At 67.2% G+C, this 45,112-nt stretch carries 39 protein-coding genes; 25 read left to right on the top strand and 14 right to left on the bottom strand.

Translation table 11 applies throughout. From position 1 onward, the window contains the following. Nucleotides 1-107 precede the first annotated feature (107 nt). Nucleotides 108-1,202 (bottom strand): D-alanine--D-alanine ligase, encoded by a 1,095-nt coding sequence (gene ddlA, locus ACJ7C5_RS15410; protein ID WP_412704379.1) that lies wholly within the window; start codon nucleotides 1,200-1,202, stop codon nucleotides 108-110. Nucleotides 1,203-1,653: 451 nt separating this feature from the next. Between ddlA and ACJ7C5_RS15405 the strand changes: the two genes are divergently transcribed. The 4 genes from ACJ7C5_RS15405 to ACJ7C5_RS15390 all read left to right on the top strand — a co-directional run bounded on the left by ACJ7C5_RS15405 (nucleotide 1,654) and on the right by ACJ7C5_RS15390 (nucleotide 5,373). Further along, on the top strand, nucleotides 1,654-2,289 hold the full coding sequence (locus ACJ7C5_RS15405) for a ubiquinone biosynthesis accessory factor UbiJ (RefSeq protein ID WP_412704378.1): 636 nt from the start codon (nucleotides 1,654-1,656) through the stop codon (nucleotides 2,287-2,289). Continuing rightward, nucleotides 2,286-3,941 (top strand): ubiquinone biosynthesis regulatory protein kinase UbiB, encoded by a 1,656-nt coding sequence (gene ubiB / locus ACJ7C5_RS15400; protein ID WP_412704377.1) that lies wholly within the window; start codon nucleotides 2,286-2,288, stop codon nucleotides 3,939-3,941. Before ACJ7C5_RS15405 ends, ubiB begins: the two co-directional genes overlap by 4 nt. A gap of 5 nt (nucleotides 3,942-3,946) precedes the next feature. Next, nucleotides 3,947-4,525, top strand: coding sequence for an O-methyltransferase (locus ACJ7C5_RS15395; protein ID WP_412704376.1), 579 nt, complete (start codon nucleotides 3,947-3,949; stop codon nucleotides 4,523-4,525). Nucleotides 4,526-4,632: 107 nt separating this feature from the next. Further along, nucleotides 4,633-5,373 carry a pseudouridine synthase gene (locus ACJ7C5_RS15390; protein ID WP_412704375.1) on the top strand — a complete coding sequence of 247 codons (741 nt, stop codon included), beginning with the start codon at nucleotides 4,633-4,635 and terminating at the stop codon, nucleotides 5,371-5,373. A gap of 76 nt (nucleotides 5,374-5,449) precedes the next feature. On the opposite strand, the gene ACJ7C5_RS15385 is transcribed toward ACJ7C5_RS15390, so the two are convergent. Then, complete coding sequence (locus tag ACJ7C5_RS15385; RefSeq protein ID WP_010487093.1) at nucleotides 5,450-5,977, bottom strand: DUF2059 domain-containing protein; 528 nt, start codon at nucleotides 5,975-5,977, stop codon at nucleotides 5,450-5,452. Between the two features lie 133 nt (nucleotides 5,978-6,110). On the opposite strand from ACJ7C5_RS15385, the gene arfB reads away from it, so the two are divergent. From arfB to dcp, 3 genes are all read left to right on the top strand, one after another. Then, a complete protein-coding gene (arfB, locus tag ACJ7C5_RS15380; protein WP_004153612.1) occupies nucleotides 6,111-6,542 on the top strand; it encodes an alternative ribosome rescue aminoacyl-tRNA hydrolase ArfB in 432 nt (143 codons plus the stop codon). A gap of 4 nt (nucleotides 6,543-6,546) precedes the next feature. Beyond that, complete coding sequence (locus ACJ7C5_RS15375; RefSeq protein WP_032130468.1) at nucleotides 6,547-7,149, top strand: lysophospholipid acyltransferase family protein; 603 nt, start codon at nucleotides 6,547-6,549, stop codon at nucleotides 7,147-7,149. A 111-nt stretch (nucleotides 7,150-7,260) separates the two neighbouring features. Next, nucleotides 7,261-9,417: a peptidyl-dipeptidase Dcp gene (gene dcp / locus ACJ7C5_RS15370; protein ID WP_412704374.1), complete on the top strand. Its 2,157-nt coding sequence runs from the start codon at nucleotides 7,261-7,263 to the stop codon at nucleotides 9,415-9,417. 393 nt (nucleotides 9,418-9,810) lie between these two features. Here the strand turns inward: dcp and ACJ7C5_RS15365 are convergent, their stop codons facing one another. Beyond that, nucleotides 9,811-10,257, bottom strand: a complete 447-nt coding sequence (locus ACJ7C5_RS15365; RefSeq protein WP_004153636.1) for a 3-dehydroquinate dehydratase — start codon at nucleotides 10,255-10,257, stop codon at nucleotides 9,811-9,813. A 3-nt stretch (nucleotides 10,258-10,260) separates the two neighbouring features. Further along, nucleotides 10,261-10,662 (bottom strand): hypothetical protein, encoded by a 402-nt coding sequence (locus ACJ7C5_RS15360; RefSeq protein WP_412704373.1) that lies wholly within the window; start codon nucleotides 10,660-10,662, stop codon nucleotides 10,261-10,263. 258 nt (nucleotides 10,663-10,920) lie between these two features. Between ACJ7C5_RS15360 and lepB the strand changes: the two genes are divergently transcribed. Both lepB and ACJ7C5_RS15350 read left to right on the top strand, forming a co-directional pair. Then, nucleotides 10,921-11,547 carry a signal peptidase I gene (lepB, locus tag ACJ7C5_RS15355; protein WP_412704372.1) on the top strand — a complete coding sequence of 209 codons (627 nt, stop codon included), beginning with the start codon at nucleotides 10,921-10,923 and terminating at the stop codon, nucleotides 11,545-11,547. 123 nt (nucleotides 11,548-11,670) lie between these two features. Then, entirely contained in the window at nucleotides 11,671-12,927 is a 1,257-nt protein-coding gene (locus tag ACJ7C5_RS15350; protein ID WP_412704371.1) for an MFS transporter, read from the top strand. Between the two features lie 131 nt (nucleotides 12,928-13,058). Here the strand turns inward: ACJ7C5_RS15350 and ACJ7C5_RS15345 are convergent, their stop codons facing one another. Continuing rightward, nucleotides 13,059-13,967 (bottom strand): LysR family transcriptional regulator, encoded by a 909-nt coding sequence (locus tag ACJ7C5_RS15345; RefSeq protein WP_412704370.1) that lies wholly within the window; start codon nucleotides 13,965-13,967, stop codon nucleotides 13,059-13,061. A 300-nt stretch (nucleotides 13,968-14,267) separates the two neighbouring features. After that, the gene (locus ACJ7C5_RS15340; RefSeq protein WP_012509737.1) at nucleotides 14,268-15,236 is read right to left on the bottom strand and encodes a LysR family transcriptional regulator; all 969 of its coding nucleotides are present in this window, start codon (nucleotides 15,234-15,236) and stop codon (nucleotides 14,268-14,270) included. 110 nt (nucleotides 15,237-15,346) lie between these two features. On the opposite strand from ACJ7C5_RS15340, the gene aceB reads away from it, so the two are divergent. From aceB to ACJ7C5_RS15320, 4 genes are all read left to right on the top strand, one after another. Beyond that, nucleotides 15,347-16,984 (top strand): malate synthase A, encoded by a 1,638-nt coding sequence (gene aceB, locus ACJ7C5_RS15335; RefSeq protein ID WP_412704369.1) that lies wholly within the window; start codon nucleotides 15,347-15,349, stop codon nucleotides 16,982-16,984. A 64-nt stretch (nucleotides 16,985-17,048) separates the two neighbouring features. Then, on the top strand, nucleotides 17,049-18,350 hold the full coding sequence (gene aceA / locus ACJ7C5_RS15330) for an isocitrate lyase (RefSeq protein WP_004153647.1): 1,302 nt from the start codon (nucleotides 17,049-17,051) through the stop codon (nucleotides 18,348-18,350). Between the two features lie 419 nt (nucleotides 18,351-18,769). After that, nucleotides 18,770-19,810 carry a GGDEF domain-containing protein gene (locus ACJ7C5_RS15325; RefSeq protein ID WP_412704368.1) on the top strand — a complete coding sequence of 347 codons (1,041 nt, stop codon included), beginning with the start codon at nucleotides 18,770-18,772 and terminating at the stop codon, nucleotides 19,808-19,810. Between the two features lie 16 nt (nucleotides 19,811-19,826). Further along, on the top strand, nucleotides 19,827-22,331 hold the full coding sequence (locus ACJ7C5_RS15320) for a putative peptide modification system cyclase (protein WP_412704367.1): 2,505 nt from the start codon (nucleotides 19,827-19,829) through the stop codon (nucleotides 22,329-22,331). A gap of 7 nt (nucleotides 22,332-22,338) precedes the next feature. On the opposite strand, the gene ACJ7C5_RS15315 is transcribed toward ACJ7C5_RS15320, so the two are convergent. Continuing rightward, on the bottom strand, nucleotides 22,339-22,650 hold the full coding sequence (locus ACJ7C5_RS15315; protein WP_262231088.1) for an NHLP-related RiPP peptide: 312 nt from the start codon (nucleotides 22,648-22,650) through the stop codon (nucleotides 22,339-22,341). A 133-nt stretch (nucleotides 22,651-22,783) separates the two neighbouring features. Between ACJ7C5_RS15315 and ACJ7C5_RS15310 the strand changes: the two genes are divergently transcribed. Continuing rightward, nucleotides 22,784-23,959: a putative peptide maturation dehydrogenase gene (locus ACJ7C5_RS15310; protein ID WP_106466756.1), complete on the top strand. Its 1,176-nt coding sequence runs from the start codon at nucleotides 22,784-22,786 to the stop codon at nucleotides 23,957-23,959. A gap of 21 nt (nucleotides 23,960-23,980) precedes the next feature. Here the strand turns inward: ACJ7C5_RS15310 and ACJ7C5_RS15305 are convergent, their stop codons facing one another. Genes ACJ7C5_RS15305 through ACJ7C5_RS15295 form a run of 3 tightly spaced genes read right to left on the bottom strand, consistent with a single transcriptional unit; the run spans nucleotide 23,981 to nucleotide 28,789 of the window. Further along, complete coding sequence (locus tag ACJ7C5_RS15305; protein ID WP_412704366.1) at nucleotides 23,981-25,963, bottom strand: acetyl/propionyl/methylcrotonyl-CoA carboxylase subunit alpha; 1,983 nt, start codon at nucleotides 25,961-25,963, stop codon at nucleotides 23,981-23,983. A 41-nt stretch (nucleotides 25,964-26,004) separates the two neighbouring features. Next, nucleotides 26,005-27,615, bottom strand: coding sequence for a carboxyl transferase domain-containing protein (locus ACJ7C5_RS15300; protein ID WP_412704365.1), 1,611 nt, complete (start codon nucleotides 27,613-27,615; stop codon nucleotides 26,005-26,007). Nucleotides 27,616-27,625: 10 nt separating this feature from the next. Further along, nucleotides 27,626-28,789, bottom strand: a complete 1,164-nt coding sequence (locus ACJ7C5_RS15295; RefSeq protein WP_412704364.1) for an isovaleryl-CoA dehydrogenase — start codon at nucleotides 28,787-28,789, stop codon at nucleotides 27,626-27,628. A 160-nt stretch (nucleotides 28,790-28,949) separates the two neighbouring features. Between ACJ7C5_RS15295 and ACJ7C5_RS15290 the strand changes: the two genes are divergently transcribed. From ACJ7C5_RS15290 to ACJ7C5_RS15280, 3 genes are all read left to right on the top strand, one after another. Further along, nucleotides 28,950-29,558: a TetR/AcrR family transcriptional regulator gene (locus ACJ7C5_RS15290; RefSeq protein WP_012509748.1), complete on the top strand. Its 609-nt coding sequence runs from the start codon at nucleotides 28,950-28,952 to the stop codon at nucleotides 29,556-29,558. A 205-nt stretch (nucleotides 29,559-29,763) separates the two neighbouring features. Beyond that, nucleotides 29,764-30,282: a c-type cytochrome gene (locus ACJ7C5_RS15285; protein ID WP_149909497.1), complete on the top strand. Its 519-nt coding sequence runs from the start codon at nucleotides 29,764-29,766 to the stop codon at nucleotides 30,280-30,282. A gap of 227 nt (nucleotides 30,283-30,509) precedes the next feature. Then, complete coding sequence (locus ACJ7C5_RS15280; RefSeq protein ID WP_412704363.1) at nucleotides 30,510-31,952, top strand: ExeM/NucH family extracellular endonuclease; 1,443 nt, start codon at nucleotides 30,510-30,512, stop codon at nucleotides 31,950-31,952. 60 nt (nucleotides 31,953-32,012) lie between these two features. Here ACJ7C5_RS15280 and ACJ7C5_RS15275 read toward each other — a convergent pair whose 3' ends face one another. Next, nucleotides 32,013-32,870, bottom strand: a complete 858-nt coding sequence (locus ACJ7C5_RS15275) for an EamA family transporter (RefSeq protein ID WP_412704362.1) — start codon at nucleotides 32,868-32,870, stop codon at nucleotides 32,013-32,015. A 43-nt stretch (nucleotides 32,871-32,913) separates the two neighbouring features. Here ACJ7C5_RS15275 and ACJ7C5_RS15270 point away from each other — a divergent pair, with 43 nt between their 5' ends. Beyond that, on the top strand, nucleotides 32,914-33,585 hold the full coding sequence (locus tag ACJ7C5_RS15270) for an alpha/beta hydrolase (RefSeq protein WP_043400616.1): 672 nt from the start codon (nucleotides 32,914-32,916) through the stop codon (nucleotides 33,583-33,585). Then, complete coding sequence (gene zapE / locus ACJ7C5_RS15265; RefSeq protein WP_094001642.1) at nucleotides 33,582-34,682, top strand: cell division protein ZapE; 1,101 nt, start codon at nucleotides 33,582-33,584, stop codon at nucleotides 34,680-34,682. Before ACJ7C5_RS15270 ends, zapE begins: the two co-directional genes overlap by 4 nt. A gap of 47 nt (nucleotides 34,683-34,729) precedes the next feature. On the opposite strand, the gene ACJ7C5_RS15260 is transcribed toward zapE, so the two are convergent. Beyond that, a complete protein-coding gene (locus ACJ7C5_RS15260; RefSeq protein ID WP_412704361.1) occupies nucleotides 34,730-35,587 on the bottom strand; it encodes a DUF2884 family protein in 858 nt (285 codons plus the stop codon). Nucleotides 35,588-36,117: 530 nt separating this feature from the next. Between ACJ7C5_RS15260 and ACJ7C5_RS15255 the strand changes: the two genes are divergently transcribed. Then, entirely contained in the window at nucleotides 36,118-38,520 is a 2,403-nt protein-coding gene (locus ACJ7C5_RS15255; RefSeq protein ID WP_149909495.1) for a ribonucleoside-diphosphate reductase subunit alpha, read from the top strand. 143 nt (nucleotides 38,521-38,663) lie between these two features. Beyond that, a complete protein-coding gene (locus tag ACJ7C5_RS15250; RefSeq protein WP_004153683.1) occupies nucleotides 38,664-39,683 on the top strand; it encodes a ribonucleotide-diphosphate reductase subunit beta in 1,020 nt (339 codons plus the stop codon). Nucleotides 39,684-39,842: 159 nt separating this feature from the next. Here ACJ7C5_RS15250 and ACJ7C5_RS15245 read toward each other — a convergent pair whose 3' ends face one another. Continuing rightward, nucleotides 39,843-40,478 carry a LysE family translocator gene (locus ACJ7C5_RS15245; protein ID WP_094001638.1) on the bottom strand — a complete coding sequence of 212 codons (636 nt, stop codon included), beginning with the start codon at nucleotides 40,476-40,478 and terminating at the stop codon, nucleotides 39,843-39,845. Nucleotides 40,479-40,568: 90 nt separating this feature from the next. Here ACJ7C5_RS15245 and ACJ7C5_RS15240 point away from each other — a divergent pair, with 90 nt between their 5' ends. From ACJ7C5_RS15240 to ACJ7C5_RS15230, 3 genes are all read left to right on the top strand, one after another. Further along, the gene (locus tag ACJ7C5_RS15240; protein WP_004153688.1) at nucleotides 40,569-40,970 is read left to right on the top strand and encodes an acyl-CoA thioesterase; all 402 of its coding nucleotides are present in this window, start codon (nucleotides 40,569-40,571) and stop codon (nucleotides 40,968-40,970) included. Between the two features lie 55 nt (nucleotides 40,971-41,025). Beyond that, a complete protein-coding gene (locus tag ACJ7C5_RS15235) occupies nucleotides 41,026-41,832 on the top strand; it encodes an NAD-dependent protein deacetylase (protein WP_412704360.1) in 807 nt (268 codons plus the stop codon). Nucleotides 41,833-41,996: 164 nt separating this feature from the next. Next, nucleotides 41,997-43,097 (top strand): NADH:flavin oxidoreductase/NADH oxidase, encoded by a 1,101-nt coding sequence (locus ACJ7C5_RS15230; protein WP_412704359.1) that lies wholly within the window; start codon nucleotides 41,997-41,999, stop codon nucleotides 43,095-43,097. Nucleotides 43,098-43,100: 3 nt separating this feature from the next. On the opposite strand, the gene ACJ7C5_RS15225 is transcribed toward ACJ7C5_RS15230, so the two are convergent. Next, nucleotides 43,101-44,012 carry a LysR family transcriptional regulator gene (locus ACJ7C5_RS15225; protein WP_412704358.1) on the bottom strand — a complete coding sequence of 304 codons (912 nt, stop codon included), beginning with the start codon at nucleotides 44,010-44,012 and terminating at the stop codon, nucleotides 43,101-43,103. A gap of 114 nt (nucleotides 44,013-44,126) precedes the next feature. Here ACJ7C5_RS15225 and purU point away from each other — a divergent pair, with 114 nt between their 5' ends. Further along, nucleotides 44,127-44,978, top strand: a complete 852-nt coding sequence (gene purU, locus ACJ7C5_RS15220; protein ID WP_097048197.1) for a formyltetrahydrofolate deformylase — start codon at nucleotides 44,127-44,129, stop codon at nucleotides 44,976-44,978. Nucleotides 44,979-45,112: the final 134 nt, after the last annotated feature.

Raw genomic sequence — 45,112 nt, 5'->3', positions numbered from 1 at the left:
GGGGGGGGGGGGGGGGGGCGGTGTTTTTTGTCGGGGGGGGGCGCGTTGGGCGGGCCGCCACGCCCCTTTGTAGCGTCGAGCATGGCTCGACGCTACACACAGCGCCGCTACACGGCGCTGTGCAGTCCGCGATCAGCTGCATGGCGCTCCAGCGCCAGTTCGATCAGGCGCGTGATCAGCGTGGTGTAGTCCACACCACTGGCGCCCCACAGCTTCGGATACATGCTGATGCGGGTGAAACCCGGCAGGGTGTTGACCTCGTTGATGACGATCTCAACGTCTGCGGTGAGGAACACGTCCACGCGCGCCATGCCCGCACACTCCAGCACCTGGTAGGCCTGCAGCGCGATCTGCTGGATGCGTGCCTGGGTTGCGGCATCGATATCCGCCGGTACCACCACTTCGGCGCCATCTTCGTTGATGTACTTGGTGTCGTAGGCGTAGAACTCGTCGTGCACCACCACCTCGCCGCACAGGCTGGCCTGCGGTTGTTCGTTGCCCAGCACCGCGCACTCGATCTCGCGGCCGACCACCGCCGATTCCACCAGTACCTTGTGGTCGTAGCGCAGCGCCAACGCCAGTGCCCCGGCGAAGCCCGCCGCATCCTTGACCTTGCTCACACCCACCGACGAACCCTGGTTGGCCGGCTTCACGAACAGCGGCAGGCCGAGCTGCGCGATCACCGCATCTACATCGACGTCAGCGGCCTGGTGGCGACGGATGCACAGCCACGGCGCCACCTGCAGGCCAGCGTCGCGTAACAGACGCTTGGTCACGTCCTTGTCCATCGCCACCGCCGAGCCCAGCACCGGGGAACCGACGAAGGGCAGGTTGGCCATGCGCAGCAGCCCCTGCAGCGCACCGTCCTCGCCCAGCGGCCCGTGCACGATCGGCAGCACCACATCGATCTGACCCAGCGCACTGGCCGCATCAGACGGCTGCAGCTGTGCCTGTTCCACACCCGGGCGCACCGCCAGCGACGTGCCGGACCGATGCAGCGCGATGCGCGACGGATCATCGGCGTTGATCAGGAAGGTATCCGGCTGGCTCAGATGCCACTGGCCCTGCTTGTCGATACCGACCAGCACTGGCTCGAAGCGCTCTCGATCAAGCGCATCGAGGATGTTCTTTGCCGACTGCAGCGAAACTTCGTGCTCGGAAGACTTGCCACCGAAGATGATGCCGACCCGGGTCCGTGCCATGGGAAATGCGATGTCCTGTGCGTTGCGTGGCCTCATAGCATGAACCTTCACCGGCCCCCCGCGTGAGGCACAGATGAACCAGAAATCCATCCACGCATGGCGTGGATCTACCGTGTCGACCAAGGTCGACACCTACCAACAGCCGAGGAAATCTGTCGAAGGCGGGGTGGGTCCGGTTGCGGGGGCGTGAGCCGCATGCGCCCGAGGCATGCCTCGGGCGGGTTGGGCAGGACGCCCAACCCCGGTCTTGCCGTGTGCGCAGGACAGCGCACACGAGCATGCGGCGACCGAGCTTACAGGGACGTACTTGCAGCGTCCCCCGCAACCGGACCCACCCCGCCATCCCACGGAATGCACGCTGTTGCTTCGGCTGTTGCCGTTGCCGTTGCCTCTGCGGGTGCCGGGCGGCAGCCCGGCCCAAGCCCCCCACCCACGCAGGTAGAATGCGCACATGGCTCTCTCCCTGCTCAAGTCCCTCAAACCGGTCGCTGGCCGCGCCCTGCAGATCGCCCTGAACCGCGCGCTGGCGCTGGATCCGGATACCCGCCATGCACTGGCCAGCCTCGACGGCCGGCACATCGATCTGACCCTGGAAGCGCCGTCGCTGGCGATGCGCATCAGCGTCGATGGCGACCAGCTGCGGGTCGGCCCGGTGGACGCGCAGGAAGCCGACCTGGCCGTGCGCAGCAGCCTGGCCGGCGTGCTGGCGCAGCTGCCGCTGCTGGCCAATGCACGGCGTGCCGACAACAGCGGCAAGGGTCGCGTGCGCGTGGCCGGCGATGCCGAACTGGCGCGCCGCCTGCAGCAGCTGGCCAAGGGCTTCGACCCGGACTGGCAGCAGCCGTTCGTCAGCGTGTTCGGCGACGTGCTGGGCGTGCAGGTGGCCAACACCCTGCGCAGCGCCCTGCAGCATGCGCGCCAGGGCGCGATCGACCTGGCCCACAGCGCCGCCGAGTTCATCACCGAGGAATCGCGCGACGTGGTGCCTCGCGCCGAGCTGGATGCCTTCCACGATGACGTGGACGTGCTGCGCGACGACGTCGAGCGTCTGGGTGCACGCGTGCAGCGCCTGCGGGGTGCCGCATGAAGGCCGTGCTGCGGGCAAGCCGCATCGGCCGGGTGATCCTGCGTTACCGCCTCGACGACCTGCTGCAGGGCACCCCGGCCGAGCGCTGGCTGCGCCTGGCCAAGCCGTTCGTGCCGCGCGCCTCGGCCGACATCGCCGCACAGTCGCGCGGTGCCCGCCTGCGCCTGGCGCTGCAGGATCTCGGCCCGATCTTCGTCAAGTTCGGCCAGATCCTGTCCACCCGCCGCGACCTGGTGCCGCCGGATGTGGCCAACGAACTGACCCTGCTGCAGGACCGGGTCAAGCCGTTCGATGGCGAGACCGCACGCCGTATCGTCGAGGAAGCGCTCGGCCTGCCGGTCAGCGAGGCCTTCGCCAGCTTCGATACCGAACCGCTGGCCTCGGCCTCGATCGCGCAGGTGCACGCAGCGACGCTGGCCGATGGCCGCCAGGTGGTGGTCAAGGTGCTGCGCCCGGGCATCGAGAAGCAGATCGACGCCGATATCGCGTTGCTCAACTCGCTGGCCGCCCTGGTCGAGCGCACCCATCCGCGCGCTGACAAGATCCGCCCGCGCGAAGTGGTGGCCGAAGTCGAGAACACCCTGGCCGCCGAGCTGGACCTGCAGCGCGAAGGCGCCAATGCCAGCGTGCTGCGCCGCTTCTGGGAAAACAGCGACGATCTGTACGTGCCGGAAGTAATCTGGAGTCACACCGCAGAGCGCGCGCTGACCCTGGAGCGCGTGTGGGGCATCCCGTCCGATGACATCGCCGCACTGGACAAGGCCGGCATCGACCGCAAGGCGCTGGCCGCCAAGGGCGTGCGGGTGTTCTACACCCAGGTGTTCCGCGACAACTTCTTCCACGCCGATGCGCACGCCGGCAACATCTGGGTCGACACCGATCCGGCGCGCCGGGCCAACCCGCGTTTCATCGCGCTGGACTTCGGCATCATGGGCCAGCTCTCGCAGGAAGATCAGTACTACCTGGCCGAGAACTTCATGGCCATCTTCAACCGCGATTACCGCCGCATCGCCGAACTGCACGTGCAGGCGCGCTGGATGCCCGACAACGTGCGCATCGATGACCTCGAGGCCGCCGTGCGCTCGGTGTGCGAACCGTACTTCACCCGTCCGTTGTCGCAGATCTCGCTGGCCGAAGTGCTGATGAAGCTGTTCCGCGTGGCCCAGCGTTACCAGCTGACCCTGCAGCCGCAGCTGATCCTGCTGCAGAAGACCCTGCTGAACATCGAAGGCGTGGGCCGCCAGCTCGACCCGCAGATCGACATCTGGGCGGTGGCCAAGCCGGTGCTGGCAAAGATCCTGCGCGAGCGTTACAGCCCGCGCCGGGTCGTGCGCGAGATCGGCAAGCGCCTGCCGGAAATCATGACCCATGCACCGGACATGCCGCGCCTGGTGCACGCCTGGCTGACCCAGCAGGTGGAAGGCCGGCATGAACTTGCAATGCGCTCGCGCGACCTGGCCGCACTGGATGCCAGCGTGCAGCGCCTGCAGACGCGCGCGGTGGGTGCGATCACCGGTGTCGGCCTGCTGGCCATCGCCGCACTGATGTATGTGCTGCAGCCGCCGGGCTGGTACTGGGGCGACGTGCCGGCGTGGAGCTGGCTGTCCGGTGCGGTCGGCGCTGTGGCGCTGCTGCGCGCGTGGTGGAAGTAGGCCCCATGCTGCAGGCACTCAAGGACGAACTGGCCCGCTTCGGCGCCGACAACGACGCACGCGAAAGCGAGCGTGCCCGCCGCATGCTCAACATCACGCCCGACACCGGTGAATTCCTGTCGGTGCTGGTGCGCTTCGGCAACACTCGCCGGGTGCTGGAAATCGGTACGTCCAATGGCTATTCGACGCTGTGGCTGGCCGAGGCTGCCGCCGCCATCGACGGCCACGTGACCACGCTGGAATACGCCGAGGACAAGGTAGCGATGGCGCGTGACATTTTCGCGCGCAGTGGCCTGGCCGATCGCATCACGCTGGTCCACGACGATGCCGGGCTCTGGCTGGCACAGGCCGCCGATGCCAGCATTGACCTGCTGTTCCTTGATTCGGACCGCGGGCAGTACGTCGGCTGGTGGCCGCAGCTTCGTCGCGTGCTGCGCCCGGGTGGCCTGCTGGTGGTGGACAACGCCACCTCGCATGCGGAAGAGATGGAACCGCTGCGGGTGCTGCTGGAGGCTGACCCGGACTTCAGAACCAGCTTGGTGCCGGTTGGCAACGGCGAGTTGCTGGCCGTGCGCAACGCCTGACTGCGCTACAGGTAGGTGCCAACCTTGGTTGGCACGCTGTTGCCGGTCGCACAGCGCAGCCGAGCATGGGCTCGGCTCTACAGAAGGCAGGCCCTTATAATCCCGCGGTGAGCACCGAACCCGATACCCTCGACGCGGTCGAGACCGACACCGCGCCCCTGCAGCTGCTGCACCTGGATGAGCGCCTGGCCGTGGTCAACAAGCCTGCCGGGCTGATGGTCCACGACAGCAAGCTGGCCCGTGGCGAAGACGACTTCCTGGCCGACCGCCTGCGCGAGCAGCTGGGCCGCCCGATCTTCCTCGTGCATCGCCTGGACCGGGCAACCAGTGGCTGCCTGCTGCTGGCCTTTGACCGCGATACCGCCAGCGCGCTGGGCAAGGCGCTGATGGGCGGCGAAGTGCTGAAGGACTACCTGACCGTCTGTCGGGGCTGGCCGGCCGAACTCGCCTGGCGGGTCGACCACGATCTGGACGGTGGCCCGGGCAAGCCGGTGAAGAAACCGGCGGTCACCGACTTCCAGCGCCTGGCCACCGGCGAGCTGTCGGTGCCGGTCGGTGAGTTCACCAGCTCGCGCTACGCACTGCTGCGCTGCCAGCCGCAGACCGGGCGCTTCCGGCAGATCCGCCGGCACCTGAAGCATCTCTCGCATCACATGATCGGCGACACCAGCCACGGCGATGGTCGGCACAACCGCATCTTCCGCATGCAGGGCGTGCACCGCATGCTGCTGCACGCCGAGCGCCTGCGCTTCCCGCATCCGGACGGTGGCACGGTGGACGTGCGTGCGCCGTTGGACCGCGAGTTCCAGAAGGCGCTGGACCTGTTTGGCTGGCAGGTGGACCTATAGACGGTAGTGCCGGCCGTTGGCCGGCACCTGCCTGATCCCAACCGTACGAGGTTGCCGGCCAGCGGCCGGCACTACCTCACTTCTTTTCCGGCTCGTTGACGATCGCTTCCAGATCCTTCTGCAGGTCCGCGAACAGCGGCTGCATGCGGGCCTGGATCGCCACCATCACGTTCTGCATCAGCGCCGGAGTCTTGTCCAGCAGGCTCTGGCCGGCCGCGCTCTCGTAGAACTCGGCCATCGCCAGCACGTCTTCCTTGCTGAAGGTCTTCTTGTACAGGTCCACGTACATCGGCCGCAGCTGCTGCCATGACAGGGCCTGGCGCAGGGTCTGGCTGGTCCGCGCCTGGATCCGCTTCAGCTGTTCCTGCTGCTGGGCATTGAGCTGGCGCTGTGCGGCCACCTGCTGGAACTGCTGCTGCTGCATCGCCTCGATCTGCGGCAGCATGGTGTCGATCATGCTCTGCGCACGTGACGCGGACAGCAGGCGGTTGATGTCGCCATCGGTCGGCGGCGCGGCCAGGGCCGGAACGCTCGCCACGGCCAGCGCCAGCAGCAGGGCGGCGCGGCGCAGCAGGGACGGCAGGGCGGGTGCGGTGCGGGTCATGCGGGCTTCCTGCGGTACATGGGACGGCCAGCATACCCGCAGCCAAGGCGAAGGCGGCGTGTTCGGTACCTGATCGGCGGCATACGGGGCGCGATGCCGCACTCCGGCACGTGGCTGCCGCTACAATGCGCGGATGGGCAGTGGACCGGTCACCATCAGCGCGCAGCTTGAAATCCCCGACGGCGAGATCGTCGAGCGGTTCGTGCGTGCCAGTGGCGCCGGTGGCCAGAACGTCAACAAGGTCTCCACCGCGGTGGAACTGCGTTTCGACGTGGCCAACTCGCCCTCGTTGCCCGAACCGTTGCGCACGCGCCTGCTGGCGCGGCGTGACCGGCGCATGACCGGCGAAGGCGTGCTGGTCATCGACGCGCAACGTTTCCGGACCCAGGATCGCAATCGCGAGGATGCGCGCGATCGGCTGGCGGCCTTCATCCAGGCCGGGCTGAGCGTGCCCAAACCGCGCAAGGCCACCAAGCCGACCCTCGGGTCGAAACTGCGTCGTCTGGACGCCAAACGCGGGCGCGCGCAGATCAAGCGCGGGCGCTCATCACGTGACTGGGAGTGATTGCTTGAACAACCCGACTTCGTTGCTGCCGGCCGTGCCGCCGCAGATGCCGCAGGTCAAACCCAACGCCTTCCTGCGCTGGCTGGCGCGCTGCACCCTGCGCATGGGAGGCTGGAAGGTGACCGGTACCCTGCCTGACATCCCCCGGCTGGTCTTCATCATCGCCCCGCATTCGTCCAACTGGGATGGCCTCTGGGGCATGGCGGCCAAGATCGCACTGGGCATGAAGGTCAAGGTGCTGGGCAAGGCATCGCTGTTCTGGTGGCCGCTGGGCCCGCTGCTGCACAAGCTGGGCGTGATCCCGCTCGATCGCAGCTCGCCGCAGGGCACGGTGGGGCAGGCCGTGGACCTGCTGCGCAACAACGAGAAGATGTGGTTCGCCATCACGCCCGAGGGCACCCGCAAGGCGGTGAAGGACTGGAAGGCCGGCTTCCTGAAGATCGCGCGGATGGCCGACGTGCCGATCCTGGCCGCGTATTTCCACTACCCGGAAAAGACCATCGGCATCGGTCCGCTGTTCACGCCGACCGGCGATGATGCCGCCGACATGGCCGCCATCCGCGAGTTCTACCGGCCCTGGATCGGTAAGACCCGCGGCACGGTCTGAGCCTGCCGCAGGCCGCCGCATAGACGCCACGTCCGGCACATGCCGGGCGAGCGCGACAGGAGTAGGGTGGAGGGCTGGTATCCCGTACCGTCTGCCCAAGGAGTGTTTTACATGTCGCGTACCGTAGTCCTGGCCGCCGCCATCAGCCTGGCGCTGGCGGCCTGTTCCGGCAAGGAGTCCACCCCCGTGTCCGATGCCCAGAAAGCCCCGGCCCAGCAGCCGGCCGAAGCCTCCACCAATCCGCTGCTGAGCGCGAGCACGCTGCCGTTCCAGGCGCCGCAGTTCGACAAGATCAAGGACAGCGACTACCTGCCGGCGTTCGAAGAAGGCATGCGCCAGCACCTGGCCGACGTGCGCAAGATCGCTGACAGCAGCGAACCGGCCACCTTCGACAACACCATCGTGGCGATGGAGCGCAGCGGCGAGACCCTGAACCGCGTGTCGCGCATCTTCTTCGGCCTGGTCCAGGCCGATACCAACGATGCACGTCAGAAGATCCAGGAAGAAGTGGCACCGAAGCTGGCCGCGCACCAGGACGAGATCAATCTCGATCCGAAGCTGTTCGCGCGCGTGAAGTCGCTGTACGACCAGCGTGACACGCTGGAACTGGACCCGGTGCAGAAGCGCCTGGTCGAGCATTACTACGACGGCCTGGTGCGCGCCGGCGCGCAGCTGTCCGACGCTGACAAGGCGAGCCTGCGCAAGCTCAACGTGGAAGAGACCACCCTTTCCACCCAGTTCCACACCCGCCTGGTGGCCGCCACCGCCGCTGCGGCCGTCGTTGTCGACGACAAGGCCAAGCTGGCCGGCCTGGACGAGAATGCGATCAACAACGCTGCCAACGCCGCCAAGGATCGCAAGCTGGATGGCAAGTTCCTGCTGCCGTTGCAGAACACCACCCAGCAGCCGGTGCTCGGTTCGCTGAGCGACCGCGACCAGCGCGTCGCCGTGCTGAAGGCCTCGGAAACCCGCGCCGAGCGCGGCGATGCCAACGACACCCGGCAGACCGTGCAGCGCCTGGCCCAGCTGCGTGCGCAGAAGGCCAAGCTGCTCGGCTTCGATACTTTCGCCGACTACCAGCTGGGCGACCAGATGGCCAAGACCCCGGCTGCCGCGCTCAAGCTGCTGACCGACACCGTGCCGGCCGCCACCGCCAAGGCGCGCGCCGAGGCCGGCGAGATCCAGAAGGTGATCGACGCGCAGAAGGGTGGTTTCCAGGTCGCCGCTTCGGACTGGGACTTCTACGCCGAGCAGGTGCGCAAGGCCAAGTACGATCTGGACGAGTCGCAGATCAAGCCGTACTTCGAACTGGACAACGTGCTGCAGAACGGCGTCTTCTACGCCGCCACCCAGCTGTACGGCATCACCTTCAAGCCGCGCACCGACATTCCGACCTACAACCCGGACATGAAGGTGTACGAAGTGTTCGACAAGGACGGCACCTCGCTGGCCCTGTTCTACACCGACTACTTCAAGCGTGACAGCAAGTCCGGCGGCGCCTGGATGGACGTGTTCGTCGAGCAGGACGGTCTGACCGGTGCCAAGCCGGTGGTCTACAACGTCTGCAACTTCACCAAGCCGGCCGCTGGCCAGCCTGCGCTGATCAGCTTCGACGACGTCACCACCATGTTCCATGAGTTCGGCCATGCGCTGCACGGCATGTTCTCGAACGTGAAGTACCCGTCGATTGCCGGCACCGCCACCTCGCGCGACTTCGTCGAGTTCCCCTCGCAGTTCAACGAGCACTGGGCGCTGGATCCGAAGGTGTTCGCCAACTACGCCAAGCACTACAAGACCGGCGAGGCGATGCCGCAGGAGCTGGTCGACAAGATCCTGAAGGCACGCAGCTTCAACCAGGGTTATGCGACCACCGAGTACCTGTCGGCCGCACTGCTGGACCTGGCCTGGCACACGCAGAAGGCCGATGCACCGCTGCAGGATGTCGGCGCCTTTGAAGCGAGCGCGCTGAAGAAGTTCAAGGTCGACCTGCCGCAGGTGCCGCCGCGTTACCGCACCACCTACTTCGACCACATCTGGGGTGGTGGTTACTCGGCCGGTTACTACGCTTACTTCTGGGCCGAAGTGCTGGACCATGACGCCTACCAGTGGTTCACCGAGCACGGTGGCCTGACCGCAGCCAATGGCCAGGAGTTCCGCGACAAGATCCTCTCGCGCGGCAACAGCGTGGAGTTGTCGACCCTGTACCGCGATTTCCGCGGCAAGGACCCGTCGGTGGAACCGCTGCTGAAGTTCCGCGGGCTGAAATAAGCGCGACCTGAAGTACGAAAGAAATAACGGCGGGGGAAACCCCGCCGTTTTTCGTTGAATCGATGCCATCGACAGATTCCGCAGTTTGCCGCTCATCCACGCATGGCGTGGATCCATGTATCGACCAAGGTCGACACCCACCAAAAGCAGGCCATGCCATTCCGACAGTTCGCGGAGATCTGTCGAAGGCGGGGTGGGTCCGGTTGCGGGGGTGTCCGCGGCATGGATGCCGCGGCCAAGCTTACAGGGACGTACTTGCAGCGTCCCCCGCAACCGGACCCACCCCGCCATCCCCCAGGAAACCGGCTTTGGCTGTTGCTGTTGCTGTTGAGGTTGAGGTTGAGGTTGCCGGCCAGCGGCCGGCACTACCGGGTGCCGGGCACAGCCCGGCCATCACGTGCCCACGTGCACCCGGTTCGCCTGCTCGGCCAGCCCCAGGTGGTCCAGCGCGATATCCAGCGCCAGCACATAGCTCTGCGCACCGTAACCAGCGGCGATGCCCAGGCGCTGGCCGACACCCGCCGGCAGGCACGGCTCGGCCACCGCGCCGTCGTCATGCACTTCCACGTAGGCGTTGTGCAGGTACGGCAGCAGCCGCTGCAGGCGCAGGCTGTTGGCACACGCACCCGGATCGAGCAGCGTCACCTCGCCGCGGCTGTGGTCGGCCACGCGCAGCGCATCCAGCAGTTCCTGTTCCGAGCCACAGGCACGGATCGCCACGCTGGTGCCGGCGTCGATCGCACGATGCACCAGCGACTTCAGGACCGGTGCCGGCAACGGCATTGCCGTGCGGATCAGCGCACCGGCCGCTTCCGGGCCACGGATGATGAAGATCGACATGGCTCAGCCCTCCTGTGCCAGGCGGCGGCCGACGATGGCCAACGACAACGGGTAACCGGCCTGCTGGCTGCGCTGGTCCACCACCACCGCGGCGGGGCCGTGCTGCAGCCGCAGGCGTGCATCCAGGCCGGGTTCGCTGGAGGCCTGCAGCTCGATGTACTGCGCCGGCAGCCGTTCCAGCGCCGCCTGCAGCGCGCCACCTTCGGCCTGCCATTGCGCGTCGTCGGCGGCGCCGACATCCAGCAGTACCCAGTCGGCCGAGCGCGCCTGCGGCTGGCACAGGCACTGGCGCACCTCGGACAGGCTGGCGCAGTCGCTGCACAGCACGCGATGGCCGGCCAGCTGCGCCGGCAGCTGCGGGCGCGGCGCCGACGAAGACGCGTGGCGGATCACCAGGAGGGTCATACAACACCTTGCGGAATGCGCCCTGTGGCGCGGTGGGCACACGATGCGCGTGCTGGCCGTAAAGGTGCGATGCCCGCTGCCGGGGCGCAGCGTAAAACCTGCGTAATCCTTCTTGTAGAGCCGAGCCCACGCTCGGCTGTGGACAACCGAAGCGCGAAGCGCAAGCCGAGCGTGGGCTCGGCTCTACAGGACGCCGGCACGGGAACCTCTTCGGCCCGGATGTGGTCTGATGCAGCTATCACTCAACCGGAGCCTGCCATGGACGCTGTTGCCCGCCCTCCCTTTTCCGAACGCGCGCTGGCCTGGCTGAAGAAGGAGGCGCTGCCGTTGCTGGTGATGCTTGGCCTGCTCGCCGCCGCCCGCGACACCCTGGCCAACCACTACGTGGTGCCCAGCGGCTCGATGCAGCCGACCCTGCAGCCCGGCGACCGGGTGGTGGTGGACATGCGAGCCTATGGCCTGCGCCTGCCGTTCACCAGCAAGGAACTGGTGTCCACCGGCACACCGCAGCGCGGCGAAGTGGCGGTGTTCGATTCGCCGGCCGACGGCACCCGGCTGATCAAGCGCGTGGCTGCAGTGGCCGGTGATCATGTGCAGCTGCGCGAAGGCCATCTGAGCATCAACGGCCAGCCGCTTCAGATCGCCGACCTGCAGGACGTGGAAGCTTTCGGCGAGCGCCATGCCAGCCTCGACCTGGACATGGGCGGCGGCCCGGACATCGCTGACCTGGTGGTGCCGGACGGCAAGGTACTGGTGCTGGGTGATCACCGCGGCAACAGCTTCGATGGCCGCTTCTTCGGCTTCGTCGACGCCGACAAGGTCTATGGCCGTGCGGTGGCGGTGTACTACCGCCGTGGCGATGGCTTCGAATGGCAGCGCCTGTAAGCTGAATTGATACTTCTGGTGTATCAATCCTGACCTATCAGGTTATGGATCGACTGGATGGACGGGCCTAGTCTGAGGCCCGTTCCCTCCCACCCCCGGCCGCCCCACCGGCCCATCGATCCCATGACTGGCGAAACCGTGGTGGCCGTCAAAGGCCGCCCCTCCACTGTCGATTCCATCGCCGAGACCCGCATCCAGCAGGGCACACCGGCCTTCCGCCGCACCGCGCTGGCGCTGTTCCTGGCCGGTTTCTCCACCTTCGGCCTGCTCTACACGGTGCAGCCGCTGCTGCCGGAGTTCAGCCGTCACTTCGGCGTGTCCGCCGCTGGCAGCGCGATGTCGTTGTCGCTGACCACCGGCACGCTGGCGGTGGCGATGCTGCTGGCCGGCCTGCTGTCCGATGCGGTCGGCCGTCGCCCGTTGATGATCGCTGCGCTGCTGGCCTCGGCCATGCTGTCGCTGAGCACCGCGCTGGTGGATGACTGGACCACGCTGCTGGTGTTGCGCACCCTGCTCGGCCTGGCGCTGAGCGGCGTGCCGGCGGTGGCGATGACCTACCTGGTCGAGGAAATGGACAGTCGCGCGCTGGGCCTGGCGATGGGCCTGTACATCGGTGGCAACGCCATCGGTGGCATGAGCGGGCGCCTGCTGGCCGGCATCATCGCCGACCATTGGGGCTGGCGATGGGGCATCGGCGTGGTCTCGATCATTGCCATCGCCAGTACCGTGCTGTTGTGGCTGCAGCTGCCACCGTCGCGGCACTTCCATGCACGTCGCGGCGGCCTGCGCCAATTGCCGTCGCGCTGGCGCACGCTGTTCGCCGACCCGGGCCTGCCGTGGCTGTTCGCTACCTCGTTCGTGCTGATGGGCGTGTTCGTCACCCTCTACAACTACCTGGGCTACCACCTGCTGGCGCCGCCGTACCATCTCAGCCAGACCGTGGTCGGCCTGATCTTCAGCGTCTATCTGGTGGGCACCTTTAGCTCGGCGTGGATGGGACAGCAGGCGACGCGTTACGGCCGCGGCCGCATCCTGTCGATCTCGTTCGCGTTGATCGGCGCCGGCATCGCGCTGCTGGCACTGCCGTGGCTGAGCACGATGGCGCTGGGTATCGCACTGGTGACCTTTGGCTTCTTCGGCGGCCACTCGGTGGCCAGCAGCTGGGTTGGCAGCCGTGCCGGCACGATGCGCGCGGAAGCGTCGGCGCTGTACCTGTTCGCCTATTACCTGGGTTCGAGCGTGCTGGGTGGTGTAGGCGGCCTGGCCTATGCGGCGTGGGACTGGCTGGGCGTGTGCCTGTTCGCCGCCGTGCTGACGTTGATCGGTGGTGGCATCGTCTGGGCGCTGCAGCAGCGCGCCCCGCAGCCGGTCACGGCGTGATCCAACGCGTACGGTAGTGCCGGCCGCTGGCCGGCAACCCCACCTGGCTTGGCATGCCGGCCGGCGGCCGGCAACCCCCCGGGGGGTGGGCGGGCCGCCCGGCGCCCGCCACTACCCGGGTGGGTTGCACCTCAGCCTCCGGCGAACGCCTCACGCAGCAGCCCGGCGAAGTTGCGGATCAGCGGCGTCACACCTTCGCGGTGCCACGCCAGCTGCACTTCCGAATGCGCACCGGCATCGGCCAGCGCCACGAAGCGCGCGCCTTCCACGCGGATGTGATCGCATGACGACGGCAGGATCGCCGCACCCAGGCCAGCAGCGGCCAGACTGATCAGCGTCGATGCCTCACCGGCCTCCTGCACGATGCGCGGTGTGAACCCGGCGGCCGCGCACAACGCGATCATGTGGTCATGGATGCCCGCACCGGCACTGCGCCGAAATGCTACGAACGGCTCCTGCGCGAAGTCGCGCAGCGACAACGTGCCCTGTTTCGACAGCCTGCGCAGGGAAGGGTGATCGGCATGCACGATCAACGCCAGCGGATCGACGAACAGGCTGTGCGCCACCAGTTCCGGCGGCAACGCGCGCTTGCGGATGATGCCCACGTCCAGTGAACCGTCGAGCAGCGCATCGATCTGCTGCAGGGTGTTCATCTCGCTCAGCTGCAGCCGCACCTGCGGGTACTGCTGGCGGTAGCGCAGGATCGAACGCGGAATCTGCGGCGACAGCGGCGTGGCGCGGGTCAGCCCGATGCGCAGCTCACCCTGTTCGCCGCGCTGCGCGCGCTGCACCTCGTCCACCGCCGTTTCCACCTGCTGCACGATGGCCCGCGCACGTTCCTGCAGCAGCTCACCGGCAGGCGTCAGCTGCACACGACGATGGCTGCGCACGAACAAGCGCGCACCGATCAGATCCTCCAGCTGGCGGATCTGCTGGCTGAGCGGCGGCTGCGACATACCCAACCGCTCCGCCGCCTGTCCGAAGTGCAGCGTATCGGCAACGGCAAGGAAGTAACGCAGATGGCGGAGTTCGATGGACATGGCGCCAGTTTATTCATCGTCAGCCGGAAATGAATCAGAGATGGGATCCGACCCCGTGCCGACCAACGGTCGGCACCCACCAACAGCAGCTGGCACCAACAGCAGCGGGAAACTGTCGAAGGCGGGGTGGGTCCGGTTGCGGGGGCGTGAGCCGCATGGATGCGGCGACCGAGCTTACATGGACGTACTTGCAGCGTCCCCCGCAACCGGATCCACCCCGCCATCCCACGGAATGCCCGCTTTTGACGTTGACGTTGACGTTGATTCGGCAGGTGCAGGGCGCAGCCCTGCCGAACACCCTCACCGCTCGGAATGCCCGCTCTGGTCGTAATCGCGCGGACTGAACAACTCCGGCTGGATCAGCTCGATGAACGCCCGCGCCTGCGCCGACAACGCCTTGCCGCGTCGCACGATCACCCCGTAGCTGCGCTCGGGGAACCAGCGCTTCATCGACCGCGCCGCCAACCGCTCGCGGTCAGCCTCGTTCAGGCACAGCGCCGGCACGATGGAAATGCCCATGCCCATCGCCACGTACTGCTTGATCACCTCCCAGCCGCCCACTTCCAGCGCCACGGTGTAGGCGATGCGGTGGCGCTGGAACACCTGGTCGACCAGCCGGTAGGTGATCTGCCGCTTCGGCGGCAGCACCAGCGGATAGCGCGCGATGTCGGCCAGCTCCAGTTCGCCGCCGCTGGCCAGCGGATGGTCGTGCGGCGCGATCAGCACCTGCTCGAAGCGGTAGGCCGGGGCGTAGCTGAGGTCGGCCGGCACATCGGTCATCGAACCAATCGCCAGGTCGGCGGCGTCCTCGCGCAGCAGGTCGGTGCCGTCGGCGCTGATCGCGTTGTGCAGGGTCAGGCGCACATCCGGATGATGCAGGCGGAAGCGTTCGACGATCTTCGGCAGCAGGTACAGGATGGTCGAGCTGTTGGCGGCGATGTTCAGCTCGCCCGCGTCCAGGCCGCGCACCTTGTCGCGGAACCGCGCCTCCAGCCCATCCAGGTTCTCCACCAGCGGCTGTGCCATTTCGTACAGCAGCTGGCCCTCGCGGCTGGGCACCAGGCGGCGCCCGCTGCGCTCGAACAGCGGCACTCCCAGTTCACGCTCCAGCGCCTGCAGCTGCAGGCTGATGGCCGGCTGGCTGACGAAAAGTGCCTCAGCTGCCCGTGAGACCGAGCCCAGGCGCACCGTCTGGCAGAACGCGCGCAAAGGCTTCAGCCGGTCGGATTTGTAGGAAAAACGCGGACTTGGCGGGGGGCGTGTGGTCATCGCGTCACAAGTATTAGCACAATTTATGTAGAACATTGCAAAAACTGTTTTGCCAAATAATCCGCTCCAGCGGCACCGTGGAGGCGTTCCCCCACCGCTGGAGTCGCCCCATGTCCGCCGTCGCTTCCGCTGTTCCCACCCCCGCCAGCAAGGCCACCCCCGGCATCGCCCTGGCGACCCGCGTGGCCGGCCAGGACACCCTGCTGCCGGCGCCGCTGCTGGCCCTGCTGGTGTCGCTGCACCGCGCGGTGGAACCGGGTCGGCAGGCACGGCTGCTGGCGCGCCGCGAGCGCCAGGCGTTCTTCGACCAGGGCGGCCTGCCGGACTTCCGCGAGGACACCACCGCGATCCGCAGCGGTGACTGGCGCGTGGCACCGCTGCCGGCCGCGCTGCAGGACCGCCGCGTCGAGATCACCGGCCCGACCGACCCGAAGATGGTCATCAACGCGCTGAACTCCGGCGCCAAGGTGTTCATGGCCGACTTCGAGGATTCGACCTCGCCGACCTGGCGCAACCTGCTGGCCGGGCAGCAGTCACTGGCCGCGGCAGTGCGCGGCGACCTCGAGTACACCGCGCCGGCATCCAACGGGAAGGCCGGCAAGCACTACACCCTGCGCCCGTTCGACGAACAGGCGGTCCTGATCGTGCGCCCGCGCGGCTGGCACCTGGACGAGAAGCACGTGCGCATCGATGGCCAGTTCATCGCCGGCGGCCTGTTCGACGCGGCGGTGTTCGCTTTCCACAACGCCCGCACCTTGCAGGCGAAGGACCGCGGCCCGTACTTCTACCTGCCCAAGCTGCAGAGCATGGAAGAGGCGGCGCTGTGGGAGACCGCGCTGTCGCACATTGAGGGCATGCTCGGCCTGCCGCACGGCCAGATCAAGGTGACCGTGCTGATCGAAACGCTGCCGGCCGTGTTCGAGATGGACGAGATCCTGCACGCGCTGCGTGACCGCATCGTCGGCCTGAACTGCGGGCGCTGGGACTACATCTTTTCGTACCTGAAGACCTTCCGCCGCCACGCCGACCGCGTGCTGCCCGAACGCGGCCAGGTGACCATGACCCAGCCGTTCCTGAAGGCGTATTCGGAACTGCTGATCCAGACCTGCCACCGCCGCGGTGCGCATGCGATGGGCGGCATGGCCGCGCAGATTCCGATCAACAACGATGCCGCCGCCAACGAACAGGCGATGGCACGGGTACGCGCCGACAAGCTGCGCGAGGTCACTGCCGGCCACGACGGTACCTGGGTGGCGCACCCGGCGCTGATTCCGGTGGCGATGGCGATCTTTGACGAGCACATGCCCGGTGCGAACCAGCACAGCGTGCTGCGCCAGGATGTGCGCGTGGGCCGCGACGAACTGATCGCGCGGCCGCCGGGCACCATCACCCGTGCCGGCTTTGAGGGCAACGTGGAAGTCTGCGTGCGCTATCTGGCGGCGTGGCTGGATGGCAACGGCTGCGTGCCGATCCACCACCTGATGGAGGACGCGGCCACCGCCGAGATCAGCCGCAGCCAGCTGTGGCAGTGGCTGCATACGCCGGGCCAGCAACTGGACGATGGCACTGCGATCGATCTGGCGCTGCTGGATTCCACCCTTTCGCAGCTGCCGGCACGGCTGGGCGATACCAGCGCGCTGCCCGGTGGCGCACGCATCGGCGAGGCCATCGCCCTGCTTGGCGAACTGAGCCGCAGCGAAGAACTGACCGATTTCCTGACCCTGCCGGCCTACGCGCGCATCGACTGATCGCCGCCCGCATATCCCGCTGTTTCCCTCCCCGCTGCACGCACGAACCGAACTGGAGAAAGACATGAGCAAGCTGCCCACTGCCGAACAGATCCAGCACGACTGGGATACCAACCCGCGTTGGGAAGGCATCCAGCGCAACTACAGCGCCGCCGACGTGGTGCGCCTGCGCGGCACCGTCCACATCGAGCATTCGCTGGCCCGCCTGGGTGCGGAGAAGCTGTGGGCGTCGCTGCATGAGCGCGAGTTCGTCAACGCGCTGGGTGCACTGACCGGCAACCAGGCGATGCAGCAGGTCAAGGCCGGCCTGAAGGCGATCTACCTGTCCGGTTGGCAGGTGGCGGCCGACGCCAACCTGGCCGGGCAGATGTATCCGGACCAGTCGCTGTACCCGGCCGATTCGGTGCCGGCAGTGGTCAAGCGCATCAACAACACGCTGCTGCGCGCCGACCAGCTGCACCACGCCGAAGGCAAGGATGACATCGACTTCCTGCAGCCGATCGTGGCCGATGCCGAAGCCGGTTTCGGCGGCGTGCTCAACGCCTTCGAACTGATGAAGGCGATGATCGAGGCCGGTGCCGCCGGCGTGCATTTCGAAGACCAGCTGGCCTCGGTGAAGAAGTGCGGCCACATGGGCGGCAAGGTGCTGGTGCCGACCCGCGAGGCGATCGAGAAGCTCAACGCTGCGCGCCTGGCTGCCGACGTGCTGGGCGTGCCGACCCTGCTGGTGGCGCGTACCGATGCCGAAGCCGCCGATCTGCTGACCAGCGACATCGATGGCAATGACAAGCCATTCGCCACCGGCGAGCGCACGGTGGAAGGCTTCTACAAGACCCGCAACGGCCTGGACCAGGCGATCAGCCGTGGCCTGGCCTACGCGCCCTACGCCGACCTGGTGTGGTGTGAAACCGGCAAGCCGGACCTGGAGTTCGCACGCAAGTTCGCCGAGGCGATCCATGCCAAGTTCCCGGGCAAGCTGCTGGCCTACAACTGCTCGCCCAGCTTCAACTGGAAGAAGAACCTGGATGACGCCACGATTGCGAAGTTCCAGCGCGAACTGGGCAGCTACGGCTACAAGTTCCAGTTCATCACCCTGGCTGGTTTCCATGCGCTGAACTACGGCATGTTCAATCTGGCCCACGGCTACGCACGCCGCCAGATGAGCGCGTTCGTCGAGTTGCAGGAAGCCGAGTTCGAAGCGGCCGAGCGCGGCTTCACCGCGGTCAAGCACCAGCGCGAGGTCGGCACCGGCTACTTCGATGCGGTGACCCAGGCGATCCAGCAGGGCCAGTCGTCGACCACCGCGCTGACCGGCTCGACCGAGGAAGAACAGTTCCACGGCGGGCGCAGCGAACGCGCTGCGTGATGCGGTAGTGCCGGCCGCTGGCCGGCAACCACAGGATGCTCCGGGCGTCGCACCGCAGCCGGCCAGCGGCCGGCGCTACCGAAGCTTCGGAATCCGATCAGGGTGGCCAGGGAAGGGCCAGACAACGCCGGCCGGTCGGGGGACCTGCCGGCGTTGTTGTATCGATGCAAGGGTGCAGCGCGCAGCCAGCGTCAATCAGGCGCACCCCGGGCCCCGGCAACTTGGCCGAAACCCTGTGAAACCCGGCATCGGATTGATCCAGCAGGGGTTTTGCCCGGACACCCGTGACCAGAACGGGCCACCACCGATCTTCACATCAATCAAGATCGGCAGAAGGCTCAAAATGAGATAGGGCGCACACTTTAAAGCGGTGCTATGCTCCGCGGCTCACCAGGGGACGCTGGCGGCGGGTGCAGGGAATGACCGGCAGGGGTGCGGCCGAGAACAGTGATGTGACGACAGGTATCGCCCGGGTGGCGATGGCCGAGATCGTGCACGCGCTGCTGTCCGCTGCCGAGGTGGCATTGTTCGCCAGATATGCCCGTCCATGCAAGCTTCATGCCGGACAGTGGTTGTTCCAGCGTGGCCATCGCGGCGAACGGATGTACGTGATCCTCGAAGGCCAGATCGAACTGGACTTCGGCGAAGACCTGGTGATCAAGACCCTCGGCCAGCATGAGTTCTTCGGTGAGCTTGGCCTGCTGGTCGGCGACCACCTGCGCAGCGCCAGTGCCCGTGCGCTGGCCGACTGCGAAGTGCTCGAGCTGGGCCCGGCCGACTTCCATCGCCTGGTCGAATCCGATCCTGGCCTGGTCGCCTATTTCCTGCGCCGCACGATCATGCGCGTGCTGACCAACGAGCAGGCGCTGATCAGCCAGCTGCGCCGGCGCAACCATGATCTGGAAACCGCGCTGGACAACCTGTACATCACCACCCACCAGTTGACCCACACCCGTGAACTGGTGCGTACCGATGAACTGACCGGGCTGCACAACCGCCGCGGCCTTACGCTGTACCTGCAGGAATGCCGCGCCGATGGCGAAGGGTTGCCGCAGGCCCTGCTGCTGATCGACTGCGACCGCTTCAAGCAGATCAATGATCGTCACGGCCACCAGGCCGGCGACCGTGTGCTGCAGAGCATGGGCAACATCCTGCGTTCGATGGCCGGTGAGCAGGACCTGGCCTGCCGCCTCGGCGGCGATGAGTTCTGCCTGATCCTGCGCCGTGGCAACCATGAGATCGTGCAGCACGCGGCCGAGTTCATCCTCAGCGCGGTGCATGGCCTGCTCGAACGCAGTCATGGCACGCCGCATGTCAGCCTGGTCAGCATCGGTGCCAGCCTGCTGGCGCCGGAGGCAGGCTGGAGCGAGTGGTATGCCTGTGCGGATCGTGCGCTGTACCAGGCCAAGCGCGACGGCGGCAACTGCCTGCGCTGGGTGGATGCAGCGGATACACCTTGATCGGGAGAGTCAGGCGATGAATGGCGACAACGGAACGTCGACGCCGCACAACCAGCAACTGCGCGCGCTGTTGTTCACCGATCTGTGCGACTCCCTGCTGCTGGTCGAACGCATCGGCGATGTCGCTGCCGCCGAACTGTTCCAGGAACACGACCGGCTGGTGCTGGCGCTGCAGCAGCGCTGGAACGGCCAGTTGATCGACCGTTCCGATGGATTGTTCATGCTGTTCGAGCGCCCGATCGACGCGCTTGGGTTCGCCCTGGATTACCAGCGTGGCCTGCAGCCGCTGGGGCAGGGACACGAGATCCATCTGCAGGCGCGGGCCGGTCTGCATGTGGGCGATGTGCTCACCTGGGAGAACAGCGCCGAGGCAGTGCGGGCTGGCGCCAAGGCGATTGAAGTCGAAGGCCTGGCCAAGCCGACGGCTGCGCGCCTGATGCAGCTGGCGCGACCGGGCCAGATCCTGCTTTCGGCGGTGGCCGAATCCATCGTGCGCCGCTCCAGCGGATCGCTGGGCGCGATGGCCGAAGGCCTGCAATGGCGATCGTTCGGGCGCTGGCGCTTCAAGGGCGTGAGCCAGCCGGCCGAAGTCTACGGCGTACAGGCGGCGGGCATGCCCACGCCGGGACGGCTGCGGCACACGGCCAAGGCCCGGCGTGATCTGCCGTTGTGGCGCCGCCCACTGGCGATGGCGGCGCAGGCCGCCGTGCTGCTCGCCGCCGTGCTCGGCGTCTGGCTGCTGACCCGGCCGCAACCGGCCATCGCGTTCGCCGAACGCGATTGGGTGGTGCTCGGCGGGCTGCATAATCTCACCGGCAATCGCCTGCTCGATGACGCCCTGGACCAGGCGTTCCGGATCAGTCTCGAACAGTCCCGCTACGTCAACGTCGTCAGTGACGACCGCGTCGGCCGCACCCTTGAGATGATGCGGAAACCACTGGATGGCGGCGTCCGCGAACGCGGCGATGCCGCCGCTGTAGCAGTGCGCACGGGCGCCCGCCTGGTGTTCGTGCCATCGGCTACCGATGTCGGCGGCCGCACCCGCTTCAGCGTGGAGGTGATCGAGCCGTCGACGCTGCGCACCCTGGCCGTGGTATCTGCCGATGCGAAGGCGGGTGCCGTACTGGCGGCGGTGGACGATGTTTCGCGCCAGCTGCGTGATCGCCTCGGCGAAGAGCCTGCACTGATCCAGCGCGACAGCCAATCCCTGCCGGAGGTGACCACGGGCAGCATGGATGCGCTGCGTGCGTTTGCCTTGGGCCAGAAGCGCTACGTGCGCGGTGACTACAAGGGAGCGTTGGCGTTCTACCAGCAGGCCACGGAAATCGATCCAGAATTCGCACTGGCATGGCTGGGACAGACTCGCAGCCATTTCGCGGATGCGGATTTCTCCCGTGCCGCCAGCGTGTTGAAGAAGGCACAGCAATGGTCGCGGCATCTGACCACACGTGAAGCGCTCTACGTGCGCAACTGGACACTTCATCTGGGCGACCCGGACCGCGCAACCGATGGATGGATGCAGATGGCCGAGTTGTATCCGGACTATCTGCCGGCTGCGAACAATGCTGCGATCAGTCTCTATTGCGAGAACCGCTTCAGCGAAGCGCTGCCGCTGGCGCAACGCGTTGCGATGAGCCAGGTCGATCTATTGGGCGTTGGCCAGGATCAGTACGGACGCATCCTGCTGGCAATGGGGCGGTTCGATGAAGCAGACCGCGCGCTTTCCGTTGCAGCGGCCAGCGGCTGGCAGGGAGCACTGATGCGACAGGCGACCGTTGCAGCAGCGCGAGGCGACCTGGCACGGTCCCTGGGCTTGTTGCAGAAGATCGAGGCCAGCGACTATCACGCCGACAACATCCGCATTTCCGTCCAGCTGGACAAGGGTGACATTCAGGCCGCGCTGTGGAATGCCGAGCGCGGCATGAAGCGGAGCTACGCCATGCCCGGTGTTGACCGCTTCAACTTCTATGTTCCCCTGGCCGTCGCGCGATTGCAGGCGGGCCAGCATTCAAGCGTCGGGCCGCTGCTGGATGAGGCGATCCATCGGACATTCGAAGGCATCGAATCGGTTCCCGTGGTCGATGCCGTTGATCGTATCGTCACCGCCCAGGCCGCGGCACTTGTAGGGTTGCGCATGGGGGACGCCCGCTACGCCAGGCAGGTCGAGCGTCGCTGGGCTTCGTTGCAGAGAAAGCCGGAAAGCGCCGTCATCCGCGAATTCGATGCTGTGCTGGGCGCGGAGAGGCTGCGCGCATCAGGTAAACCGCTGCAGGCACTCCAGCTGCTCGAACCCTATCTGGGTGCTCGCTCGCGGGTGCAATCGCGGGTCGCGGCGATGAAGGCGGCCCGCGATGCGGGCTTGGATGCCCAGATGCTCGACCAGAAGCGTTGGCTGGCCTCCAACCCGGGCCTTGCGTACGCGGAGATCGAATGCAGTTACTGCCTGCAGGCGATGAACGTGCTGGATGTGCGCGAGGCTGCCCGGCCTTTGCCCGCAGCGGAGACCAGGCCCGAAGGGTGAGCGGTTCTCAGCGGAGCGTACGCGGGGAATTACCTGTGTTGCCGTTCTCGAGCATCGGCACGGTGTAGGCCGTTCCACTGGACAGCATTGCGACGATCTGCGCGTGTGCCTGCTCGATGACGGCCTTGTCCGCCAGCTCGATGGAGGCACAGCACATGGCGACGAACTGGCTCAGCTCGGCCGGATCTGCAGGAACGTGGCCGGCTTCCAGCAACGCCGCCTGCGGCGACTGGGTGAAGCGGCCGCGGAATGCGTCATCGGTGGCGAGCAGGTTCACAAGATTCTGCGCGACGGCAGGTTCCAGCTGCAGGGTGGGCATGGTGGGGTCCGGAAACGTCGGTGTGGAACCTTGATGTCGGCGCAGAGCAGCGCTTCTTGAGTGAGCGACGCGCTGCCATCAAGGAATCGCGGTATCGCTCGATAACGTGGCAGGAATATCCAAAGGAAGGAACATGCAGGTCAGGCGCTGTTCGGTACTGATGATGGAGCTGCGGGAAACGGTGACGTTCGACCTGCAGGGCCTGATGCAGGGCGGTGATGGGCTTTGTCGCAGGCAGGCGTGGCTCGCGCTCGCGCCGCACCTGCCCGAGCCGGTCGAACTCGATGCCGGGCAGCAGGCCTGGCTGGGTCGGCTCAGCCCCAGCGCGTGGCAGGAGCTCACGGCGGACAGCGAGGAGGCGGGCATGGTGCCGCCCCTGCAGCAGGCAGGGCTGGTGTTTGTCCAGGGCAGCGCGACGGATGCAGCGTCGATTGCCGACGAGGCATTGCGCTCGACCTACTGGCACCCGCTTGCTGCCGTGCTGCATGCATTCTCGCGCTGGGATGGGGTGGATGCCGTCGGCAACATGCGCGCATCCAGGACCGAGACGGCCGTGCAGATGCGTGAAACACTGGGAGCGCCGCCTGCAACCACCGTGTCACGTTGCAGCGAAGGCGCCATTGCGTTGCCCAGGGCCGAGCCTGCAGCCTTCGACACGCTGCTGGCCCGTCGCGCAACCTGTCGCAACTTCGACTGGCAGCGACCGCTGCCGCTGCCGATGCTGGCGCGGATGTTGCAGCGGACCTTCGGCAGTACCGGAGAACACCGTGTCGGCGAGGACCTGGTGTTCATGAAGAAGAACGTGCCCTCCGGTGGTGGCCTGCATCCCATCGAGGCCTATCTGGTGGTGCAGCACGTCGAAGGGCTGCCGGCGGGCCTGTATCACTATCGTGGCGATACCCATGTGCTGGAGCCGGTGGTCTCGGACAGCGAGGTGGACCGTGACTTCGTGATGGAAGTCGTGGGCCAGCAGCACTGGTTTGCCGATGCGCATGTGCTGGTGATCCTGGCGCCGCGCTTCGACCGTACATTCTGGAAGTATCGCCAGCACGCGAAAAGCTACCGTGTCATCGCCCTTGAGGCGGGGCATCTGTCCCAGACACTGTATCTGGCCGCGACCGACGATGGCCTGGGTGCGTTCATCACTGCGGCGATCAACGAGAAAGCAATCGAGCGTGCCCTTTCCTTGGATCCCGTCACCGATGGCGTGCTCGCTGTGTGCGGCTTCGGCTGGCGCGCCGCGACGATGACCACGACAGAGCTGGACCCGGCCGGCGTGATCTGGAACCTCGAAGACCGCGCGGGCTGACCCCGCGCGGCCTCTGCTGCATCACGCCGCTTCGAAGTCCACCAGTACTGCTCCGTCACCCACCTGGTCGCCGGCCTTGGCGCGGTAGCCCTTCACCGTGCCATCGGCCGGTGCCTGCAGGGTGTGCTCCATCTTCATCGCTTCCAGCACCACCAGCGGAGTGCCGCGCTTGACCTCGGTGCCGGCCGCGACCAGTGTCGCGACGATCTTGCCCGGCATCGGCGCCAGCAGGCTTCCCGCGTCGGCCACCGAATTGTCTGATTCGCCCACCGGATCGTGCAGGGTGAAGCGGTGCTGGCCATCGGCGCCGAACAGATACAACTGATCGCCTTCGCGCAGCAGCTGCAGTGACCAGCGGCGCTCGCCCAACTGCACCGACAGGCGCTGCGCATCGGCCGTGCCGATTACCTGAACCGGCGCGGCGTCATCGCGCTGCACGCGCCAGCCATCGGCCTGTGCCCACACGTTCAGCGTGTGCTTGCGTTCGCCCTGCTGCAGCGGCAGCACGCGCGGTGCCGAGGCGCCGAGGCGCCAGCCATCCTGGGCCTGCCACGGCGAATGCGGGTCGCGCGCGTCGGTGCTGGCGCCCGCAGTGCTGGTAACAGCGGCCACGGCGGCCAGCTGCCACAGGGCATCATCCGTGTCGCCCACTGCACTCAATGCCGCCTGTTCGCGTTCGATCAGCGCGGTATCCAGTCTGGCGTGCGCGAACGAATCGGTGTTCACCAAGCGGCGCAGGAAGCCGGCATTGGTGGTCACGCCCACTACCTGGCAGTCGGCCAGGGCCTGGCTCATGCGGCGCAGCGCGGCATCGCGGTCCACGTCCCAGACGATCAGCTTGGCAATCATCGGATCGTAGTACGGGGTGATGCTGTCGCCTTCCTCCACGCCGGTATCCACGCGCACATGGGCCGACGGCGTGGGCAGGCGCAGACGGCGCAGGGTGCCGGTGGAGGGCAGGAAGCCGCGGTCGGCATCTTCTGCGTACAGCCGCGCCTCGATGGCGTGGCCGTGGATCGCGAGCTGCTCCTGGCGCAGTGGCAGCGGCTGGCCCGAGGCCACGCGAAGCTGCCACTCCACCAGATCGGTGCCAGTGATGTACTCGGTCACCGGGTGTTCGACCTGCAGGCGGGTGTTCATTTCCATGAAGTAGAAATCGCCGTCCGGGCCGGCGATGAACTCCACCGTGCCGGCACCGACGTAGCCCACCGCACGCGCGGCATCAACTGCGGCCTTGCCCATCGCAGCACGACGTTCCGCGCTCATGCCCGGGGCCGGCGCTTCTTCCAGCACCTTCTGGTGGCGGCGCTGCACCGAGCAGTCGCGCTCGAACAGGTAGACCGCCTCACCGTGGCTGTCGCCGAACACCTGGATCTCGATATGGCGCGGGCGCTCAACGTATTTCTCGACCAGCACGTGGTCGTTGCCGAACGCCGAGGCCGCCTCGCGCTGGCAGCTGGCCAGCGCATCGACGAAGTCCTCGCTGCGTTCGACCTTGCGCATGCCCTTGCCACCGCCACCGGCGCTGGCCTTGATCAGCACCGGGTAGCCGATGCCGTCTGCCTGCGCGCGCAGGAAGTCCGGCGCCTGCTGGTCACCGTGGTAGCCCGGGGTCAGCGGTACACCGGCCTTGGCCATCAGCGCCTTGGCCGCGCTCTTGTCGCCCATCGCGCGGATGGCGCTGGCCGGCGGCCCGATGAAGGTGATGCCGGCGGCGGCGCAGGCATCGGCGAAGTCGGCATTCTCGGACAGGAAGCCGTAACCGGGGTGGATCGCCTGCGCGCCGGTCAGGCGTGCGGCGTCGAGCAGGGCACCGCCGCGCAGGTAGCTCTCACGCGCGGCGGCAGGTCCAATGTGGATGGCTTCGTCGGCCAGCCGGACATGGCGCGCATTGCGGTCGGCATCGGAGTACACCGCCACGGTGGCGATGCCGAGGCGGCGGCAGGTGGCGATGACGCGGCAGGCGATCTCGCCGCGGTTGGCGATCAGGACTTTGGTGAACATGGCAACGGGCTTCATGGGAGCGTGCTCGGTCATGGCATGGATTACATGCGGAACACGCCGAAGCGCGTCTGCTGCGGGGCGGCGTTGAGGCTGGCCGACAGCGCCAGGGCCAGCACCCGGCGGGTGTCGGCCGGATCGATCACGCCGTCGTCCCACAGGCGCGCGCTGGCGTAGTACGGGTGGCCCTGCTGCTCGAACTGGTCGCGGATCGGTGCCTTGAACGCATCTTCTTCCGCTGCCGGCCACTGCCCGCCCTTGGCTTCGATGCCATCGCGCTTGACCGTGGCCAGCACGCTGGCGGCCTGTTCGCCGCCCATCACGCCGATGCGTGCGTTCGGCCACATCCACAGGAAGTTCGGCGAGTACGCACGGCCGCACATGCCGTAGTTGCCGGCGCCGAACGAACCGCCGATGACCACGGTGAACTTCGGCACCTTGGCGCAGGCCACGGCCATCACCAGCTTGGCCCCGTCCTTGGCGATGCCGCCCTGTTCGTACTTGCGGCCGACCATGAAGCCGGTGATGTTCTGCAGGAACACCAGCGGGATGTTGCGCTGGGTGCACAGCTCGATGAAGTGCGCGCCCTTCAGTGCCGACTCGGAGAACAGGATGCCGTTGTTGGCGATGATGCCGATCGGGTAGCCGTTCAGATGCGCGAAGCCGGTCACCAGCGTTGCGCCGTAGCGCGGCTTGAATTCATCGAAGCGTGAGCCATCGACAAGGCGTGCGATCACTTCGCGCACGTCGTAGGGCTTGCGCGTGTCGGCCGGGATCACGCCATATAGATCGTGCGCCGGCAGAAGTGGTTCTTCGCTGGCCTGCACCGCCATCGCCGGCTCCGGCTTGCGCCAGTTCAGTTGCGCGATGATCGCGCGCACCCGCGCCAGCGCCTGCAGGTCGTTGTCGGCCATGTGGTCGGCTACGCCGGAGATGCGCGTGTGCACGTCGGCACCGCCGAGCTCTTCCGCGCTCACCACTTCACCGGTGGCGGCCTTCACCAGCGGCGGACCGCCCAGGAAGATCGTGCCCTGTTCGCGCACGATCACCGTCTCGTCGCTCATTGCCGGCACATAGGCGCCGCCGGCGGTGCAGCTGCCCATCACGCAGGCGATCTGCGGGATGCCCTGCGCGGACAGGTTGGCCTGGTTGTAGAAGATGCGGCCGAAATGATCGCGGTCGGGGAAGACTTCGTCCTGCAGCGGCAGGAACGCGCCACCCGAATCGACCAGGTAGATGCACGGCAGATGGTTCTGCTCGGCGATCTCCTGCGCGCGCAGGTGCTTCTTCACCGTCATCGGGTAGTAGGTGCCGCCCTTGACCGTGGCGTCGTTGGCCACGATCACGCATTCCACGCCGCTTACGCGGCCGATGCCGGCCACCACGCCCGCAGCGGGCACGGCGTCGTCGTACATGCCATGCGCGGCCAGCGGCGCGATTTCCAGGAAGGCGCTGCCGGGGTCGAGCAGGGCGTCGATGCGATCACGCACCAGCAGCTTGCCGCGTGCGGTGTGCTTGGCGCGTGCGGCCTCGCTGCCACCCAGCGCGGTGCGCGCCAGGGTGGCATGCAGGTCGTCAACCACGGCCTGCATGGCCGCGCGGTTGCTTTCAAAGGTTTCGCTGCCCGGTTGCAGCTGGCTGTTCAGGACGGTCATCGCGGTGGCCTTACAGGGTGCGCTGGAACAGTTCGCGGCCGATCAGCATGCGGCGGATCTCCGAAGTGCCGGCGCCGATTTCATACAGCTTGGCGTCGCGCCACAAACGGCCGGTCGGATACTCGTTGATGTAGCCGTTACCGCCCAGAATCTGGATCGCCTGGCCGGTCAGCCAGGTGGCCTTCTCGGCGGCGTACAGGATGGCACCGGCGGCGTCCTGGCGGGTGGTGCGGCCCTGGTCGCAGGCGCGTGCCACCGCATAGACATAGGCGCGGCAGGCGCCCAGGCCCACGTACATGTCGGCGATCTTGCCCTGGATCAGCTGGAAGCTGCCGATCGCCTCGCCGAACTGGTGGCGCTCGTGCACGTACGGCATCACCACGTCCATGGCCGCAGCCATCAGGCCCAGCGGGCCGCCGGACAGCACCACGCGCTCGTAGTCCAGGCCGGACATCAGCACGCGCACGCCGCCGCCGACCTGGCCCAGCACGTTCTCTTCCGGTACTTCGCAATCCTGGAAGACCAGCTCGCAGGTGGGCGAGGAACGCATGCCCAGCTTGTCCAGCTTCTGCGCGGTGGAGAAACCCTTCATGCCCTTCTCGACCAGGAACGCGGTGATGCCCTTGGCGCCGGCGTCCATGTCGGTCTTGGCATAGACCACCAGCACGTCGGCATCCGGGCCGTTGGTGATCCACATCTTGTTGCCGTTGAGCACGTAGCGGTCACCGCGCTTGTCGGCGCGCAGCTTCATCGACACCACGTCCGAACCGGCACCCGGTTCGCTCATCGCCAGCGCGCCGACCAGGCTGCCGTTACACAGGCCCGGCAGGAAGCGCTGCTTCTGTTCTTCGTTGCCGTTCTTGCGCAGCTGGTTCACGCACAGGTTGGAGTGCGCGCCGTAGGACAGGCCGATGCCGCCGGAGGCACGCGAGATTTCTTCCATCGCCACCACGTGGGCCAGGTAGCCCATGCCGGTGCCGCCGTATTCTTCTTCCACGGTCAGGCCCAGCAGGCCCTGTTCGCCCAGCTTCGGCCATAGTGCCAACGGGAACTGGTTGCTGGCATCGGCCTCGGCGGCCAGCGGTGCGACCTCGGCGGCGGCAAAATGGGCCACGCTCTGGCGCAGCAGGTCGATGTCTTCGCCAAGGTCGAAGTTCAGGGATGGCACGTGCATTGCGGTGGCTCCACGACGGGACTGCAGGGAATGGACGCACCCGGCGGGGAGCGGATGGCTGTTTCAGGGACGGCCATCCGCACGGGCGATTGGACCCCAGCGTAGCGGGGTTCGGGAAAGAAGTGAATACAAATTCAACAATTGAATCTAGAATCAGAACATGGCCTACAAACGCTCTGCATTGATGGAAGAACGCCTGGCCGGGGTCCGTGAACGGATCCTGCTGGCGACCCGTGAACGGGTCGCCGCCGGTGGCTGGCGCAACGCCCCGGTGACCGCCGTGGCAACCCAGGCGGGGGTGTCCACCGGCCTGATCTACCGGCACTTCCCGTCCAAGGCCGAGCTGTTCGTGGAGGTGCTCAACGCCGCGGTGGCCCACGAGGTGGCGATCATGGAGCGCATCGCCAGCGGCCCGGAGGTGGCCAGCGAGCGCCTGCGGCTGGCGATCACCGCCTTCGTCCGTCGCGCCCTGGCCGGGCCGGGGCTGGCGCACGCCTTCATCGTTGAACCGGTCGATCCGGAGGTGGAAGCCGAGCGCATGCGCGGTCGCCGCGCCTTCGGCGACGTGTTCCTGCGGCTGGTGGAGGAGGGCGTGGCGGCCGGTGAACTGCCGGCGCAGGACGCGCATGTGGCCGCCGCCTGCCTGGTCGGCGCCTTCACCGAAGCGATGGTCGGCCCCACTGCGCCCAGCCGCGAAGCACACCGCGACGAAGACGCGCTGGTGGATGCCATCTGCAGCTTCTGCCTGCGCGCGATCGGCGCCCGGTAATCCGGTAGAGCCGGCCGCTGGCCGGCTTCTGCACGATCCATCCGGCGGGCTGGCGATGCCGGGCAGCGGCCGGCACTACCGGGTCCAAATGCTGCGCCGCACCAGCAGTGACGCCTGTTGTCGCACGCAAAGCGCGTTCTATACTCGGTCCATCACGCAGTCGCTCAGCCGTGGTCCAACGACTATCAGCCAGGGGTAACGAAGAGTGCGGAATTACGATCTGGAGTTCCTGAAACGCTTCTCCATGGTGATCGCGCTGCTGGCGACCATCACCCTCGGCCTCATCCTCCTTGCCGCTTACATCCACACCCGGATTCCGCCCGAGGTGTCGCCGACCGCGGCCAAGCGCACCGAGCAGCGCATCTCGCCCACCGGCGCGGTCTATGCCGGCAGCACCGGCGCCGCCGCGCAGGCTGCGGCCAAGGCCGCCGCGCTGGCCAAGGCCGCCTCGCAGGTGGCCTACGGCGGCACCAAGGACGGCAAGGTCATCTTCGACAACCTGTGCACCGCCTGCCACACCACCGGCGTGGGCATGGCGCCGACGCTGGACCATTCGCACTGGGACAAGCGCATCGCACAGGGCAAGGAGACCCTCTACAAGCACGCCATCGAGGGCTACACCGGCCCGGATGGCGGCATCATGCCGCCCAAGGGCGGCAACCCGGCGCTGACCGAGGAACAGATCCACGCCACCGTGGACTGGATGCTGGGCAACCTGAAGTAACCGGTAGTGGCGGGGGCGGGGGGGCCGCGCACCCCATCACGCAGGGCAGGCAGACGCTCACAGGCAGCCGGGGGCCCGCACCCCCCGCGGCCCCGTTTGTTTTGGGGGTCCCGGCCCGGGGCCCGGCACTACCCAGGCTTTGCCCACCAAGGTCAAAACCCTGCCCGCAGGCGGGGTTTCGCATTTCAGGGTTAGTCTGTGCGCCTCTTCCATGGAGTCGCCCGTCGATGCGCCGCCGTTCCCTCGCCCTTGCCCTGTCCCTGCTGCTGCCGGCCGGCGCCTTTGCCCAGGCCCAGCCGCAGGCCGCACCGGTCGCGTCGCCGTCCGCCGCGCGCAGCAGCGCCACCGTGGTGCTGACCACCGCGCCGGCCGACTGGCGTGCGCTGGATGGCCAGCGCGTGCGCATCGCCGCACCGCTCACCCTGGCCGGCACCGATGGCCTGGAGCGCTTTGGGCAGCTCACCGTGGCCTTTGATGGCCGCCTCTGGCAGCCGACCGAAGTGGCCGCGCCGGGTACTGCCGGCTATGAGCAGGTGATGGCCGACAACCAGCGCCGCCGCCTGCTGCTGGACGACGGCAGCGAAGCCCGCGACCCGGCCAGCGTGGCCTACCTGCCAGCCAACCCGGTGCTGCGCACCGGCATGCAGCTGCGCAATGTGGAAGGTGTCGTGCACGTGGACGCACAGGGCCGTCCGCGCCTGCAGGTCGAGGGTGCACTCACGTTGCCCGAGCTGAAGCGTCCGGCGGTGCCGACGGTGCCGGGCAGCCTGCATATCGCTGCATTCAACCTGGAGAACTTCTTCAATGGCGATGGCCAGGGCGGTGGCTTCCCGACCCTGCGCGGCGCGCGCACGCTGGAAGAGCACAAGGCGCAGGTCGGCAAGCTGGTGGCCACGGTCAACGCGCTCGGTGCCGACATCGCCGCGTTGATGGAACTGGAAAACGATGGCTATGGCCCGCAGTCGGCCATCGCCGAACTGGTCAGCGCCCTCAACGCCGGTCTTGCCGCCGACAAGCAGTGGGCCTTCGTCGATGCCGGCGAGGGGCCGGGCAGCAACCCGATCCGGGTTGGCATCATCTATCGCAGGAGCGCGTTCAAGCCGCTGGGCAAGCCGTTGACCAGAACCGACGGTCCTTTCGCCGAACACAGCCGCGCACCGCTGGCGCAGGCCTTCCAGGGCAAGGGCGCACCGTTCATGGTGGTCGCCAACCATTTCAAGTCCAAGGGCTGCCGTGATGCCAGCGGCGGCGATGCCGACCGCAACGATGGCCAGGGTTGCTGGAATGCCACCCGGGTGGAATCGGCAAAGCAGTTGAACCAGTGGGTGCAGGCCGAAGCTGGCCGCCTGAAGGTGAAGGACGTGGTGCTGCTGGGCGATTTCAACGCCTACGCGATGGAAGACCCGATCCGCACCCTGCATGACCTGGGCTGGCAGGACGCATTCAAGGTCGCCCAGGTCGAGCATCCTTACAGCTACGTCTACAACGGCTATACCGGCCGCCTCGACCATGCGCTGCTGAGCCCGGGCATGGCCCAGCGCCTGCGCGGTGCCGCCGAGTGGCACAGCAATGCCGACGAACAGGACGCCAGCGGCTACCAGGGCCGCAACGTGCAGGGCCCGTGGCGCAGCTCCGACCACGACCCGCTGCTGCTGGGTTTCGACAGATAACGCCCAGCGCCGGGGTCGGATCCCATTCCAACGGAATGGGCTCTGACCCCGAGGCCGCGCTCACCCCCAGGCGATCAACCCGATCGCCAGCACCGCCAACGCCAGCCCGGCGCGGTTCCACTTCGTGGTCGTCTCGCCGAAGGCGAACACGCCCACCAGCGCGCCCAGTACCACCACGCCGATGTTCATGCCGGCGAACACGGTGGCCGGGCTCTCCGGCATCGACTGATGCGCATGCACATAGAAAAGAATGTTGCCGCCATTGAGCAGGCCCAGCAGCGCGCCGGCACCGAGGTTGCGCCAGGCCAGCCGGCTACGGCCGCTGAAATGCCGCCACAACTGCAGCGCCAGCATCAGCACGAACGCCACGCTGAAGCTGGCCAGCACCGCCGCCATCGACGGCGTACCGGAAAGCGCCACCTGCTTGAGCAGCACGTCCACCACCGCGAACCCGGCCCAGACGCCCAGCAGCCAGCCCCAGCCACCCGGTGAGGACGCCACCGCCGGTCCGCGCGGGCGCAGGCTGATGGCCACCATCGCCAGCAGGCCCAGGCCGAGCCCAGCCAACTTCCACGGCGTGGCGGTCTGGCCGAAGAACAGGAAGGCAGCAGCCAATGACAGCAACAGTGACAGCCGCTGCGCCACGTCGCTGCGCACGATGCCCGCCACCGCCACCGCGCGGCCCAGCACCAGGAAGATCGACGGCAGCACCACGGCCAGCGCCAGCAGAGACAGCCACGGGGCATGCGGCGCGCGCAGTGCGTCCAGCGGCGGCTGCAGCACCACGGCGGTGAGCGTTGCGGCCACCAGATAGTTCCAGGTGACCATCTGCGCAACATCCAGCTGGCGGCGTCCGGCCACCTTCAACAACACCGAAACCAGCACGCTGCAGATCACGGCCAAAGACAGGTAGAGCATGGGGCGGGCACAGGGCAGGGGCAGGGGACGGTATCATGGTGCCATGCACAAGCCTTCGTTCCCCGTCGCCCCCGGCGAAACCGCCTGCCTCGAACTGGACGGCCCGGCCGGCCCGCTGGAAGTGGTCGTCGACCTGCCCAAGGCCGATGTGCCGGTGCAGCCGATCGTGGCCATCGTCTGCCATCCGCTGTCCACCGAGGGTGGCACGCTGCACAACAAGGTGGTCACCATGACCGCCACCACGCTGCGCGAGCTGGGCATCGCCACGGTGCGCTTCAACTTCCGCAGTGTCGGCGCGTCGGCGGGCGAGTTCGACCACGGCGTGGGCGAGCAGGATGATCTGAAAGCCGTCGCCGCCTGGGTGCGCAGCCAGCGGCCCGACGACCGCCTGTGGCTGGCCGGTTTCAGCTTCGGCTCGTTCGTGTCCCTGAAGGCTGCTGCCGCGCTGCAGCCGGAAGCGCTGATCTCGATCGCGCCGCCGGCCGGTCGCTGGGATTTCGATGGCATCGCGCCGCCGGCGCGCTGGCTGGTGATCCAGGGCGAGCAGGACGAGATCGTCGATCCGCAGGCCGTCTACCAGTGGCTGGACACGCTGGACTTCCCGCATGAGCTGGTGCGCATGCCCGAGACCAGCCACTTCTTCCACCGCAAGCTGATTGACCTGCGCGGCGCGCTGACCCACGGCGTCAAGCACTGGCTGGGCGCGGCGGCATGAGTGCGACCGAGTTGACCCCGTCGCAGCGGTACGCGGAAGGGGTTGCCCGTGGCGACTGGCAGAACGACCCGGCCCAGCACGCAGCGCTGGCCGAACTGGACCGCATCCACCTGGGCCTGGTCGACAGCGCCGAGGACGGCTGGCTGGACCGCCTGTCCTCGTTCTGGAAGAAGCCCGAGCCGGTGAAGGGCCTGTACTTCTGGGGCGGCGTCGGCCGCGGCAAGACCTTCCTGGTGGACCTGTTCTACGACGGCCTGCCGATCAAGCAGAAGTACCGCACCCATTTCCATCGCTTCATGCGCAGCGTCCACGAGCGCCTGCGCGAGCATCAGGGCCAGAGTGACCCGCTGGCGAAGATTGCCCAGGAATGGCGCAGCAACCTGCGCGTGCTGGTGCTGGACGAGTTCTTCGTCACCGACATCGGTGATGCGATGCTGCTGGCGCGGCTGCTGGAGCGCCTGTTCGCCGAAGGCGTGACCCTGGTCACCACCTCCAACACCGCGGTGGAGAACCTGTACCTCAACGGCCTGCAGCGCGAGAGCTTTCTGCCGGCCATCGGCCTGCTGCAGCGCTTCTGCGTGGAGCTGTACGCCGAGGGCACCGAGGATTACCGGATGCGCGCGCTGACCCGCTCGCCGGTGTACCGCGCACCGCTGGCCGCCGACAGCGATGAATGGCTGGCCACGCGCTGGAACGAACTGAGTGGCGGCCAGCCGGCCAAGCCGGGCAACATCGAGATCGAGGGCCGCAAGATTGCGGTGCGTGGGCGCGGCAAGAGCATCGCCTGGTTCGATTTCGCCGCGTTGTGCGAGGGCCCGCGCGGGCCGTCGGACTACATCGAGATCGCCCACGAGTTCAACACCGTGCTGCTGGGCGGCATTCCTGCCTTCGATCGCCTGAACGAAGATGCCGCGCGCCGCTTCGTCAATCTGATCGACGAACTGTACGACCGCCACGTCAACCTGGTCTGCACCGCCAGCACCTCGCCGATCGAGCTGTACACCGGCCAGCGCCTGCAGGGCGCGTTCGAGCGCACCGCCTCGCGCCTGATCGAGATGCAGAGCGCGGAATACCTGGGTACTCCGCACCGGGCGTGAGGGGGCCTGCGGGCGTGCGATGCCGGCCAGCGGCCGGCACTACCACGCTATCGTCCCGGTAGTGCCGGCCGCTGGCCGGCATCCGCCGCACTGCTCAGCGGCCGCTCATCCGGCCCGGCCGACACATGCAGCCCCGAACCGCTACCGTGCTCCACTCGCACACTCTCGCCGCGCTCCAGCAGCCGCAGTGGCTGGCCCTGGTAGCGCACTTCCAGCGCATCGTGGGCCTCTGCCAGTGACTGCACCAGCGGGCACAGGGCCATCGCCTTGGCCTCCAGCTGCTGGCTGCGTGCTTCCATGCGGCGGTCGACTTCGGCATCGAGGCGGTCGGCGCGGCGCTCCATGGCGCCAGCGCGGCCGGTGAACACCTGCCACAGCACGCTGCGGGTCATCGACCCGGCCATCGTCTCGGCCATCTGCTCGATGTGTGCGTCGAAGCCGTCGCCGAAGGCTTCCTGTTCCCAGTAGCCGCGGCCCAGGCTGGCGTCGATCCAGTCCTGCATCTCGCCGCGCATCGCACGCATCTGGCGATTGCGGGACTTGCCGGTGATGGCTTCGAAGGCGGCGTCCAGCGCATCGAAGGTGACCCCGGAGACTTCGTGGGCCAGCGCGGTGGCGGCCGGCATCAGCTGGCGGGCACCGGCCTCCATCTGCCGCAGGCGGGCGGCGTCGGTGGCACTGACCGTCACCATCCTGCCGTCCAGGCTCAGCTCACCGTCGTGGAACACCACTTCATGGGGGGCCTGCGGGCCATGCCGCAGCCAGATGCCGCCGCTGTCCACCAGCACGTCATAGTCGGTATGGATGCCGCACTGGTCCGAACGCAGGTCCGGCCCCTCGGCGGCCAGCGCCGGGGCAATGAACAGGGCAGGCAGCAGGGCCAGCGCGGGCAACCGCAGGTGCATCGGAGCATCCTTTTCCGGGAGCGAGCGGCCAGCATCCGCCGCCAGCGCGCGGGCGTCACCGGCCGGAAGTCACCCGTCCACCGGATTCCCACCGGCTGCCCACCACCTATCCACAGGGTTGTCCCTAGCCAGTTTCATCACTGTCATGTGAAGCTGTCATTGTTCCGTTTTCGCGGTGCGTTGTACCACCGCAATGACGCCTCTCGGGCTTGACTGCGCAGCCCGTTCCGGCAGGTCTGAAGCGTCTGATCCGGGCGCCGATGGCACGATCCTTGCGGCGCAAGGGATTGCCGAATTTCACTACATTTGGCGTTGACGGACCCCATTACCCCCACTATCTTGTGGCCGTCGGTCGCAGCAACCCCAATTCCAGGGGGTGCCCGGGGTACCCATCCGCGATCGTCAACGGCAGTGGCAGGCGCAGGGTCTCATCCCCTGCGACGCCGTCCTGCCATCCTGGGCTGTCATGTCCCGGGCTGCGTCACCCGATGCATCGAGCACCCACCAATCACGCCAAGAGGACACACGCCGTGACCACCGAATCCAGCGCCACCATCGAGAAGGAAAGCGAATTCCTGTTGACGTCGCCGCCGACGGCCAACGCGATGAGTGTGACCAAGCGCAATGGCACGACCGAACTGGTGGACCTGAACAAGATCGTGCGCGCGGTGCAGCGTTCCTCCGAAGGCCTGCACGCCGTCGATCCGATGCGCGTGGCCACCCGCACCATTTCCGGTCTGTACAACGGCGCCACCACCCGCGAGCTGGACGAACTGTCCATCCGCACCGCCGCCCTGCTGATCGGTGAAGAGCCCGAGTACGGCCGCCTGGCTGCGCGCCTGCTGGCCAACTACATCGCCAAGGAAGTCTCGGGCCAGGAAATCTATGCCTTCTCGCAGTCGGTCAGCCGTGGCCATGAAGTCGGCCTGATCAACGACCGCCTGCTGAACTTCGTGCAGACCAACGCGCGCAAGCTCAACGATGCCATCGACATCTCGCTGGACCTGAACTTCGATTACTTCGGCCTGCGCACCCTGTACGACCGTTACCTGCTGCGCCACCCGCACACCCGCAAGGTGATCGAGACCCCGCAGCAGTTCTTCCTGCGCATCGCCAGCGCGCTGAGCGAGGACGTGTCCGAGACCCTGGCGCTGTACAAGCGCATGGGCAACCTGGACTACCTGCCGTCCAGCCCGACCCTGTTCAATTCCGGCACCACCCACGAGCAGCTGTCCTCGTGCTTCCTGCTGGATTCGCCGCAGGACTCGCTGGAGTCGATCTATTCCAAGTACGGCGATATCGCCCAGCTGTCGAAGTTCTCCGGCGGCATCGGCGTCAGCTACACCCGCGTGCGTTCGCGTGGTTCGCTGATCAAGTCGACCAACGGCCACTCCAACGGCATCGTGCCGTGGCTGAAGACCATGGATTCGTCCGTGGCTGCGGTGAACCAGGGCGGCAAGCGCAAGGGCGCGGCCTGCGTGTACCTGGAGACCTGGCACGCCGACGTCGAGGACTTCCTCGAGCTGCGTGACAACACCGGTGACGAAGCCCGCCGTGCGCACAACCTGAACCTGGCCAACTGGGTGCCGGACCTGTTCATGAAGCGCGTCGAGGCCGACCAGGAATGGTCGCTGTTCGATCCGCGCGTCGTGCCGGAGTTCACCGACCTGTTCGGCGAAGCCTTCGAGCAGGCCTACCTGCAGGCCGAAGCCCAGGGCAAGGCCAACCGCACCATCTCCGCGCGCAAGCTGTATGCCCGCATGATGCGTACGCTGGCCGAGACCGGCAACGGCTGGATGACCTTCAAGGACAAGTGCAACCGCGCCAGCAACCAGACTCTGCGTCCGGGCAACGTGATCCACCTGTCCAACCTGTGCACGGAAATCCTGGAAGTCACCTCCAACGATGAAACCGCGGTGTGCAACCTGGGTTCGATCAACCTGGGCAACCACTTCGACGAGCACAACGAGTTCGACTTCGAGAAGCTGGCCGAGACCGTGCGCCTGGCCGTGCGCCAGCTCGACCGCGTCATCGACCTGAACTTCTACCCGATCGAAACCGCCCGCCGCGCCAACCTGCGCTGGCGTCCGGTCGGCCTGGGCTGCATGGGTCTGCAGGACGTGTTCTTCCGCAAGCGCCTGCCGTTCGACAGCGCCGAAGCCCGCGCCCTGTCCAAGAAGATTGCCGAAGCGATCTACTTCCACGCGCTGGAAACCTCCTGCGAGCTGGCCCAGGAACGTGGCAAGCACCCGTCGTTCAACGACACCCGCGCCGCCGGTGGCGAACTGCAGTTCGACGCCTGGAACGTGGTGCCGGAAGACACCGCACGCTGGGATGCCCTGCGCGCCCGCATCAAGGAACACGGCCTGCGCAACTCGCTGATGATCGCGATTGCACCGACCGCGACCATCGCCTCGATCGCCGGTTGCTACGAGTGCGTCGAGCCGCAGGTGTCCAACCTGTTCAAGCGCGAGACCCTGTCCGGTGACTTCCTGCAGGTCAACCGTTACCTGGTGAACGAGCTGAAGAAGCTGGGCCTGTGGACCGCCGACATGCGCGATGCCATCAAGCTGGCCGAAGGTTCCATCGCCGGCGTGGCGCAGATTCCGGAAACACTGCGCGAGGTCTACCGCACCGCGTGGGAACTGCCGATGCGTTCGCTGATCGACATGGCCGCCGAGCGTGGCGCCTTCATCGACCAGTCGGCCTCGCTCAACCTGTTCATGGAAAGCCCGAACATCGGCGCGATGTCCTCCATGTACATGTACGCCTGGAAGCAGGGCATCAAGACCACCTACTACCTGCGTTCGCGCCCGGCCACCAAGATTGCCAAGACCACGGTGAGCGCCGCCGCCCCGGCCAAGGTGTTCAGCCCGGACGAAGCCATCGCCTGCTCGCTGGAAAATCCGGAAGCCTGCGAGGCCTGCCAGTAAGACACCGCGCGGTGGGTGCCGACCGTTGGTCGGCACTCGAACACCTCGCACCTGTAGAGCCGAGCCATGCTCGGCTGCGAAAAACACCCACGGTAGCGCCGGGCCATGCCCGGCGGCTCACCCAGGAATTCAAGGAAACACCCATGGCCGACAAGCCCAAGCAGATGCTGCTCGATCCCGGTTTTGAACTGACCCTGCGCCCGATGCGCTACCCGCAGTTCTATGACATGTACCGGAACGCGATCAAGAACACCTGGACGGTGGAAGAGATCAACTTCCAGATCGACATCACCGACCTGCACAGCAAGATGTCGCCGGGTGAGCGCCACCTGATCCACCGCCTGGTCGCGTTCTTCGCCACCGGCGACTCGATCGTGTCCAACAACCTGGTGCTGAACCTGTACCAGCACCTCAATGCGCCGGAAGCGCGCATGTACCTGTCGCGCCAGCTGTATGAAGAAGCGCTGCACGTGCAGTTCTACCTGACCCTGCTCGACAACTACCTGCCGGACCCGGAAGAGCGCGTCAAAGCCTTCGCCGCGGTGGAGAACATCGACTCGATCAAGAAGAAGGCCGATTTCTGCTTCAAGTGGATCGACTCGATCCAGGACCTGAAGCGCATCGAGACCCGTGCCGAGCGCCGCCAGTTCCTGCTCAACCAGATCTGCTTCGCCGCCTGCATCGAAGGCCTGTTCTTCTTCGCTGCCTTCGCCTACGTGTACTACTTCCGTTCGCGCGGCCTGCTGCCGGGCCTGGCCTCGGGCACCAACTGGGTGTTCCGCGACGAGAGCGCGCACATGGAGTTCGCGTTCGAGTCGGTGCGTGTTGTTCGCGAGGAAGAACCGGACCTGTTTGACGAAGAGATGAAGCAGCAGGTCTACGACATGCTGGCCGAAGCCATCGAATGCGAAGTGCAGTTCGCCGAGGACGTGCTGTCCGGCGGCGTGGCCGGCATCTCGACCCGCGACATGCGCCAGTACCTGCAGCACTGCGCCGACCAGCACTTCGCCAAGCTGGGCATGGAAAAGAAGTACAACGTGCGCAACCCGCTGCCGTTCATGGAACTGCAGGACGTGCAGGAGCTGACCAACTTCTTCGAACGCCGCGTCTCGGCCTACCAGGTCGGCGTGCAGGGCGAAGTCGCCTTCGACATGAACTTCTGATCGAAGCGGTCAGTTCTGTCGCAACGAAGAACCCCGGCCAACGCCGGGGTTCTTCGTATCTGTAGCGTCGAGCCGTGCTCGACGGCTCGGTTTTTGTAGAGTCGAGCCATGCTCGACTGCCGTTCGCGAAGACAAGTCGAGCATGGCTCGACTCTACAATCAGCGCCGCCCTTCCACCGCCATGCGCACCGCCAGCCCGGCCAGCACCGTGCCCATCAGCCAGCGCTGCACCACCTGCCAGGTGGGGCGTGCGGCCAGGAAGCCGGCGATGCTGCCGGCCATCACCGCGATCACCGCGTTGACGCTCACGCTGACCACGATCTGGGTGAAGCCGAGTACCAGCGACTGCATCAGCACGCTGCCATGGCCCTCCGGGTGCAGGAACTGCGGCAGCAGCGACAGGTACATCACCGCGATCTTCGGGTTCAGCAGGTTGGTCAGGAAGCCCATCGCGAACAGTTTGCGTGGGCCATCCGGCGGCAGGTCGCGTACCGCGAACGGCGAGCGGCCGCCGGGCTTGAGTGCCTGCCAGGCCAGGTAGAGCAGGTACAGCGCACCGCCGAGGCGCAGCGCGTCATAGGCGAACGGCACGGTCATCAGCAGGGCAGTGATGCCCAGCGCCGCGCACAGCATGTAGAACACGAAGCCCAGCGCCACCCCGCCCAGCGAGATCAGGCCGGCGCGGCGACCCTGGCAGATCGATCGCGAGACCAGGTAGATCATGTTCGGCCCGGGCGTGAGCACCATGCCCAGCGAGATGAGGGCAAAGGCCAACAGGTCGGAGGTCGCGGGCATGGGCGGTCCTGGCAAGGGGCGTGGTGCAGTGTAGCGCCGCCTGCACGGGGCCTGGCTTAAAATCGCCGCACCCCACACCGAAGCATCCCCATGACCCCGATCCCCGAGACCGTGCCGCCCACCGAAGTGCGCATGGCCGAAATCGTCTTCCCCAACCACACCAACCATCTGGGCACCCTGTTCGGTGGCCAGGCATTGGCGTGGATGGACAAGGCCGCCTTCCTGGCCGCCGCCCGCTACTCGCGCCGCACCGTGGTGACCGCGCGCAGCGACCAGGTCGACTTCAAGCTGCCGATCCGCATCGGCCAGATGGTGGAAACCATCGGCCGCATCGTCGAAGTCGGCCGCAGCTCGATGAAGGTGGAGGTGGAACTGGTCGCCGAAGACCTGCACAGCGGCGAGCGCAAGCTGTGCACCCGCGGCCACTTCGTGATGATCGCGCTGGACGAGGAAGGCCACCCGATCGCGGTGCCGCCGCTGCCGGCAGCCTGATCCGCCGGCTGAACCTGCGCTTGCGGGGGCGCGGCCGCGCCCCCATCTGGCAGCCATGACCCCGCCACTGACCGACTTCATCGACCGCGCCCAGCGCCTGTTCGTACTGACCGGCGCTGGTTGCAGCACCGCTTCGGGCATTCCCGATTACCGCGATAGCGACGGCCAGTGGAAACGCACGCCGCCGGTGACCTACCAGGCCTTCATGGGCGAGGTGGCCACCCGCCAGCGCTACTGGGCGCGCAGCCTGCCGGGCTGGCCGCGCTTCGGCCTGGCCCAGCCCAACGGCACCCACCAGGCCCTGGCTGCCCTGGAAAGCCGCGGCAAGCTGCAGGTGCTGCTGACCCAGAATGTGGACGGCCTGCACCAGCGCGCCGGCAGCCACAACGTGATCGACCTGCATGGCCGCCTGGACCTTGTGCGCTGCATGGGCTGCGAGCGCCGCAGTGGCCGCGAGGACTTCCAGCAGCGCCTGCTGGACGCCAACCCCGGCTGGGACGCGCTGGAGGCAGGCATCGCGCCCGATGGTGATGCCGATCTGGAGACCGATTTCTCCACGTTCGTGGTACCCGAGTGCCCGCACTGCGGCGGCGTGTTGAAGCCGGACGTGGTGTTCTTCGGCGAAAACGTGCCGCGCGAACGCGTGGCCGCCGTGCACGAGCACCTGCAGCAGGCCGACGCCGTGCTGGTGGTGGGCTCGTCGCTGATGGTCTATTCCGGCTTCCGCTTCGTGCAGGCCGCGGCCAAGGCAGGGCTGCCGGTGGTGGCGCTGAACCGTGGCCGTACCCGCGCCGACGACCTGCTGCAGTTCAAGGATGAGCGCGATTGCGCCGAAGCGTTGGCCGGGTGGGCTTCGCGCTGAGCCGAGCATGGGCTCGGCTCTACAAGGGTCGAGGGCTTCTGTAGAGCCGAGCCCGCGCTCGGCTGCAGCAGATCGCGCGAAACAGCGATCCATCCAGACGGTTGATTCGCAGGCCGTGCGGCGGTGCAATACGCCCCCTCTATCCGCCTGTCCCCCGCATCGCCGTGACCCAGCTGTTTTCGCCGATCTCGTTCGGCCCCCTGACCCTGTCCAACCGCATCGTCATCGCGCCGATGTGCCAGTACTCCGCCGAAGACGGCCGCGCCAGCGACTGGCACGCCATGCATCTGGGCAACCTGGCGCAGTCCGGTGCCGGCCTGCTGATCCTGGAAGCCACTGCCGTCGAACCGCGCGGCCGCATCAGCTGGGCCGACCTGGGCCTGTGGGACGACGGTACCGAAGCCGCACTGGCACAGGTGCTGACCAGCGTCCGCCGCTGGTCGCCGATGCCGCTGGGCATCCAGCTCGGGCACGCCGGTCGCAAGGCCTCGGTGAAGCGTCCGTGGGACGGCGGTGGCCAGCTGCCGGCCGATGATGCGCGTGGCTGGTCCACCGTGGCACCGTCGCCGCTTCCGTTCCATGCGGCAGACCCGGCACCGCAGGAACTGGACGAAGCCGGCATCGCCGAGGTCATCGCCGCCTTCGCCGCCAGTGCGGTGCGCGCCGAGCGTCTGGGCTTCGAGCTGATCGAGCTGCATGCCGCGCATGGCTATCTGCTGCACCAGTTCCTGTCGCCGCTGAGCAACCGTCGCACCGATGGCTACGGTGGCTCGCTGCCGAACCGCCTGCGCCTGCTGGTGGAAGTGTTCGATGCGGTGCGTGCGGCGGTGTCCGACAAGGTCGCCGTGGGCGTGCGCATCTCCGCCAGCGACTGGGTCGATGGCGGCTGGGACCTGGTGCAGAGCGAGGCGCTGGCGCAGGTGATGGACGCGCGCGGCTGCAACTTCCTGCACGTTTCCAGTGGTGGCCTGGACGAGCGCCAGAAGATCACCGTCGGCCCGGGCTATCAGGTGCCGTTCGCAGCGGCGATCAAGGCCAAGGTGCGCATGCCGGTCATCGCCGTGGGCATGATCACCGAGCCCGAGCAGGCCGAATCGATCCTGCGCCATCGCCACGCCGATGCCGTGGCCCTGGCGCGCGGCATTCTCTACGACCCGCGCTGGCCGTGGCATGCCGCCGCCGCATTGCGCGACAGCGTGGAACCGGCGCCGCAGTACCTGCGCTGCGAGCCGCGCGATGCGCGCGGCGTATTCAAGGCACGCTGAGGCTCACACCCGCCAGGCCGGCGCCATGCCGGCCTGCAGGTGCTCGAACAGCGCGCGGATCTTGGCGGTGAAGTCGCGGCGGTCGCTGACGCAGAAATAGACCTCCATCGGCTCCGGGCGCCATGCAGTGTCGGCGCCGAACACCGCCTGCAGGCGGCCATCGCGCAGGTACGGCTCGGCCACGAACGCAGCCAATCGGGTGATGCCGGCACCGGTCGCGGCCAGCGTTGCCAGTGCATCGATGTCATCGCAGACCATGCTCGGCGGCAGTGCGGCGTCCACGCGCTGGCCATCCTTCAGCAGGCCCCAGCGCAGCGGCCGGCCATCGGTGGGGAAGCGGTGCAGCAGCCCGCGATGACCGCCCAGGTCGGATGGCTGCTGCGGGGTGCCGTGTGCCTTCAGATAGGCCGGCGAGGCGCAGAACACGAACGGCACGCGCGCCAGTTGCCGCGCGACGACGCCGTCCTCCAGCTGCGCACCGATGCGGATGCTGGCATCCACCGCTTCGGGGCCGTGCTGCACGGCGCGGTCAGTCAGCCGCAGCTCCAACTGCAGTTGCGGGTAGCGCTGCTGCAGCGACGGCAGCAACGGTGCCAGCACGTGGCGACCGAAGGCGCTGCTGCTGGCGATGCGCAGCGGCCCGGCCGGTTCGATGTCACCGGAGGTGACCATCGCCTGCGCGCGTGCCAGGTCGGCTTCGATGTGGCGCACCTGCGCCAGGTACAGCGCGCCGGCCTCGCTGAGGGCGAGCTGGCGCGTACTTCGGTTCAGCAACCGTACGCCCAGATGCGCTTCCAGCCGGTTGATGTTCTGGCCGACTGCGGTGGCGCTGATGCCAAGGATGCGGGCCGCGGCGGCAATGCTGCCGGTCTCTGCGGTGCGGGTGAAGCTGCGGATCAGTTGCAACAGGTTCATGACCGACCAGCTTGCCATGGAGAAGCCCAAGTATCGCTTGGGACTGAACCAAGCAGTTCGGTTGCATCGGTGACCATCGATCCCGAGGACAGGTTGCTGCCCTACACTCGGGCGATGCGCCCCGATTCCATCCTCACCCTGTCCTGCCCCGACCGTACCGGTATCGTCTACCGCGTATCCGGCCTGCTGTTCGACCACGGCTGCAACATCCTCGACGCACAGCAGTTCGGCGACGAGGAAAGCGGCCGCTTCTTCCTGCGCGTGCACTTCGACCGCGATGCCAGCCTGCCGCTGGAGACCGTGCACGCCGCCATGGCCATGCTCGCCGAAGGCTTCGGCATGGACTGGCAACTGCACGATGGCCGACGCCGTGCACGATTGCTGGTGCTGGTCAGCAAGCAGGGGCACTGCCTCAATGACCTGCTGTTCCGTGCCCACAGCGGCCAGCTGAAGGTGGACATTGCCGCAGTAGCGTCCAACCACGCCGACTTCGCGCCATTGGCCGCGTCCTACCAGGTACCGTTCCACCACCTGCCGGTGACCGCCGATACGCGTGCGGTGCAGGAACAGCAGATCATCGATCTGGTCGAGCGCGAGCGTATCGATCTGGTGGTGCTGGCGCGCTACATGCAGATCCTGTCACCCACGCTGTGCCGAGCGCTGGCCGGCCGTGCGATCAACATCCACCACAGCTTCCTGCCCAGCTTCAAGGGCGCGCAGCCGTACCACCAGGCGCACGCGCGCGGGGTCAAGATCATCGGCGCCACCGCACACTACGTTACCGAGGATCTGGACGAAGGACCGATCATCGAACAGGACGTGGCCCGCGTGGACCACGCGATGGCGCCGCGCGAGCTGGTGCGGCTGGGCAGCGATACCGAATCGCTGGTGCTGGCGCGCGCGGTGCGCCGCCATGTGGAGCACCGCATCCTGCTCAACGGTCACCGCACGGTGGTGTTCCGGTAATCGTCCATCCCGCGTCCGCCGGGCATGGCCCAGCGCTACCAACGGGCGTGATCCGGTAGTGGCGGGGGGGGGGGGGGGGGGGCGGGGAGGGGGAAGGGGGGCGGGGCCGGCCGGCGCGCCCCCCCCCAGGGCGG

Origin of the sequence: Nocardiopsis yanglingensis, assembly GCF_045809185.1 — a bacterium.
Classification (GTDB): Bacteria; Pseudomonadota; Gammaproteobacteria; order Xanthomonadales; family Xanthomonadaceae; genus Stenotrophomonas; species Stenotrophomonas yanglingensis.
Note: the sequence above shows the minus strand (reverse complement) of the source record. Positions and strands in the feature narration are given on the sequence as shown.

What these genes read in the sequence shown, in the direction of transcription:
- ACJ7C5_RS15260 (WP_412704361.1), bottom strand. Translation starts at nt 35,587, where the DNA reads ATGCACCTGCGGTTGCCCGCGCTGGCCCTGCTGCCTGCCCTGTTCATT.
- ACJ7C5_RS15295 (WP_412704364.1), bottom strand. Translation starts at nt 28,789, where the DNA reads ATGCACGTGCCATCCCTGAACTTCGACCTTGGCGAAGACATCGACCTG.
- ACJ7C5_RS15310 (WP_106466756.1), top strand. Translation starts at nt 22,784, where the DNA reads ATGCAGGTCAGGCGCTGTTCGGTACTGATGATGGAGCTGCGGGAAACG.
- ACJ7C5_RS15300 (WP_412704365.1), bottom strand. Translation starts at nt 27,615, where the DNA reads ATGACCGTCCTGAACAGCCAGCTGCAACCGGGCAGCGAAACCTTTGAA.
- arfB (WP_004153612.1), top strand. Translation starts at nt 6,111, where the DNA reads ATGGGCAGTGGACCGGTCACCATCAGCGCGCAGCTTGAAATCCCCGAC.
- ACJ7C5_RS15350 (WP_412704371.1), top strand. Translation starts at nt 11,671, where the DNA reads ATGACTGGCGAAACCGTGGTGGCCGTCAAAGGCCGCCCCTCCACTGTC.
- ACJ7C5_RS15225 (WP_412704358.1), bottom strand. Translation starts at nt 44,012, where the DNA reads ATGAACCTGTTGCAACTGATCCGCAGCTTCACCCGCACCGCAGAGACC.
- ACJ7C5_RS15275 (WP_412704362.1), bottom strand. Translation starts at nt 32,870, where the DNA reads ATGCTCTACCTGTCTTTGGCCGTGATCTGCAGCGTGCTGGTTTCGGTG.
- ACJ7C5_RS15395 (WP_412704376.1), top strand. Translation starts at nt 3,947, where the DNA reads ATGCTGCAGGCACTCAAGGACGAACTGGCCCGCTTCGGCGCCGACAAC.
- aceB (WP_412704369.1), top strand. Translation starts at nt 15,347, where the DNA reads ATGTCCGCCGTCGCTTCCGCTGTTCCCACCCCCGCCAGCAAGGCCACC.
- ACJ7C5_RS15245 (WP_094001638.1), bottom strand. Translation starts at nt 40,478, where the DNA reads ATGCCCGCGACCTCCGACCTGTTGGCCTTTGCCCTCATCTCGCTGGGC.
- ACJ7C5_RS15280 (WP_412704363.1), top strand. Translation starts at nt 30,510, where the DNA reads ATGCGCCGCCGTTCCCTCGCCCTTGCCCTGTCCCTGCTGCTGCCGGCC.
- ACJ7C5_RS15340 (WP_012509737.1), bottom strand. Translation starts at nt 15,236, where the DNA reads ATGACCACACGCCCCCCGCCAAGTCCGCGTTTTTCCTACAAATCCGAC.
- lepB (WP_412704372.1), top strand. Translation starts at nt 10,921, where the DNA reads ATGGACGCTGTTGCCCGCCCTCCCTTTTCCGAACGCGCGCTGGCCTGG.
- ACJ7C5_RS15360 (WP_412704373.1), bottom strand. Translation starts at nt 10,662, where the DNA reads ATGACCCTCCTGGTGATCCGCCACGCGTCTTCGTCGGCGCCGCGCCCG.
- ddlA (WP_412704379.1), bottom strand. Translation starts at nt 1,202, where the DNA reads ATGGCACGGACCCGGGTCGGCATCATCTTCGGTGGCAAGTCTTCCGAG.
- ACJ7C5_RS15385 (WP_010487093.1), bottom strand. Translation starts at nt 5,977, where the DNA reads ATGACCCGCACCGCACCCGCCCTGCCGTCCCTGCTGCGCCGCGCCGCC.
- ACJ7C5_RS15320 (WP_412704367.1), top strand. Translation starts at nt 19,827, where the DNA reads ATGAATGGCGACAACGGAACGTCGACGCCGCACAACCAGCAACTGCGC.
- ACJ7C5_RS15235 (WP_412704360.1), top strand. Translation starts at nt 41,026, where the DNA reads ATGACCCCGCCACTGACCGACTTCATCGACCGCGCCCAGCGCCTGTTC.
- purU (WP_097048197.1), top strand. Translation starts at nt 44,127, where the DNA reads ATGCGCCCCGATTCCATCCTCACCCTGTCCTGCCCCGACCGTACCGGT.
- ACJ7C5_RS15305 (WP_412704366.1), bottom strand. Translation starts at nt 25,963, where the DNA reads ATGTTCACCAAAGTCCTGATCGCCAACCGCGGCGAGATCGCCTGCCGC.
- ACJ7C5_RS15345 (WP_412704370.1), bottom strand. Translation starts at nt 13,967, where the DNA reads ATGTCCATCGAACTCCGCCATCTGCGTTACTTCCTTGCCGTTGCCGAT.
- ACJ7C5_RS15325 (WP_412704368.1), top strand. Translation starts at nt 18,770, where the DNA reads ATGACCGGCAGGGGTGCGGCCGAGAACAGTGATGTGACGACAGGTATC.
- ubiB (WP_412704377.1), top strand. Translation starts at nt 2,286, where the DNA reads ATGAAGGCCGTGCTGCGGGCAAGCCGCATCGGCCGGGTGATCCTGCGT.
- ACJ7C5_RS15405 (WP_412704378.1), top strand. Translation starts at nt 1,654, where the DNA reads ATGGCTCTCTCCCTGCTCAAGTCCCTCAAACCGGTCGCTGGCCGCGCC.
- zapE (WP_094001642.1), top strand. Translation starts at nt 33,582, where the DNA reads ATGAGTGCGACCGAGTTGACCCCGTCGCAGCGGTACGCGGAAGGGGTT.
- ACJ7C5_RS15250 (WP_004153683.1), top strand. Translation starts at nt 38,664, where the DNA reads ATGGCCGACAAGCCCAAGCAGATGCTGCTCGATCCCGGTTTTGAACTG.
- ACJ7C5_RS15365 (WP_004153636.1), bottom strand. Translation starts at nt 10,257, where the DNA reads ATGTCGATCTTCATCATCCGTGGCCCGGAAGCGGCCGGTGCGCTGATC.
- aceA (WP_004153647.1), top strand. Translation starts at nt 17,049, where the DNA reads ATGAGCAAGCTGCCCACTGCCGAACAGATCCAGCACGACTGGGATACC.
- ACJ7C5_RS15315 (WP_262231088.1), bottom strand. Translation starts at nt 22,650, where the DNA reads ATGCCCACCCTGCAGCTGGAACCTGCCGTCGCGCAGAATCTTGTGAAC.
- ACJ7C5_RS15240 (WP_004153688.1), top strand. Translation starts at nt 40,569, where the DNA reads ATGACCCCGATCCCCGAGACCGTGCCGCCCACCGAAGTGCGCATGGCC.
- ACJ7C5_RS15290 (WP_012509748.1), top strand. Translation starts at nt 28,950, where the DNA reads ATGGCCTACAAACGCTCTGCATTGATGGAAGAACGCCTGGCCGGGGTC.
- dcp (WP_412704374.1), top strand. Translation starts at nt 7,261, where the DNA reads ATGTCGCGTACCGTAGTCCTGGCCGCCGCCATCAGCCTGGCGCTGGCG.
- ACJ7C5_RS15270 (WP_043400616.1), top strand. Translation starts at nt 32,914, where the DNA reads ATGCACAAGCCTTCGTTCCCCGTCGCCCCCGGCGAAACCGCCTGCCTC.